The 57,243-nt window shown below is 54.1% G+C and carries 56 protein-coding genes (2 of these 56 only partly in view); 29 read left to right on the top strand and 27 right to left on the bottom strand.

Annotation, left to right across the window (positions count from 1 at the left end):
- A protein-coding gene (gene aroE / locus CHB59_RS00825; RefSeq protein ID WP_089374331.1) for a shikimate dehydrogenase crosses the window boundary here: on the bottom strand, positions 1-672 show its 5' portion. 141 nt of this gene lie to the left of the window's left edge; only the first 672 of its 813 coding nucleotides appear in the window; it begins with the start codon at positions 670-672; the stop codon falls past the left edge of the window.
- A 9-nt stretch (positions 673-681) separates the two neighbouring features.
- On the bottom strand, positions 682-1,137 hold the full coding sequence (locus CHB59_RS00820; protein ID WP_089374330.1) for a rhodanese-like domain-containing protein: 456 nt from the start codon (positions 1,135-1,137) through the stop codon (positions 682-684).
- A gap of 248 nt (positions 1,138-1,385) precedes the next feature.
- Here CHB59_RS00820 and glnA point away from each other — a divergent pair, with 248 nt between their 5' ends.
- The 3 genes from glnA (at position 1,386) to ntrC (ending at position 5,564) form a co-directional block, all read left to right on the top strand.
- Positions 1,386-2,795: a type I glutamate--ammonia ligase gene (gene glnA, locus CHB59_RS00815; protein WP_089374329.1), complete on the top strand. Its 1,410-nt coding sequence runs from the start codon at positions 1,386-1,388 to the stop codon at positions 2,793-2,795.
- 258 nt (positions 2,796-3,053) lie between these two features.
- Positions 3,054-4,154, top strand: coding sequence for a nitrogen regulation protein NR(II) (gene glnL / locus CHB59_RS00810; protein ID WP_089374328.1), 1,101 nt, complete (start codon positions 3,054-3,056; stop codon positions 4,152-4,154).
- 21 nt (positions 4,155-4,175) lie between these two features.
- On the top strand, positions 4,176-5,564 hold the full coding sequence (gene ntrC / locus CHB59_RS00805) for a nitrogen regulation protein NR(I) (protein WP_089374327.1): 1,389 nt from the start codon (positions 4,176-4,178) through the stop codon (positions 5,562-5,564).
- Positions 5,565-5,819: 255 nt separating this feature from the next.
- On the opposite strand, the gene CHB59_RS00800 is transcribed toward ntrC, so the two are convergent.
- The 4 genes from CHB59_RS00800 to aroK all read right to left on the bottom strand — a co-directional run bounded on the left by CHB59_RS00800 (position 5,820) and on the right by aroK (position 9,972).
- A complete protein-coding gene (locus CHB59_RS00800; RefSeq protein ID WP_089374326.1) occupies positions 5,820-7,007 on the bottom strand; it encodes a porin in 1,188 nt (395 codons plus the stop codon).
- A 254-nt stretch (positions 7,008-7,261) separates the two neighbouring features.
- On the bottom strand, positions 7,262-8,380 hold the full coding sequence (locus CHB59_RS00795) for a deoxyguanosinetriphosphate triphosphohydrolase (RefSeq protein ID WP_089374325.1): 1,119 nt from the start codon (positions 8,378-8,380) through the stop codon (positions 7,262-7,264).
- Complete coding sequence (gene aroB, locus CHB59_RS00790) at positions 8,377-9,456, bottom strand: 3-dehydroquinate synthase (RefSeq protein ID WP_089374324.1); 1,080 nt, start codon at positions 9,454-9,456, stop codon at positions 8,377-8,379. The genes CHB59_RS00795 and aroB overlap by 4 nt, the downstream gene beginning before the upstream one ends.
- A gap of 3 nt (positions 9,457-9,459) precedes the next feature.
- Complete coding sequence (gene aroK, locus CHB59_RS00785; RefSeq protein ID WP_089374595.1) at positions 9,460-9,972, bottom strand: shikimate kinase AroK; 513 nt, start codon at positions 9,970-9,972, stop codon at positions 9,460-9,462.
- A gap of 317 nt (positions 9,973-10,289) precedes the next feature.
- Here aroK and CHB59_RS00780 point away from each other — a divergent pair, with 317 nt between their 5' ends.
- Both CHB59_RS00780 and CHB59_RS00775 read left to right on the top strand, forming a co-directional pair.
- On the top strand, positions 10,290-12,662 hold the full coding sequence (locus CHB59_RS00780; RefSeq protein WP_089374323.1) for a penicillin-binding protein 1A: 2,373 nt from the start codon (positions 10,290-10,292) through the stop codon (positions 12,660-12,662).
- 72 nt (positions 12,663-12,734) lie between these two features.
- Positions 12,735-13,385 (top strand): hypothetical protein, encoded by a 651-nt coding sequence (locus CHB59_RS00775; protein WP_089374322.1) that lies wholly within the window; start codon positions 12,735-12,737, stop codon positions 13,383-13,385.
- On the opposite strand, the gene hemB is transcribed toward CHB59_RS00775, so the two are convergent.
- The 7 genes from hemB to rpe form a co-directional block, all read right to left on the bottom strand.
- Positions 13,368-14,378 carry a porphobilinogen synthase gene (gene hemB, locus CHB59_RS00770; protein WP_089374321.1) on the bottom strand — a complete coding sequence of 337 codons (1,011 nt, stop codon included), beginning with the start codon at positions 14,376-14,378 and terminating at the stop codon, positions 13,368-13,370. The genes CHB59_RS00775 and hemB overlap by 18 nt on opposite strands.
- Positions 14,379-14,388: 10 nt before the next feature.
- Positions 14,389-15,177 carry an indole-3-glycerol phosphate synthase TrpC gene (trpC, locus tag CHB59_RS00765; RefSeq protein WP_089374320.1) on the bottom strand — a complete coding sequence of 263 codons (789 nt, stop codon included), beginning with the start codon at positions 15,175-15,177 and terminating at the stop codon, positions 14,389-14,391.
- A 24-nt stretch (positions 15,178-15,201) separates the two neighbouring features.
- Positions 15,202-15,663 carry a DUF3465 domain-containing protein gene (locus CHB59_RS00760; protein ID WP_089374319.1) on the bottom strand — a complete coding sequence of 154 codons (462 nt, stop codon included), beginning with the start codon at positions 15,661-15,663 and terminating at the stop codon, positions 15,202-15,204.
- Positions 15,660-16,685, bottom strand: a complete 1,026-nt coding sequence (trpD, locus tag CHB59_RS00755) for an anthranilate phosphoribosyltransferase (protein ID WP_179212023.1) — start codon at positions 16,683-16,685, stop codon at positions 15,660-15,662. The genes CHB59_RS00760 and trpD overlap by 4 nt, the downstream gene beginning before the upstream one ends.
- Positions 16,685-17,251, bottom strand: a complete 567-nt coding sequence (locus tag CHB59_RS00750) for an anthranilate synthase component II (RefSeq protein ID WP_089374317.1) — start codon at positions 17,249-17,251, stop codon at positions 16,685-16,687. Before CHB59_RS00750 ends, trpD begins: the two co-directional genes overlap by 1 nt.
- A gap of 85 nt (positions 17,252-17,336) precedes the next feature.
- Complete coding sequence (gene trpE / locus CHB59_RS00745) at positions 17,337-18,827, bottom strand: anthranilate synthase component I (RefSeq protein ID WP_089374316.1); 1,491 nt, start codon at positions 18,825-18,827, stop codon at positions 17,337-17,339.
- Between the two features lie 150 nt (positions 18,828-18,977).
- Positions 18,978-19,676: a ribulose-phosphate 3-epimerase gene (rpe, locus tag CHB59_RS00740; protein ID WP_089374315.1), complete on the bottom strand. Its 699-nt coding sequence runs from the start codon at positions 19,674-19,676 to the stop codon at positions 18,978-18,980.
- A gap of 299 nt (positions 19,677-19,975) precedes the next feature.
- On the opposite strand from rpe, the gene hemA reads away from it, so the two are divergent.
- From hemA to prmC, 4 genes are read left to right on the top strand one after another with little or no spacing between them, the layout of a single operon-like run.
- Positions 19,976-21,220, top strand: a complete 1,245-nt coding sequence (gene hemA, locus CHB59_RS00735) for a glutamyl-tRNA reductase (RefSeq protein ID WP_089374314.1) — start codon at positions 19,976-19,978, stop codon at positions 21,218-21,220.
- A gap of 35 nt (positions 21,221-21,255) precedes the next feature.
- Positions 21,256-22,338 (top strand): peptide chain release factor 1, encoded by a 1,083-nt coding sequence (gene prfA / locus CHB59_RS00730; RefSeq protein ID WP_089374313.1) that lies wholly within the window; start codon positions 21,256-21,258, stop codon positions 22,336-22,338.
- Positions 22,339-22,344: 6 nt separating this feature from the next.
- Positions 22,345-22,776 (top strand): DUF2127 domain-containing protein, encoded by a 432-nt coding sequence (locus tag CHB59_RS00725; RefSeq protein WP_089374312.1) that lies wholly within the window; start codon positions 22,345-22,347, stop codon positions 22,774-22,776.
- 14 nt (positions 22,777-22,790) lie between these two features.
- Positions 22,791-23,645, top strand: a complete 855-nt coding sequence (gene prmC / locus CHB59_RS00720; protein ID WP_089374311.1) for a peptide chain release factor N(5)-glutamine methyltransferase — start codon at positions 22,791-22,793, stop codon at positions 23,643-23,645.
- Positions 23,646-23,682: 37 nt separating this feature from the next.
- Here prmC and CHB59_RS00715 read toward each other — a convergent pair whose 3' ends face one another.
- From CHB59_RS00715 to CHB59_RS00705, 3 genes are read right to left on the bottom strand one after another with little or no spacing between them, the layout of a single operon-like run.
- Positions 23,683-24,165 carry a GNAT family N-acetyltransferase gene (locus CHB59_RS00715; RefSeq protein ID WP_218816184.1) on the bottom strand — a complete coding sequence of 161 codons (483 nt, stop codon included), beginning with the start codon at positions 24,163-24,165 and terminating at the stop codon, positions 23,683-23,685.
- A gap of 4 nt (positions 24,166-24,169) precedes the next feature.
- Positions 24,170-25,084, bottom strand: a complete 915-nt coding sequence (locus CHB59_RS00710; protein ID WP_089374309.1) for a DMT family transporter — start codon at positions 25,082-25,084, stop codon at positions 24,170-24,172.
- Between the two features lie 36 nt (positions 25,085-25,120).
- Positions 25,121-25,681, bottom strand: coding sequence for a gamma carbonic anhydrase family protein (locus CHB59_RS00705; protein WP_089374308.1), 561 nt, complete (start codon positions 25,679-25,681; stop codon positions 25,121-25,123).
- A 22-nt stretch (positions 25,682-25,703) separates the two neighbouring features.
- Between CHB59_RS00705 and metX the strand changes: the two genes are divergently transcribed.
- Positions 25,704-26,843 (top strand): homoserine O-succinyltransferase MetX, encoded by a 1,140-nt coding sequence (metX, locus tag CHB59_RS00700; protein ID WP_089374307.1) that lies wholly within the window; start codon positions 25,704-25,706, stop codon positions 26,841-26,843.
- Positions 26,840-27,466: a methionine biosynthesis protein MetW gene (metW, locus tag CHB59_RS00695; RefSeq protein WP_089374306.1), complete on the top strand. Its 627-nt coding sequence runs from the start codon at positions 26,840-26,842 to the stop codon at positions 27,464-27,466. Before metX ends, metW begins: the two co-directional genes overlap by 4 nt.
- 19 nt (positions 27,467-27,485) lie before the next feature.
- Here metW and CHB59_RS00690 read toward each other — a convergent pair whose 3' ends face one another.
- From CHB59_RS00690 to CHB59_RS00680, 3 genes are read right to left on the bottom strand one after another with little or no spacing between them, the layout of a single operon-like run.
- The gene (locus CHB59_RS00690) at positions 27,486-28,151 is read right to left on the bottom strand and encodes a sulfite exporter TauE/SafE family protein (RefSeq protein ID WP_089374305.1); all 666 of its coding nucleotides are present in this window, start codon (positions 28,149-28,151) and stop codon (positions 27,486-27,488) included.
- Positions 28,144-29,376: an AmpG family muropeptide MFS transporter gene (locus CHB59_RS00685; protein ID WP_089374304.1), complete on the bottom strand. Its 1,233-nt coding sequence runs from the start codon at positions 29,374-29,376 to the stop codon at positions 28,144-28,146. Before CHB59_RS00685 ends, CHB59_RS00690 begins: the two co-directional genes overlap by 8 nt.
- Positions 29,377-29,400: 24 nt before the next feature.
- Positions 29,401-30,171 (bottom strand): exodeoxyribonuclease III, encoded by a 771-nt coding sequence (locus tag CHB59_RS00680; protein WP_089374303.1) that lies wholly within the window; start codon positions 30,169-30,171, stop codon positions 29,401-29,403.
- Positions 30,172-30,195: 24 nt separating this feature from the next.
- Between CHB59_RS00680 and pyrE the strand changes: the two genes are divergently transcribed.
- Both pyrE and CHB59_RS00670 read left to right on the top strand, forming a co-directional pair.
- Positions 30,196-30,837: an orotate phosphoribosyltransferase gene (gene pyrE / locus CHB59_RS00675; protein WP_089374302.1), complete on the top strand. Its 642-nt coding sequence runs from the start codon at positions 30,196-30,198 to the stop codon at positions 30,835-30,837.
- Positions 30,838-30,871: 34 nt separating this feature from the next.
- Positions 30,872-31,408 carry a DNA-deoxyinosine glycosylase gene (locus tag CHB59_RS00670; protein WP_218816183.1) on the top strand — a complete coding sequence of 179 codons (537 nt, stop codon included), beginning with the start codon at positions 30,872-30,874 and terminating at the stop codon, positions 31,406-31,408.
- A gap of 51 nt (positions 31,409-31,459) precedes the next feature.
- On the opposite strand, the gene gatB is transcribed toward CHB59_RS00670, so the two are convergent.
- Genes gatB through gatC form a run of 3 tightly spaced genes read right to left on the bottom strand, consistent with a single transcriptional unit; the run spans position 31,460 to position 34,659 of the window.
- Complete coding sequence (gene gatB / locus CHB59_RS00665; protein WP_089374300.1) at positions 31,460-32,896, bottom strand: Asp-tRNA(Asn)/Glu-tRNA(Gln) amidotransferase subunit GatB; 1,437 nt, start codon at positions 32,894-32,896, stop codon at positions 31,460-31,462.
- On the bottom strand, positions 32,896-34,365 hold the full coding sequence (gatA, locus tag CHB59_RS00660) for an Asp-tRNA(Asn)/Glu-tRNA(Gln) amidotransferase subunit GatA (RefSeq protein ID WP_089374299.1): 1,470 nt from the start codon (positions 34,363-34,365) through the stop codon (positions 32,896-32,898). Before gatA ends, gatB begins: the two co-directional genes overlap by 1 nt.
- A 6-nt stretch (positions 34,366-34,371) precedes the next feature.
- On the bottom strand, positions 34,372-34,659 hold the full coding sequence (gatC, locus tag CHB59_RS00655; RefSeq protein WP_089374298.1) for an Asp-tRNA(Asn)/Glu-tRNA(Gln) amidotransferase subunit GatC: 288 nt from the start codon (positions 34,657-34,659) through the stop codon (positions 34,372-34,374).
- Positions 34,660-34,780: 121 nt separating this feature from the next.
- Here gatC and CHB59_RS00650 point away from each other — a divergent pair, with 121 nt between their 5' ends.
- From CHB59_RS00650 to CHB59_RS00580, 15 genes are all read left to right on the top strand, one after another.
- On the top strand, positions 34,781-35,824 hold the full coding sequence (locus CHB59_RS00650) for a rod shape-determining protein (protein ID WP_089374297.1): 1,044 nt from the start codon (positions 34,781-34,783) through the stop codon (positions 35,822-35,824).
- Between the two features lie 124 nt (positions 35,825-35,948).
- Positions 35,949-36,905: a rod shape-determining protein MreC gene (gene mreC, locus CHB59_RS00645; protein WP_089374296.1), complete on the top strand. Its 957-nt coding sequence runs from the start codon at positions 35,949-35,951 to the stop codon at positions 36,903-36,905.
- Positions 36,892-37,371 carry a rod shape-determining protein MreD gene (gene mreD, locus CHB59_RS00640; protein ID WP_089374295.1) on the top strand — a complete coding sequence of 160 codons (480 nt, stop codon included), beginning with the start codon at positions 36,892-36,894 and terminating at the stop codon, positions 37,369-37,371. Before mreC ends, mreD begins: the two co-directional genes overlap by 14 nt.
- Positions 37,372-37,379: 8 nt before the next feature.
- Positions 37,380-39,314, top strand: a complete 1,935-nt coding sequence (mrdA, locus tag CHB59_RS00635; RefSeq protein WP_089374294.1) for a penicillin-binding protein 2 — start codon at positions 37,380-37,382, stop codon at positions 39,312-39,314.
- Positions 39,307-40,398, top strand: coding sequence for a rod shape-determining protein RodA (gene rodA / locus CHB59_RS00630; protein ID WP_089374293.1), 1,092 nt, complete (start codon positions 39,307-39,309; stop codon positions 40,396-40,398). Before mrdA ends, rodA begins: the two co-directional genes overlap by 8 nt.
- A 42-nt stretch (positions 40,399-40,440) precedes the next feature.
- Positions 40,441-41,373, top strand: coding sequence for a septal ring lytic transglycosylase RlpA family protein (locus CHB59_RS00625; RefSeq protein ID WP_089374292.1), 933 nt, complete (start codon positions 40,441-40,443; stop codon positions 41,371-41,373).
- 107 nt (positions 41,374-41,480) lie between these two features.
- Positions 41,481-42,590: a D-alanyl-D-alanine carboxypeptidase family protein gene (locus tag CHB59_RS00620; protein ID WP_089374594.1), complete on the top strand. Its 1,110-nt coding sequence runs from the start codon at positions 41,481-41,483 to the stop codon at positions 42,588-42,590.
- An 11-nt stretch (positions 42,591-42,601) separates the two neighbouring features.
- Positions 42,602-43,465: a D-amino acid aminotransferase gene (locus CHB59_RS00615; protein WP_089374291.1), complete on the top strand. Its 864-nt coding sequence runs from the start codon at positions 42,602-42,604 to the stop codon at positions 43,463-43,465.
- Positions 43,466-43,471: 6 nt separating this feature from the next.
- Positions 43,472-43,750 (top strand): HP0495 family protein, encoded by a 279-nt coding sequence (locus CHB59_RS00610; protein ID WP_089374290.1) that lies wholly within the window; start codon positions 43,472-43,474, stop codon positions 43,748-43,750.
- Between the two features lie 21 nt (positions 43,751-43,771).
- Positions 43,772-44,428, top strand: coding sequence for a lipoyl(octanoyl) transferase LipB (gene lipB / locus CHB59_RS00605; RefSeq protein WP_089374289.1), 657 nt, complete (start codon positions 43,772-43,774; stop codon positions 44,426-44,428).
- 12 nt (positions 44,429-44,440) lie between these two features.
- Positions 44,441-45,418: a lipoyl synthase gene (gene lipA / locus CHB59_RS00600; RefSeq protein ID WP_089374288.1), complete on the top strand. Its 978-nt coding sequence runs from the start codon at positions 44,441-44,443 to the stop codon at positions 45,416-45,418.
- Positions 45,419-45,430: 12 nt separating this feature from the next.
- The gene (locus CHB59_RS00595; protein WP_089374287.1) at positions 45,431-46,744 is read left to right on the top strand and encodes a hemolysin family protein; all 1,314 of its coding nucleotides are present in this window, start codon (positions 45,431-45,433) and stop codon (positions 46,742-46,744) included.
- A complete protein-coding gene (locus tag CHB59_RS00590) occupies positions 46,734-48,014 on the top strand; it encodes a UbiH/UbiF/VisC/COQ6 family ubiquinone biosynthesis hydroxylase (RefSeq protein ID WP_089374286.1) in 1,281 nt (426 codons plus the stop codon). The genes CHB59_RS00595 and CHB59_RS00590 overlap by 11 nt, the downstream gene beginning before the upstream one ends.
- 131 nt (positions 48,015-48,145) lie before the next feature.
- Positions 48,146-48,802: a pyridoxamine 5'-phosphate oxidase family protein gene (locus tag CHB59_RS00585; protein WP_089374285.1), complete on the top strand. Its 657-nt coding sequence runs from the start codon at positions 48,146-48,148 to the stop codon at positions 48,800-48,802.
- 45 nt (positions 48,803-48,847) lie between these two features.
- Entirely contained in the window at positions 48,848-49,399 is a 552-nt protein-coding gene (locus CHB59_RS00580; RefSeq protein ID WP_089374284.1) for an NADPH-dependent FMN reductase, read from the top strand.
- On the opposite strand, the gene CHB59_RS00575 is transcribed toward CHB59_RS00580, so the two are convergent.
- A complete protein-coding gene (locus CHB59_RS00575) occupies positions 49,396-50,322 on the bottom strand; it encodes an SdiA-regulated domain-containing protein (protein ID WP_089374283.1) in 927 nt (308 codons plus the stop codon). The two genes, CHB59_RS00580 and CHB59_RS00575, sit on opposite strands and share 4 nt — an antisense overlap.
- 135 nt (positions 50,323-50,457) lie before the next feature.
- On the opposite strand from CHB59_RS00575, the gene CHB59_RS00570 reads away from it, so the two are divergent.
- Entirely contained in the window at positions 50,458-50,883 is a 426-nt protein-coding gene (locus CHB59_RS00570; RefSeq protein ID WP_089374593.1) for an HIT family protein, read from the top strand.
- 64 nt (positions 50,884-50,947) lie between these two features.
- Here CHB59_RS00570 and CHB59_RS00565 read toward each other — a convergent pair whose 3' ends face one another.
- The 4 genes from CHB59_RS00565 to CHB59_RS00550 all read right to left on the bottom strand — a co-directional run.
- Positions 50,948-51,901, bottom strand: coding sequence for an energy transducer TonB (locus CHB59_RS00565; protein WP_245834989.1), 954 nt, complete (start codon positions 51,899-51,901; stop codon positions 50,948-50,950).
- Positions 51,898-53,283 (bottom strand): UDP-N-acetylmuramate:L-alanyl-gamma-D-glutamyl-meso-diaminopimelate ligase, encoded by a 1,386-nt coding sequence (gene mpl, locus CHB59_RS00560; RefSeq protein WP_089374281.1) that lies wholly within the window; start codon positions 53,281-53,283, stop codon positions 51,898-51,900. Before mpl ends, CHB59_RS00565 begins: the two co-directional genes overlap by 4 nt.
- A 48-nt stretch (positions 53,284-53,331) precedes the next feature.
- The gene (gene metH, locus CHB59_RS00555) at positions 53,332-57,120 is read right to left on the bottom strand and encodes a methionine synthase (protein WP_089374280.1); all 3,789 of its coding nucleotides are present in this window, start codon (positions 57,118-57,120) and stop codon (positions 53,332-53,334) included.
- A gap of 76 nt (positions 57,121-57,196) precedes the next feature.
- Positions 57,197-57,243: the 3' end of a YifB family Mg chelatase-like AAA ATPase gene (locus CHB59_RS00550; protein ID WP_089374279.1), read on the bottom strand. 1,444 nt of this gene lie beyond the right edge of the window; only the last 47 of its 1,491 coding nucleotides appear in the window; its start codon lies beyond the right edge, outside the window — the gene reads right to left on this strand; the stop codon is at positions 57,197-57,199.

Here is a 57,243-nt window from a genome sequence, read left to right as displayed (position 1 = left end):
CATAAATGGCGTTTCTCGCCCGTACATCATGTCATACGCCAGCGCACCATCAGCGAACAAACCAGCAGGCAATGGCAATCGCTCGTTGCTCAACCCACTGGAAGTGGCGTTGATGACCACATCAAATACCTGCCCCGTCAACTCAGCGAAACCGGCAGCATCAAGCCTGGTGCCGCCTGCCTGTGCCCGTGCGACCATCGCGCCTGCTTTATCCACCGTGCGATTGGCAACACACAGCCGTGCGGGCAAGCTCTCAAGCAATGGCCCCAACACTCCTTCTGCCGCGCCACCAGCACCGAGCAGGAGGATGCGTTTTCCTGCCAGCGCAAACTGCTGATTATCCAGAATGTCACGCACCAGGCCCACACCATCAGTGTTATCCCCCAAAATTCCGCCATCACGGAAAGTCAACGTATTGACTGCACCAGCATGGCGCGCGCGCTCCGTCACACTGTCCGCCAAGGTATAGGCCTCGAACTTGAATGGCACCGTGACATTGGCACCGGCATAGCCTCGCGCTTGCAAGTCAGCAACCGTCGCGGCAAAACCATCCAGAGGAGACAATACCTTGCCATATTCAAGCTGCTGCCCGGTTTGCCGGGCAAAAGCAGCGTGAATCAAAGGCGACTTACTATGTTCTACCGGATGGCCGATAACAGCATAATGATCCATCCATCAACCTCAGGCATTGGTCCAGGACAGGCCAGCCGCTTTCCAGCCGTTGATCTTGCCGCGTTGCTTGGTATCAGGCGTTGCTTCCCCCTCGAACCCTTCCAGCACATTATAGGCTTCCGTATATCCAGCCTGGGCAGCGACTACCGCAGCATTGTGGGAACGTCCACCGGTGCGGCAGAGAAACATGACCAGCGCCTCATGATCCACCTGTTTATCCAGCTGGGAAAGAAAATCCGGATTGGCTGTCATGCCTGGGTAGAAAGCCCATTCAATGTGGGTAGCTGCAGGCACCCGGCCAACCAGTTCAAGTTCTGCGCGAGTGCGCACATCCACCAACCTGGCGGCAGGCGCCAATTCCAACACTTTTTGCGCTTCTGCGGGGGTCAGCGCGCCAGCATAAGGAAGGCCATGCTGCTCTGCGCGTTGTTTTGCATTCTGCAATATCGTACTCAACGTTTCCATTGCTTCCTCCTCAGGTTAAAAATGCATGGAGTATAGCCCCAATTTTAACGCAAACCCATATGCACATAATTGGTGCATAAAATTAGACGATGCATCAAATTGGTGCTCAATCTAGGATTTCTCTTTTATAAACGTATGTGTGAAAATAGCAAATGGCATTTTCCCAATGGCACGCTTCATGCTTGAGCTTAGTGTCAAGCATAGTGCTTCAACAACCTTCTTAATTCAGAAAGAGCTAGGAGAATCAAATGGCGGTGGCCGACGTATTAAAACTTGTGAAGGAAAATGACATCAAGTTTGTCGATTTTCGCTTTACTGACACCAAAGGCAAAGAACAGCATGTCACAGTGCCTGTTTCAGCATTCGACGAAGATAAATTTACTGAAGGTCACGCATTTGATGGTTCCTCCATCGCTGGCTGGAAAGGCATCCAGGCTTCAGACATGCAACTGATGCCTGATCCTGACACCGCCAATATCGATCCATTCATGGACGAGCCAACCTTGATCCTGACCTGTGACGTAATTGACCCGACTGATGGCAAAGGTTATGACCGTTGCCCCCGCAGCCTGGCAAAACGCGCAGAAGCTTACCTCAAGTCCAGCGGTATCGGTGATACTGCATTCTTCGGCCCAGAACCAGAGTTCTTCATTTTTGACTCCATCAACTGGTCTGTAGATATGAGCGGCAGCTCCGTCAAGATCAACTCCGAAGAAGCTGCATGGGCTTCCGGTGAGAAGTTTGAAGGCGGCAACACCGGTCACCGCCCAGGCGTCAAGGGTGGTTACTTCCCTGTGCCCCCAATCGACTCCCTGCACGATATCCGCTCTGCAATGGTCGTCGCGCTGGAAGAGCTGGGCGTACCTGTAGAAGTGCATCACCACGAAGTGGCAACTGCAGGCCAATGTGAAATCGGCACCAAGTTCAGCACCCTGGTACAGCGCGCTGACTGGACCCAGATCCTCAAGTATGTCGTGCTGAACACGGCTCACGCTTATGGCAAGACAGCCACTTTCATGCCAAAACCAATCTTTGGCGACAACGGCTCTGGCATGCACGTTCACCAATCCATCTGGAAAGATGGCAAGAACCTGTTTGCAGGCAATGGCTATGCAGGCCTGAGCGATTTCGCCCTTTACTACATCGGCGGCATCATCAAGCACGCACGCGCACTGAATGCGATCACCAACCCTGGCACCAACTCCTACAAGCGTCTGGTACCTGGTTTTGAAGCTCCAGTGAAGCTGGCATACTCTGCGAAGAACCGTTCTGCTTCCATCCGCGTTCCTTTTGTGCACTCTGACAAGGCACGCCGCATCGAAGCCCGCTTCCCTGATCCTACTGCCAACCCATACCTGGCATTCAGTGCCTTGATGATGGCTGGCCTGGACGGCGTGCAGAACAAGATTCACCCTGGTGAGCCTGCAACCAAGGATCTCTACCACTTGCCACCAGAAGAAGATGCAGCGATCCCGACTGTTGCCTCTTCCCTGGAACAAGCATTGGAAGCTCTGGACAAGGATCGTGAGTTCCTGACTCGCGGCGGCGTATTCTCCGAAGACTGGATCAACAGCTACATTGACTTGAAGATGGAAGAAGTCACCAAGCTGCGCCAGACTCCACACCCTGTCGAGTTCAGCATGTACTACAGCGTTTAAGCTACAGTACTGTTAACCAGAAAAAGCGGGGCAACCCGCTTTTTTTATGCCTGCCGATTCCAGCTTGACCGCTACTATCAGTCGCTTTCTACGTGTAAACTCATCAGCAAAAATCAAAAAACATCCATCCATAAAGAGGAACAATGCAATATTTCAGGCTCCTGCAAACCGCACCGATTCTGTGCAGCTTTCAGGGCAAGACCAGGACATGCGAATTGTCCACCAGTCTAGCTGGCCTGGCTTTTGCTTATTATCAGCATGGAACATAAAATCCCGCTCGCATTCGCCGGCCTAGAACATTTATCAACTGCCATTCTCCTGCTTGATGAGGAGCGCCATGTTGTCTATGCCAATCCTGGAGCAGAAGTGCTGTTTGCCATCAGCGCACGGCAAATCGCCGGACTATCCATTTCCCAGGTATTTCCCGGTAGCGATATCCTTGATTCGGCCATGGAACATGCCATCCAGCATCACAGCCCGTTCCGCGAGCATGAATTCACCATCACCACCCTGCGCCAGCAAACCTTTGCCGTGACATGCACCGTCACCCCTGTCGAGCTGACACCTGCCTGCCTGGTACTGGAATTCCAGCATATGGACCAGCAGCTGCGCATTGCACGGGAAGAGCGCATGCTGATCCAGCAACAAGCCAACGCCGAACTGCTACGCAACCTGGCGCATGAAATCCGCAACCCGCTGGGTGGATTACGCGGTGCCGCCCAGCTGCTGGAACACGAACTGCCACAAGTCAGCTTGCGCGAATACACCCAGGTCATCATCAAGGAAGCCGACCGCCTGCAGCTATTGATGGACAGGCTGCTGGTGCCACATCGGGTGCCCAAATACGAGCCCACCAATATCCATGAAGTCCTGGAGCGCGTCCGTAGCCTGCTATTGGCAGAATCCCCACGCACCATCAATATCCAGCGGGATTACGACACCAGCCTGCCGGAGCTGATTGGTGACCGCGAAAAACTGATCCAGGCCGTGCTGAACATTGCACGCAATGCTGTCCAGGCCATGCAAAACGCATCCGGAAAAGAAGCGCCGGCCATCACCCTGCGCACCCGCGTGGCGCGTCAGGTCACACTGGCAAAAAAACGCTACCGCGTAGCCATCAAGCTGCAAATCATTGATAACGGCCCGGGCATTCCCTCGGATATCCGTGAGCGCATTTTCTACCCACTAGTCTCGGGACGCGACAACGGCACTGGTCTCGGCCTGACACTGGCGCAGACATTCATCACCCAGCATCACGGCATGATCGAGTGTGAAAGCGAACCCGGGCATACCTGTTTCACCATATTGCTGCCAATTGAAAGCACGGCAATGCAGCTTACATTCCCAGGCAACAATTAGAAAAAACAACAAAGGCACATCATGAAACCAATCTGGATCATAGACGACGACAAATCCATCCGCTGGGTATTCGAGAAAGCCCTGGCACGCACTGATATGGACTTCAAGACCTTCGCCTCGGTGCCAGAAGCACTGAATGCACTGAACCATGACACACCACAGGTCATCGTCAGCGATATCCGCATGCCGAACGGTTCCGGCCTGGATTTCCTGCATGAGGTCAAACAGCGCTACCCAGACATTCCTGTTATCATCATGACCGCCTATTCCGACCTGGAAAGTGCCGTGGCGGCGTTCCAGGGAGGTGCATTCGAATATCTTGCCAAGCCATTCGACGTGGATCAGGCCATTGAAATCATCCGCCGCGCCGTGGATGAGAGCATGCGCCAGGCCATAGAAGTGGTCATCCAAGAAAAAACACCGGAAATCATTGGCCAGGCACCCGCCATGCAGGAAGTATTCCGCGCCATTGGCCGCTTGAGCCGCTCCCATTCCACCGTGCTGATCAATGGCGAATCCGGCACCGGCAAGGAGCTGGTCGCCAGCGCATTGCACCGGCATAGCCCCAGAGCAGACAAACCGTTTATTGCCATCAATACGGCCGCTATTCCCAAGGACTTGCTGGAATCCGAATTATTCGGACATGAACGCGGCGCATTCACCGGTGCACAGGCTGCCCGGCGTGGGCGTTTTGAACAGGCAGATGGTGGCTCATTATTCCTCGATGAAATCGGCGATATGCCTTCCGACCTGCAGACACGGCTATTACGCGTACTCTGTGACGGGCAGTTCTACCGCGTAGGCGGGCACCAGCCGGTCAAGGTCAATGTGCGTATCATTGCCGCCACCCACCAGGATCTGGAAGAAAGAGTCAAACAAGGCCTGTTCCGCGAGGACTTATTTCATCGCCTGAACGTAATCCGCCTGCGCCTGCCTCCCCTGCGCGAACGCAGAGAAGATATTCCACTCCTGGTCCGACATTTCCTGCAACACAGCGCACAAGAGCTTGGCGTGGAAGCCAAGCAGCCATCTGCGGCCGCCTTGCGCTATCTCAGCACACTGAACTGGAGTGGCAATGTCCGCCAACTGGAAAACGTCTGCCACTGGCTCACCGTCATGGCGCCCGGGCAGAACATTGATATTGCCGACCTGCCGCCGGAACTCAAGGAAGACACCGGTAAGCCTTCGGATGGCACATCCTGGCAGAGCGCACTGGCGACAGAAGTCACCGATGCTCTCAACCGTGGAGAACATGACATCCTCAATCACCGCACCCAGCACTTCGAGCGCATCCTGATCACCCAGGCATTGCGCCACACCGGAGGGCGGCGCATTGAAGCAGCCACCCAACTAGGCATGGGCCGCAACACCCTGACCCGCAAAATCCAGGAACTGGGAATAGACGAGTAAATCAACATCACCGAAACCACGCCTGAGTCATGACACACTAGCTCATGCCAGGTCTGGTTTGGCTTCCTGCGGTGTTTCAACATACCCACGAGACCCCAGCTCAAGGCCGGGATAACATGTGCTGATCCATTTCCAATGCCATGCAGCAGAACAACACTCATAAAAGGTAAAAGCAAAAGTGACAGGCAATAAAAAACGGCACCCGAAGGTGCCGTTTTTACGATTGCTTTCTAAGCTAAATCTTTCGATTTAATCCTAGAAGAACAGGATCGCGCCCAAGCTAATAGTCTTGGCCTTACCGTCCAAACCACCGGTAACATTGTTTTCAACCTTTTGCTGTGCGTATTCAGCAACCAGGTTCAGGCTCTTGGTCAGAGGATGGTAAGCACCGAAGATCCAGGACTTGTTCTCGATATCGTAGCTCTTGTCATTAGCTTCAGACTTAGAGATACCATAGGAAACACCCAGCTTGGTACCAACTTCTGGCAGCTTGTAAGTAGCTTGTACGTAGCCACCCTTGTCATCAGACTTGTTGCCACCCAGGAATTGCAAACCACCCAGTTGACCACCAGTTTGAGTATCCAGACCCTTACCATCGTAGTAGTAACCAACCAGACCGAAGTCAGCTACGTTAACCTTACCACCGATGTCATAACCACGTGAGCGGTAATCACCTGTTACATTATTGATATGCTTCTGTGTCAGGAAACCAGCCCAAACCTTACCAGCGAAGTCGCCAGTCCACTCATAACCCAACTTACCGTCGAAGCCAAGTTCTGTCTTCTCATCAGTAGCATTTGTAACAAGCTCATTACGCAGACCTTCGCGAGCAGCTACAGCGAAGCTGAAACCGTTCCAGTTAGGAGATGCGTATTGAATCTGGCCGATCCAGTCAGCGTAGACATAACCGGAACCGATACGACCCAGTGTGGAGTTACCAGGACCACCAGCACCAACACCAACGCCCAACAATGTCATGTCGGACAGGATAGCGTCAGAACCGAACAGGCCGAGGTCACGACCAGCCTTGATAGTACCCCAGGAAGCATCACCGAAAGTCATGTAAGCTTGACGAATGTTGATGGAGTTGCCATCACCAGCACGACTTTGTAAATTATCATTTGCAGAACCGGTGGTGCCGAAACCGCTGTCGGAGTTAGCGCCGACGAAGAATGTGAACTGGAATGCAATGTCCAGATCGTTCTGACGTGTCTTACCACCGATACCGATAGCGGAAGGCAGCAGACCTGTAGAAACTTGGTTTTTCTTGCCAACACCAGCGAAAGCATCGCCGCTGTAACGTGTGTTTGTGTAGTAGGTATTAACGTTACCACCGATATCGATGGTCCAGTCACCTGCTGGAATGATGATGCCTGCATTTGCAGCAGATGCACCAAATGCCATTACGGCACCAGCAACTGCCAAGCCTAGCTTCTTGTTCATGTATATCTCCTAATGCGTTTTAGTTAGCCCCTGGTAATGTGTTTCCATCACTTCAAGGGTACTGCACTGACTTCTTCTCGAAGAAGTTGTGCCCAGTATGCCAAAGCCGATTCACAAGCTGCAAGTGCTCTTGTGGTTTTTTCAGGGGAAAAGGTGATTTGTGTTGCAATTACGCAACACATTTTGATGAAAAGGGCAGATTCAGGAACGAAAGTATTGCTGAGTTAACAACTTAGCATTCAATGCTAAGGTTGTTACTCAGCTATGGAGAACAGACGCTGATACTCGCGGATGGCGTAACGGTCTGTCATGCCGGCAATATAGTCTGCAATGATGCGTGGCTGCTTGGTACTGTCCTGCGCCTGGTATTCATCCGGCAACAGGCCGGGGTCTGCGATAAAGGCACGGAACAATTCCGCAATAACGCGCTTGGACTTGGAGGTCATGCGATTGACCTGGTAATGCCGGTAGAGGTTGGTGCGCAGGAAACGCTTGAGTTCAAGCTGCTGCGCCTCGATAGCCGGACTGAAACCGATCAGGGGCGGCAGGTTGCGCACATCGTCCAGAGTTTGCGGCGCGTGTTCCGCTATATTGCGGCTGCTTTGCTCACACAGATCCGTCACTAATATATGTATCATGCGGCGCACGGTTTCATGGATCATACGGCGGCCGGTCAGCGCTGGGTATTGATGCTGCACCAACGCGAACTGTTCGGCAAACAGTTGCACTTCTGCAAGCTGCTCCATGGTGATGAGGCCTGAACGCAGGCCATCATCCACATCATGATTGTTATAGGCGATTTCATCTGCAAGATTGGTCACCTGCGCTTCCAGCGATGGCTGCTGCTTGTTGAGGAAGCGCTCGCCTAGTTCACCCAGCAGACGGGCATTGGGCCAGGAACAATGCTTGAGTATGCCTTCGCGTACTTCGTAGGTCAGGTTGAGGCCATCAAACTCGGCATAACGTTGTTCCAAGTGATCCACCACCCGCAGGGACTGCAGGTTATGCTCAAACCCGCCGAATTCGCGCATGCATTCATTAAGTTCATCCTGCCCGGCGTGGCCGAACGGGGTATGTCCCAGATCATGGGCCAATGCCACGGCTTCAATCAGGTCTTCGTGCAGGTTGAGGTTGCGCGCAATGGCGCGACCAATCTGCGCCACTTCCAGACTGTGAGTCAGGCGGGTGCGAAACAGGTCGCCTTCATGATTGATGAATACCTGGGTCTTGTATTCCAGGCGCCGAAACGCGCCGGAGTGGATGATACGGTCACGGTCGCGCTGGAAGTGGTTGCGCGTAGCCGGTGCAGCTTCCGGATGCTGGCGCCCTCGCGTCAGGGCTGGGTTTGCTGCGTAGGGAGCGAGCGCTATCATGCGGCGATAGCCAGGGTTTCCCTGAGCAACTGGGCATCATATTCACTGCTAACCAGTGATTTTCCTATGCCCTGCTGCAAGACCAGGCGAATCTGGCCATCCACGACTTTCTTATCCAGCCCCATGAGGTCAAGATAACGCTCTACCCCCAAGGCAGGTGCATGCACTGGCAACCTGGCTTCCGTGAAGATGGCGACAATGCGCTTGATGTCATCATCACTCAACCATCCCAGACGACGGGAAAGGTCGGCAGCCAACATGGTGCCCGCAGCCACTGCCTCGCCATGGAGCCAAACACCATATCCCATGGCGTTTTCTATGGCATGACCAAAGGTATGACCCAGGTTGAGCAACGCCCGTTCGCCGGATTCACGTTCATCGGCGGCTACTACTTCGGCCTTGTTTTCACAGGAACGGTAAATGGCATAACTCATTGCCTCGGTATCCAGCGCCAGCAATTTCTGCATATTGGATTCCTGCCAGGCGAAGAATGGCTCGTCACGGATCAAGCCATACTTGATGACTTCCGCCAGGCCTGCGGACAGTTCACGCTCGGGCAGGGTGGATAAAGTATCTATATCTGCCAGTACCACCTGCGGCTGATAGAACGCTCCTATCATGTTCTTGCCCAGGGGATGGTTGATGCCGGTCTTACCCCCCACTGAGGAATCCACTTGTGACAGTAGTGTGGTAGGCACCTGGATAAAAGGCACACCGCGCAAGTAAGTCGCAGCAGCATAGCCGGTCAGGTCGCCAATCACGCCACCACCCAGGGCAATCACTGTGGTGCTGCGCTCGCAGCGGTTCTCCAGCAATGCATCGTAAATCAGGTTCAGCGTGGCACTATTCTTATAAGCCTCACCATCCGGCAGAATGATGGGAATGACCTTGACGCCGGCATCACGCAGTGGTTGCGCCAGTTTTTCCAGGTACAAGGGCGCGACCGTGGTATTGGTGACAATAGCGACTTGTTTGCGCTTCAGATGCGGCAATATCAATTCCGGCTGGTTGAGCAGCCCGCGACCGATATGAATAGGATAGGAACGCTCGCCCAAATCTACGTGTAATGTCTGCATAATTTATAAGTCTGTCAGTTTCTGTTCAATCTGATGCACGATGGCGCTCACTGGCTGCCCACCGGTATCCACAATAATGGAAGCTACTTCTCGATACAAGGGATCACGCTGCGCAAACAATTGCTCCAGTTTCCTACGCGGGTTCTCGCTTTGCAGCAAAGGACGGTTCTTGTCATTCCGGGTGCGCAGCCAGAGTTCATGCACACTGGCACGCAGGTAGATCACTACACCATGCTCCTTGAGCTGCTGACGGCTCTCCGGCAGCAATACGGCACCGCCGCCTGTTGCCAATACGATATCCTGCATCTGGCACAACTCTTCTATCACCGAAGCCTCGCGCCTGCGAAAACCATCCTCTTTCTCCAGTTCAAAAATCACCGGGATGCTGACTCCTGTACGACGCTCGATTTCATGATCGCTGTCATAAAAGGTTTTATGAAGATGCTTGGCAATAATGCGGCCTATGGTGGTCTTTCCCGCCCCCATCAAGCCTACAAAGATAATATTCGTTGCCATAAAAAACGCCCGCCATACGCAAGCGTGCATTTTAAGGGAATCTGGCCTGGCTGTCAGATATGACGAAGGCAATGCTGCATTTTTCTGCATAATGCCGACAATGATGCGTGCGCAACCATGCCGCTTCATCTTGCTGATTGGCAGCATCCCGGCTGCGTGATGTGATGCATGAAATCCCGGTATTTTACTGCGCTCGCACCGTCATTATTGCGGGTACCAGCCAGCCTGCCAGCATGCCGAACTGATTAATTGTTTTTAAAATCCCGTCAATGACACTTATAATACTGTCGTCTGTTACCAAATACTGAACTCTATCAATGCTCCCTAAAAAATGGTGGCAGTTCCTGATCCTGACCGGCATTATCCTCGGTCTGGTGGCAACTGCGCTGGTAGCACTGGCTGCCACATTGATCTACCCTGAGCTCCCTTCCCTGGATGCACTCACCGATTACAAACCCAAGGTGCCGATGCGCGTTTATTCCGCCGATGGCTACCTGATCGGCGAGTTTGGCGAAGAGCGCCGTGCCTTTATCAGCATCAACGACACCCCGACCATCCTCAAACAGGCTATTCTGGCTGCAGAAGATGAACGCTTCTACCAGCACGGCGGTATTGATACACTGGGCATCCTGCGGGCAGCCGTATCCAATGTCATTTCCGGCAGTTTCAAGGAAGGCGCCAGCACCATCACCATGCAGGTAGCGCGTAACTTTTTCCTTTCCCGCGAAAAAACTGCCACCCGCAAACTGAGTGAGGCCCTGCTTTCGATCAAGATCGAGCACAGCCTGACCAAGGATCAAATCCTGGAACTGTATATCAACCAGATTTACCTCGGTCACCGCTCCTACGGCTTTGCTGCGGCATCCCAGGTATATTACGGCAAGCCCCTGAATGAACTGAGCATTGCCGAGGCAGCCATGCTGGCAGGCTTGCCCAAAGCCCCTTCACGCTACAACCCGTTTGCCAATATCAAGCGATCCGAAGCGCGACAACATTATGTCTTGCGCCGGATGAAAGAACTGCATTTCATTGACCAGAAACAATATGATGCCGCCTATAACGAGCCTCATCATTTGCGCCAGTCCCGCAAGATACGTGAGCTTTCAGCAGATTATGTGGCTGAAATCGTGCGCCAGGCCATGTATGAGCGTTACAAAAATGATATCTACAGCAGCGGATTGAAGATTTATACCACTATCCGCAAAAGCGACCAGGAAGCGGCCAACCGGGCTATCCTGCAGGGCATTATTGATTATGACCGCCGCCACGGCTATCGCGGCCCGGAAAAGACCGTGACCCCAGGCGCAAACCCCACAGGCAATGGCACCTGGCTGGACAATGCACTGGATGCCCTCGAAACGTTCCAGGGCATGGTGCCCGCCGTGGTCACGGATGCCTCACCCAAGGCTGTCAGCGTATATTCCAAGGATGGCAACAATATCGAAATCAGCGGCGATGGGCTGGCTTTTGTCAAAAAACAACTGAATGACAAGGATGCTGCCAAGCGCACCATCAAACCGGGTGCCGTGATCCGCATCATGCGTCAGAAAGATGCCTGGCATATTGTGCAGCTGCCTCAGGCAGAAGCGGCACTGGTTTCCCTGGACACGGAAAATGGAGCGGTACGTGCATTGGTTGGCGGTTTTGACTTCAACCGCAACAAGTTCAACCATGTCACCCAGGCCTGGCGTCAACCCGGCTCCAGCTTCAAGCCCTTCATTTACTCTGCTTCGCTGGAGAAAGGCTTCACCCCTGCCACCATGATCGAGGATGAACCCATTTCAATTTCCGCACGTGAAACCGGGAGTGGTTCATCCTGGCAACCCAAGAATTACGACAGGAAATATGATGGCCCAATGCGCGTGCGCACTGCCTTGACCAAGTCCAAGAATATGGTGTCCATCCGTATTCTCGAAGGTATTGGCGTCAATTACGCCCAGGACTATATCACCCGCTTTGGCTTCTCTCCCAAGGATCACCCTCCTTACCTTGCCATGGCACTGGGCTCAGGTTCAGTCACCGCATGGCAGATGGCAGGAGCATATGCGGTATTCGCCAACGGCGGCTATAGGGTCAAACCATACATCATCGATAAGGTTGTAGACCCGCGCGGCAAGGTCGTGGAGCAATCCAAACCGCTATTGGCAGGGCAAGGCGCGCCGCGTGTCATTGATGGTCGCAATGCCTTCATCATGAATTCCATGCTGCGTGATGTGGTGCGAATTGGTACCGCAAGCAAGGCTCGCGCGCTGGGACGCTCCGACCTGGCAGGCAAAACAGGGACCACCAACAACCAGATCGATGCCTGGTTTGCTGGTTACAATCCCAAGCAAGTAGCAATTGCCTGGATGGGTTACGACAAACCTAAATCGCTAGGCAGCCTGGAAACCGGCGGCAAAGCTGCGCTGCCCATCTGGGTTGATTACATGAGCTCTGCGCTGAAAGGCACGCCGAATGTCACGCCAACGATGCCTGACGGAATCAGTGCCATCCGCATCAATCCAGAAACAGGAATGCGCAGCACGGATGATAGCGGCGTTGTGGAATACTTCTATCAGGAATTTCCACCGCCAGAACCGGAAGAGCCCGCATTCTCCATCATTCCTGGCTTCCCGATTCCCGGACATGGCGCAACTGTCCCCATGGAAAAGAAGGATAGTGCGCCACAAGGGCCCGACCAATTGTTTTAAACATATGTTTTAAACAAAGTGCTGGCAGTATGCACTGACAGCACTTTTGATATTGTTAAAGGATCGGGCAATATGGCAAGAGATAGTGGCAGCCGCCAATCACAACTGCGTCAGCGCATTGCGCAGCTTGCTGCCCACATGATGGCAGAAGAAGGTATCTCTGATTATGCCCATGCCAAGCGCAAGGCTGGGCGCCAGCTTGGCGTAACTGACACACACTGCATGCCGACCAACAGTGAGATTGAGGAAGAAATCCGTGTCTACCATGATCTCTACCACAGTGATGAACAGCAGGAAGCCTTGCTGCAATTACGCAAGGATGCGTTGCTGGTCATGCAGATGCTGGAGCGATTCAATCCCCACCTGACAGGCTCGGTGCTGGATGGCACTGCCGGAAAATATGCAGAAACCCATATCCACCTGTTTGCTGATAGCTCCAAAGAGGTCGAGATATTCCTGCTGAACCAGCAGGTGCCCTACATCTCGGATGAAAAATCCTACCGCGTCAGTGATAAACGCAGCATGGATCGCAAGAAAGTACCGGTATTGACGCTGGAAGGGCCGCATGGCCTGATCAAGCTCAGTATCTTTGAAGTGGATGACATGCGCTTTTCAACGAAGAGTCCCGTCAACGGTATGAATGCCAGCCGGGTTGATACAGAGGCACTCACTCATTTGATACAACAGAGCAAGCGCCCGGACGCATCAAGCGCTGTCGCGTAACCAGCGGGCAATATCCATGGCGTAATAAGTCAGGATGCCATCTGCACCGGCACGCTTGAAGCCAAGCATGGCTTCCATCACCACCGCTTTTTCATCAAGCCAGCCGTTCTGTGAAGCAGCCTTGAGCATGGCATACTCACCGCTGACCTGATACGCATACGTCGGCACACCAAACTCCTGCTTCACCCGGCGCACAATATCCAGATAAGGCATGCCTGGCTTGACCATGACCATATCCGCGCCTTCCTCCAGGTCCAGCGCTACTTCACGCAGTGCCTCGTCTGAATTGGCTGGGTCCATCTGGTAGTTGTATTTGTTGCTCTTGCCCAGATTGGCAGAAGACCCGACAGCATCGCGAAACGGGCCGTAGAACGCGGAAGCATATTTGGCAGAATATGCCAGTATGTTGGTGTAAATATGTCCAGCCTCTTCCAGCGCATCGCGGATCGCACCTATGCGTCCATCCATCATGTCTGACGGCGCCACGACATCAGCCCCCGCCTCCGCATGGCACAGCGCCTGTTTCACCAGGATCGCCACCGTTTCATCGTTGAGCACGTAACCAGTGTCATCAATCACGCCATCCTGCCCATGCGTGGTGTAAGGGTCAAGCGCCACATCGGTGATGATACCCAGTTCAGGATACGCAGCCTTGAGTGCACGCACGGTGCGCGGTACCAGCCCTTGTGGGTTCCAGGCTTCATCCGCAGTTAGGCTTTTGTACTGTTGATCGACCACCGGAAACAAGGCCAGCGCGGGGATGCCCAGCGCCACGCATTCGGCAGCCGTTTCGAGTAATTTATCCACGCTCTGACGCCAGACACCGGGCATGGACGCCACTTCTTCTTCCCGGTTCTCGCCTTCCAGTACAAACACAGGATAGATCAGGTCGTTGGTCGTTAACACATGCTCCTGCATCAGGCGGCGTGAAAACGTATTTTTACGCATACGACGTGGCCGAATGGCAAGATATTGACGTGGCTGCTCACTCATCTGGAACTCCTTATTCAAATACCCGGGCCAAGGCCAGACCAGGGTCCGGCTGGCGCATGAATGCTTCACCCACGAGGAAAGTATGCACTTCATGGTTGCGCATCAAGGCTACATCCGCAGCTGTGAAAATACCGGATTCGGTAACGACTGTTTTATCTGCCGGGATACGCGACAACAGGGAAAGCGTGGTATCCAGCGTCACCTCAAAAGTACGTAGGTTGCGGTTATTGATGCCCAGCAAAGGCGTCTGTAATTGCAGCGCCTGCTCCAGTTCCTCGCCGTTATGAACTTCCACCAGCACGCTCATACCCAGTTGATGGGCCACAGCTTCCAGTTCCTGCATCTGCGCCAGAGTCAGCGCAGCGGCAATCAGCAGAATACAATCCGCGCCCATGGCACGGGCTTCATACACCTGGTATGGGTCTATCATGAAATCCTTGCGCAACACAGGAATATCACAGGCAGCACGCGCAGCCTTGAGATAATCCGCACTACCCTGGAAAAACTGCTCGTCTGTCAGCACGGAAAGACAGGCTGCGCCATGACTGGCATAGCTGGCGGCAATCTCTGCCGGACGGAAATCTTCGCGGATCACGCCTTTGGAAGGGCTGGCTTTCTTGATTTCGGCAATGACAGCCGCCTTGCCTGCGGCAATTTTCCCCTGTATCGCACCAAGAAAATTCCTCGGCTCAGCCTGCGCCAGCGCTTCCACTTCGATGGCAGCTTGTGGCTTCTGCTGTTTTGCCGCTGCAATTTCCGTGCGTTTTACTTCAAGAATCCTGTTGAGTATGTCTGACATTGCCCTGTATCGCTTTCGTTCTGATTACTGATAGAGTTTGCCGTGATAGCGCAACCAGCCTGCTGCATGGCGACCGCGCGGGTCATGATGGGTCCAGTGTATGACACCGCCTTTGGCATTCCATTCATAAACACCCTTGAACTCCACCTCGTCTCCTGTCTTGAGCCCTTCAAGCCGGGGGGCGAGATCGATATTGTGCGCAACAAGCGCCGTCATGCCATTATCCAGGGTCAGGATAAAACGCTGGTGACGTGTACCATCATTATCATCCGGCAGCACCTTAGTTACCACACCGTGAGACTGCACCTCCACATCATGTTCGTGTTGACGGAAAGCTTCTTCAATACGCTGGTTGGCTTCCGCAACTGCCGGCGCAGAAACCAAGGCCTGTTCCGAGACAGGCAAGGAGGCTGGACTGTCCTCATGGCCAAAATGGTAGAGCGTGTAAGTGACCGCAATGACGACCACCAGCAGCAGGCGCATCATGATGCCTGGCTCAGTGCTTTCAATTGCTCCAGCTTAGCCAATGCCGCGCCGGAATCCAGGGAAGATGCTGCCTGGGCAATGCCTGCCTGTAAATCCTGCGCCAGGCCAGCAACGTAAATTGCTGCCCCGGCGTTCAGCAATACAATATCCCGCGCCGGACCGGTTTCGCCACGCAGGACGCCCAGGATAATTTCGCTGGAGTGCTGCGCACTTTCCACATGGATGCTGTTGATATCATGCAAAGGCATGCCGAACTGGGTCGGGTTCAGCGTGTATTCACGCACTTCCCCATCCTTGAGTTCGGCAACATAGGTATCTGCGGCAAAGGAGATTTCATCCATTTCGTCCGCGCTGTGCACCACCATCACGTGCTCGCTGCCCAGCTGTTTCAGGGTATGCGCCAGCAGGCTGACCAGGTCGCGGTGAAATACACCCATGACCTGCCTTTTTGCCCCGGCCGGGTTGGTCATCGGGCCCAGCAGGTTGAACATGGTGCGTACGCCCAGCTCACGACGCACAGGCGCAGCATGTTTCATCGCCGCATGATGATTGGGCGCAAACATGAAACCGATACCGGCCTCATCCACGCAGCGTGCTACTTGTTCCGGCGTCAGGCCGATATTTACGCCCAGCGCCTCCAGCACATCAGCAGAGCCACTCTTGGAAGATGCCGCCCTGCCGCCATGCTTGGCAATTCTCGCACCAGCACCGGCAGCGACAAAAGCAGAAGCCGTCGACACATTGAATGCTTTGTTGGGCGCACCACCAGTGCCACAGGTATCGATCAGGTGTCGGGTATCGGCAATCTCTACCTTGCTCGACAGCTCACGCATCACCTGTGCGGCAGCGGCAATCTCGACGACGGTTTCACCCTTGACGCGCAAGCCGGCAAGGAAGCCTGCAATCTGGATGGGAGTGAATGTCCCGCCCATGATCTGCTGCATCACATCCAGCATTTCCTCATGGCTGAAATCCACATGGTCGATCAGTTTCTGCAGAGCAGCTTTGGCAGTAATACTCATCAATAGGCTTTCAGGAAATTATTCAGCAACTCATGGCCATACTGGGTCAGGATAGACTCAGGGTGGAACTGCACGCCCTCGATCGGCAGGGTTTTGTGCCGCACACCCATGATTTCGCCATCTTCGGTCCAGGCGGTGATTTCCAGGCAATCCGGGATAGTTTCACGCTCAATGACCAAAGAGTGGTAGCGCGTTGCCGTGTATGGATTGGGTAGCCCCTTGAATACACCGGCATCTGCATGATGAATTTCCGAGGTCTTGCCATGCATGAGTTGCTTGGCATGCACAATTCTGCCGCCAAAGGCCTGGCCGATACTCTGGTGACCCAGGCACACGCCCAGCATGGGAATCTTACCGGCAAACTCATGGATCAGTGGCACGGAAATACCAGCCTCGCTCGGTGTGCATGGCCCAGGGGAAATGACAATGTGCCGGGGATTAAGCTCGGCTACGCGCGCAAGGTCGATTTCATCGTTGCGATATACCTGCACATCCTGTCCAAGCTCACCAAGATATTGCACGAGGTTGTAGGTAAACGAATCGTAGTTATCCAGCATTAACAGCATAATATGGTTCCTTCATCGCTTGAGTCAGCCGCGCTTCACTTATCCCTGTTGGTCTGGCGTGAAACGGGCCGCGAATTCATCACGGTCATGACGACAACTTGTTGTCCAACCCTGCCTGGACAATCTCGGCAGCGCGCAGCACTGCCCTGGCCTTGTTCTGGGTTTCCGTCCATTCACTTTCAGGTACGGAATCCGCCACAATGCCAGCACCCGCCTGGGAATACAGCATGCCATCCTTGATAACGCCAGTGCGAATGGCAATTGCCAGATCCATGTCCCCGTTGAAACCGAGATACCCTACAGCACCGCCATAGATACCGCGTTTGCTGGGCTCCAATTCGTCAATGATTTCCATGGCTCGCACCTTGGGTGCGCCACTGAGCGTACCTGCAGGAAACGCAGCCTTGAGTACATCAATGGCATGCAAGCCGGGTTTCAACTTGCCTTCCACATTGGAAACAATATGCATCACATGAGAATAGCGCTCTATCATCATGTTGTCTGTCACGTGCACACTGCCTACTTGCGCGACACGCCCTACATCATTACGTCCCAGATCCATCAACTGCACATGCTCGGCAATTTCCTTGGGATCAGCCAGCAGTTCCTCCGCAAGAGCCAGATCCTCTTCGCGCGTCTTGCCACGCGGACGCGTACCGGCAATCGGTCGTGAAGTGACGATATCATCCTCAAGACGTACCAGAATCTCCGGCGATGCTCCCACCACATGATGATCGCCCATATCGTAATAAAACATATAAGGCGAAGGGTTAAGGCTGCGCAGGGCACGATACAAAGACAGAGGGTCTTCAGAAAATGGCTTCGCCATGCGCTGCGAGAGCACTACCTGCATGATGTCGCCATCAAAAATATAGCGCTTTGACTTGGCAACTGCATCCTTGAAAGCTGCCTCACCGAACTCGGAGTGTGTTTCTGTCGCGGTAGTCGCAGCCACATGCGGGATCGCAACGGGCTGACGCAGACGCTGGACCAGCGCGTGCAGGCGCTGGATGCTCTGCTGATATGCATCTGGCAAGGCAGGATCGGCATAGACAATGAAATAGAGCTTGCCAGACAGGTTATCCACCACAGCCAGCTCTTCCGACACCATCAGGAGAATATCCGGCACACCCAGCTCATCCGGCTTGCTGTTACCTGCCAGGCGTCGCTCAATATAGCGTATGGTGTCGTAACCGAAGTACCCTGCCAGCCCGCCGGTAAACCGCGGCAATCCCTGATACGGAGGGATACGGAACCGGGCCTGATATGACTGGATAAAATCCAGCGGATTGACGGCACTGGTTTCTTCGACCACCTGCCCATGCGCCAGAACCTGGATAACAGCCCCTCGTGCTTCAATGCGGGTATGGGCAGGCAGCCCGATAATGGAATAGCGACCAAAACGCTCGCCGCCTTGTACGGACTCAAGCAGATAGGAAAATGGCTGATTAGCCAATTTGAGATAAAGCGACAATGGCGTATCGAGATCAGCAAATGTCTCGACAACCAATGGAATGCGGTTATAGCCCTGGCCTGCCAGAGCGTCAAAATCCTGTTGACTGATGGTTTGCAGCATAAAAACTCCCGAATCCTGAAAAAGGTTGATTATTCAAAGTGGCGCCCACGACCCTGCCGCAGGCATAAAGCTTGACTATTTCAGCGCCACCATCGCCAACTAGCGCGATTATTCAGGATTTGGGGTTTCATATGCTCACTACTTTGCTACTTATACTTTTGCCAATTCAGCACGCAATGTGCTGATCACGGTGTTGTAACGGTTAGGGTCAGTGTCCTTGCCAGCACCGAATACCGCAGAGCCAGCCACGAAAGTGTCAGCACCTGCACGGGCAATATCGGCAATATTGGCAGGATTTACGCCACCGTCGATTTCCAGCCAGATTTCACGGCCAGTCTTCTCAGTGTAGGCATCGATACGGGCACGGGCTTCACGCAGCTTGTCCAGTGTGCCTGGAATGAACTTCTGTCCACCGAAACCAGGGTTCACGGACATCAACAACACCATGTCCACTTTATCCATTACGTAATCAAGATAAGACAACGGGGTTGCAGGGTTGAACACCAAGCCGGATTTACAGCCGTTATCACGGATCAGGGACAGGCTGCGGTCAATATGATCCGATGCCTCAGGGTGGAAAGTGATGATATTGGCACCAGCCTTGGCAAAATCAGGAATGATGCGATCAACAGGCTTGACCATCAAGTGCACATCAATGATGGCATCAGTCACAGGGCGGATTGCTTCGCAAACCAGAGGCCCAATGGTCAGGTTGGGAACATAATGGTTGTCCATCACATCAAAGTGGACAATATCTGCGCCAGATGTGATGACATCGGTGATTTCCTGGCCCAGCTTGGCAAAGTTGGCGGAAAGGATACTAGGTGCAATTCTGAATGGTTTGGCCATGATATTCGAAGTCGTTTATAGCGTAAAAATAAGTATTTTAACCGAAAATGCGCCGCTACACTCGGCATCGGCACTCTGCTGCGTAAAATCCATGCTGCAACCATGTTTATACTAGGAGAACAGGCTGATTGGCAACCTTGAATATGCTGTGGAACCAATAAAACAATTCGCCAACTAACCAACTGGTTAGTTCAATCAGCCAAAATCGGAGTATCATAGCGGCCTGCCGCGCACAATTACTCAGGGCTTAATTGCTTGAAATTGTTGCTCAAGTTGCCGCGATACAGGAAAATTGCAGGATGCATTTATTTACAGTGGGCGTTAACCACACGACCGCACCAGTTTCCATACGTGAGAATGTCGCCTTCCAGAACGAGCGCCTCGGATCGGCCTTGCGCGACCTCAATTCTCATGGCATCCGCGAAGCTGCTATCCTGTCCACCTGCAATCGCACCGAACTTTACTGCAATACCGACAACCCGCAGAAAGCCCTGGAGTGGCTGGCGAGCTACCACAAGCTGCAGCCTCAGGCGATAGAACCCTATATGTACACCCTGCCCCAGCAGGATGCCGTCAAGCACGCTTTCCGCGTTGCCTCAGGACTGGACTCCATGGTGCTGGGCGAAGCGCAAATCCTGGGTCAGATGAAACAGGCAGTGCGCATTGCAGAGAATGCCGGCACGCTGGGCACTCTGCTGCACAAGCTGTTCCAGCGCACGTTCTCGGTTGCCAAGGAAGTTCGTACCAATACCAATATCGGCGCCAATTCCGTATCCCTCGCATCAGCGGCTACCAGGCTGGCACAACGCATTTTTGGAGATATTTCCCAGCAACATGTACTTTTCATTGGCGCCGGGGAAATGATAGAACTTTGTGCCGAACATTTTGCTGCCCACCGCCCATTGTCCCTGACCATTGCCAACCGCACACTGGAACGCGGCCAGGAGCTGGCCGCCAGCATCAATGGCCAGAGCATGCTGTTGGCCGACCTGCCTGACCGCCTGGCGGAATTCGATATTGTGATTACTTCCACTGCCAGCCAACTGCCTATCGTCGGCCTGGGCATGGTGGAGCGCGCAATCCGCAGCCGCAAGCACAAACCCATGTTCATGGTGGATCTGGCCGTGCCACGTGACATCGAGCCCGAAGCAGGAGAGTTGGATGATGTATTCCTTTACACCGTGGATGATCTGGCACAAGTAGTGCAAGAAGGCATGGAAAACCGTCAGGAAGCCGCAGCAGAAGCCGAGGCCATCATCGACACGCGCGTGGAAAATTTCATGCATTGGCTAAAAACGCGTAGTGCGGTACCCACCATCCGCGCCCTGCGCGAACAGGCCGAGCAATACCGTATCAATGAACTGGAGAAAGCGCAAAAACTACTTGCCCGAGGGGATGATCCAGTCCAGGTGCTGGAAGCACTAAGCAATGCTCTGACCAACAAGCTACTGCACGGCCCGAGTCACGTTCTCAATAGCGCCGAAGGCGAAAATCGCGACCAGATTGAAGCCATGCTGCGCCAGCTTTACCAGATTCATCATTAAATTAACCCATATTCCAGCTTTTCACTTTTCAAGCAATGAAACCTTCAATGATTAAAAAGCTCGCCACCCTGAGCGAGCGCCTGGATGAACTCAATCGCCTGCTGTCGAGCGAAGATGCAACCAGCGATATGGACAACTATCGCAAAATCACGCGCGAACATGCAGAAATCACGCCCATCGCGGAGCAATTCCGCGCTTATGAGCAAACAGAAAGTGATATCCGGGATGCCCAGGCCATGCTGGCAGATCCCGAGATGAAAGAGTTTGCGCAGGAGGAAATCGAGACCAGCAAGCAGAAGCTGGAAGACATTGCAGCGGAACTGCAGAAATTATTGCTGCCCAAGGATCCCAACGACGAGCGCAACATCTTCCTGGAAATCCGTGCCGGTACTGGCGGCGACGAATCCGCGCTGTTCGCAGGCGACCTGTTCCGCATGTACTCTCGCTATGCCGAGCGCCAGCGCTGGAAAGTCGAGATTGTCTCTGCCAGTGAATCAGAAGTGGGTGGCTACAAGGAAATCATTGCCAAGATCGAGGGCTTTGGCGCCTACTCCAAACTCAAGTTCGAATCCGGCGGTCATCGCGTGCAGCGTGTACCGGAAACCGAAACCCAGGGCCGCATCCATACTTCTGCCTGTACTGTCGCCGTATTACCCGAGGTGGATGAGGTCTCGGATATCTCCATCAACCCTGCGGATATCCGCATTGATACCTTCCGTGCTTCTGGCGCAGGCGGACAGCACATCAACAAGACCGATTCCGCCGTGCGTATCACTCACTTTCCCACCGGCATCGTCGTGGAATGCCAGGACGGCCGCAGCCAGCACTCAAACAAGGCACAAGCCATGCAAGTGCTCGCCGCCCGCATCAAGGCCAAGCAGGTAGATGAGCAGCAGAGCAAGATCGCCAGTGAACGTCGCAGCCTGATCGGTTCCGGCGACCGAAGTGAGCGCATACGTACCTACAATTATCCACAAGGACGTATCACTGACCATCGCATCAACCTCACCCTGTATAAAATTGACGCCATCACGGAAGGTGATATGGATGAGTTGATCGGTGTACTCGCAGCAGAACATCAGGCAGATCTGCTGGCGACTTTAGGCGAAGACAACTAATTCTGTATGACTACCAGTTTGCGTAGCATTGCCCTGTTTGAAGCCAGCAAGGGCTTGGTTGTGTTGGCAGCCTCACTGGCGCTGTTTCGCCATATCAATGCCGACTGGCAATCCTGTGCGGAAACCGTGGTACGCCACCTGCACCTCAATCCGGCCAACCACTATCCACGCATCCTGCTGCACTGGATGTCCAATGTCACCGAACCTCGATTGATGGCCTTGGCATTTGGCGCTCTCTTTTATGCTGGCATCCGCCTGCTCGAAGCCTATGGCTTATGGCTGGGACGGCACTGGGCCATCATCCTAGGCATGGCAAGCGCTGGCCTCTACCTGCCGTTTGAAATCCTGGAACTGCTCGCGCATTTCAGCTGGCTGGGCCTGGGTATTTTTGTATCCAACCTGGTCATTGTCGCCATCCTCTGGCAGCACCACCGCTAACCGGGTAACTCAATATGGCCAAGCTGAAGAACCTGGCAGCCTGCGCAACCCAGCGTTTGCAACAGGCAAGCCAGCTGGAAGCTGCCGAAGCCCGCATTGAAGTCCGTGTATTACTGCAACATGCCTTGGGAGACGTCAATCACGCATGGCTGATTGCACATGGCGACAACCCTGTCACGGTACCATTACGCGCCAGCTTTGAAAGCCTGCTGGCAAGACGCATTAGCGGGGAGCCCATTGCCCACATTCTTGGTCGGCGTGAATTCTTCGGGCGCGATTTCATGGTCACGCCTGCCACCTTGATTCCGCGCCCTGACACCGAGATACTCATCGAAACCGCGCTGGAAAAAATACCGACCAACCAAGCCTGCCGCATTCTCGACCTCGGTACCGGCACTGGTGCTATTGGCATCACCCTGGCGCTGGAACGACCTCTGAGCGAAGTCGTAATCGTAGATTTCTCCCACAACGCCCTGGCCACAGCCAAAGAGAATGCCCGCCACCTCGCCGCCGCCAATGTCACCGCACTGCACAGCAATTGGTACAGCGCCGTGCAAGGGCTGCGTTTCGATATCATCGTCAGCAATCCGCCCTATATCGAAAGCGCCGACCCGCACCTGCAACAAGGCGACCTACGCTTTGAACCCATCACCGCTTTAGCATCTGGCACAGACGGCCTGGACGACATCCGCACCATCAGCGCCCGAGCTGCCGGCCACCTCACTCCCGGTGGCTGGTTGATGCTGGAACATGGCTACCAGCAAGGCGCTGTAGTGCGCCATATCCTGCAACAGCATGGATTCATCAACATCAGCACCGTGATTGATCTGGCGGGACACGAAAGGGTGACGTTGGGACGGCTTGCATAATCAATACGGGATATTATCCTGCCAAGACGAGCACATCCTATCCAGGCTGCGATTTCGACATCAATACCAATGTGATCGTGGGAGAAAGTACCTTGGTGGCAAAAATTTCGTAGCCATGACGCCGGTATAGACGAATATTGCCCTCGCTACTGGCGCCCGTGAAAAGTTCAAAGCTGTGAGCCTGGGGAAACCGGGCCTCGATTGCCTGCAGCAGGGCGCTGCCTATTCCCCGTCCCTGAAACTCTGGGGCGACAATGAGGCGACCAATCTCACATTTCCCATCCTGGAAAAGAGCTCGCACTGAGCCGACAACGGCTCCGCCTTCGCTATACTTCAGTACACCGCCAGCCAGAATCTCAGCTTTGAGAGAATCAAGTGACTGTGTAAGCGGAGGAATGCTCCAATCGTTATACAACCTGGCCTCGGATTCATAAGCGTGCTTCTGCAGGTCCAGGATAGATTCAGCATCCTCGATTGTGGCAAGGGCGATAGTACCCATATTGAATTGATTGAGCGCCATCCCATCAGCCCTTTTTCCGCAAGCTGATCATCATCACCCCAATCAGCACCAGCACCGAACCCACAAGCTGTATCAGCGACAATTGCTCATCCAGAAATACATAAGCCAGGTAAATCGTCGCCACCGGCCCCAGCGCGCCTATCATGGAAGTCTGCATGGAGCCGATGCGGCGCATGGCGGCAGCGAGAGCGAAAGCAGGCAAGACGGTGGAAAACAGGGCCATACCGATGCTGAGGGCATAAACGCGTGAAGACTGCTGCAATTCATCCAGCGGGTGTGTGAGCAGAAACTGGGCAATACAGGCTAGACATGCAACCGTCATGGCATAGGCGGTGAAACGCATGGAACCAATGCGGGCGATGGTGTGGCCGGCACCGACCAGGTAAATGGCATAAGCCAGGGCGCTGGCGAACACCAGGCTGGAGCCGAGAAACAGGCCATCGACGGCGCTATGGAAATCGTGTACGAATACCAGCGCGATACCGACGTAACTGAGCAACAAGGCCAGAATGACGGTACGGCCTATATGCTCGCGGAATACCAATGCACTGATAAGCACAACCATGGTGGGATAGAGGAACAGGATCAAGCGCTCCAGCCCGGCGCTGATGTATTGCAGGCCAAGAAAATCGAGGTAGCTTGCGAGATAGTAACCCACCAAACCCAGCAGCAGTACGGCAAGCCAATCGCGTCGGGTCATGGGAGTGGCCTGCGCCTGGCCATGGAACATGGCAAACACGAAGAACGGCACGGAAAATGCCATACGCAACGCCAACAGGGTGACAGCGTCCACTGGCTCGACATAGGCCAGCTTGACGAAGATGGCCTTGGCGGAAAACCCGATTGCCGAGAGTAACGCAAAAGCTACGCCCAGCATGTGCTGGCGCGAATCAAACAAGCCCTTGAACAGATTTGTCATTTTATTGATGGTCGTACTTGGTGACGATGAGAAATATCAGGCAGCCAGGTAGTGTTGCTTGAGTCGCATATAATGCTGCGCGGAATACATGAAGTGGGCGATTTCCTTCTCTGTCAGCGCCCTGACCTTTCTTGCCGGGCTACCGAGATAGAGAAAGCCGCTCTCCAGCACCTTGCCTTCCGGCACCAGGCTGCCAGCGCCGAGCAATACATGTTTCTGCACAATGACTTTGTCCATGACAATGCTGCCCATGCCGATCAGGCATTCGTCCTCCAGGGTGCAGCCATGCAGGATGACTTTATGACCAACGGTGACATTGCGTCCAATCATCAGTGGACAACCTTCCGGCTCCCAACTGGATTTATGGCTGACATGCAGGATGGAACCATCCTGGATATTGCTGCCCTCGCCGATACAGATATGGTTCACATCCCCACGGATTACCGTACCAGGCCATACCGACACATGATCACCCAGCAGCACATCGCCGATGATAACAGCAGAAGGATGGAGATAGACCTCGCGGCCGATTTGTGGCGCGATGCCCTGATAGGAAGCAAGCACAGAACCGGCTTGCGAGGTATGATGCTCTGACATAAGCCATAGTATAATCCCAACCATGCAAGATTCTTCATTCATCGGTATCGTCGCCCCGCATACTGCACATTTCCCGCAAGCCCTGACACTCAAGAGTGGAGAGGTACTGCCTGAATTCGACATTGTGTATGAAACCTATGGCACCCTGAACAGCACGAAATCCAATGCCGTGCTGATTTGTCATGCGTTATCAGGCAATCATCATGCTGCAGGCAAGCATCATGAGAATGACAAACACCCGGGATGGTGGGACAACCTGATCGGGCCGGGCAAACCACTGGATACCAACAAATTCTTTGTCATCGCCCTGAATAATCTTGGTGGCTGTCATGGCAGCACCGGCCCAGCCAGCATCAACGCGGCCACAGGCAAACCATGGGGTTCAAAATTCCCCATGGTAACGGTGGAAGACTGGGTCAGTTCACAAGCCATGCTGCTTGACCAGTTGGGCATCCAGCAACTGGCAGCTGTCGTTGGCGGTAGCCTGGGTGGCATGCAGGCCATGCAATGGACGCTGGATTATCCTGACCGTGTACGCCATGCCCTGGTCATTGCCTCGGCCCCCAATCTCACTGCACAGAACCTGGCGTTCAATGAAGTGGCGCGCCAGGCCATCATGACCGATCCCGAGTTTTATAACGGCGACTACTACGAATACCAGGCCATCCCCAACCGTGGCCTGCGCATCGCACGCATGCTTGGGCATATCACATACTTGTCTGATGATGCGATGGGTGCAAAATTTGGCCGTAAATTGCGCGATGGCAGCCTGAAATACAATTTCGAGGTCGAGTTCGAAATGGAATCCTACCTGCGCTACCAGGGAGACAAGTTTGCCACGGCATTTGACGCCAATAGTTACCTGCGCATGACCAAGGCACTGGATTATTTCGATCCGGCTTTCCCCCATCATGGGGACCTCAGCCTCGCACTGGCAAAAGCCAAGGCTGACTTCCTGGTGGTGTCCTTCACCAGTGACTGGCGTTTCTCGCCTGCCCGCTCGCGCGAGATTGTCAAAGCGTTGCTGGATAATGAACTCAGCGTGAGCTACGCCGAAGTCACTGCGGCCCACGGCCACGATGCTTTCCTGATGCCGGACCCACACTATCACCAGATTCTGCGTGCCTATCTTGCGAATATTGATACCGGAGCCAGCGCATGAGTACAGAAATCATCAGAGAAGCTGCCAATCGCCACGATTTTGCGCTGATTGCAAAATGGATCCAGCCTGGATCCAAAGTGCTGGACCTGGGTTGTGGTAATGGCTCTCTGCTTTCCTTCCTGCGCGACAGGCTCGACGTCAAGGGTTACGGTGTCGACAAGGATGATAGCAATGTACTGGCCTGCATCGACCATGGTGTCAACGTCATCCAGATGGATCTGGAAGCCGGTCTGGCCGGTTTCGATTCCTTATCCTTTGATTACGTTATCCTGTCACAGACCTTGCAGGCCATGGTCAACACAGAGGGCGTATTGCGTGAAATGCTGCGTGTGGGCAAGCAAGGCATCATTACCTTTCCCAACTTCGGTTACTGGCGTCACCGCATCCAGCTCATGGCAGGACATATGCCGGTTTCCGACAACATTCCCTATCAATGGTACAACACGCCTAACCTGCACTTGTGCACCATTGATGACTTCGAGGCGCTGTGCGGGAAAATGAACATCCGCATCACCGACCGCATCGTGATCAACGAAGGGGACACTGTCAGCTTCATGCCCAATCTGCGTGGTAGTCTGGCGATTTATCGTTTCGAGCAGGCAGCCTGGCCGATCAGCTATTAAACCTTCCCGGCTGCTGCGTTCACCACCACAGACGCAGCAAGCCAACAATGCCGAATGTAAGCACTAACACACCACTGACCCGCCTGATCCAGATATGCTGCAACCAGGCTTTCAGGCGTACCGATGCCATGCCCATGGTCAGCAAGGTAGGCAAGGTGCCCACTCCAAATGCCAGCATCAGCAAACCGCCCTGCGCCGGACTACCGGTGGCCAGAGCGGCAATCAGGACACTATAGACCATGCCGCAAGGCAACCAGCCCCATATCATGCCCAACATGCCGGCCTGTGTAATGGTACGCACTGGCAGCCAGCGTTTGCTGAACGGTTGCAAGCGTCGCCAGAGCATGCCCCCCATGCGCTCCAGCATGATCACGCCATGCCAGATATTGGCCAGGTACAGCCCCAGCAGGATCAACATAATGTTAGCGAGTACATACAATCCTTCGCCAACCGGCACCAGGCGCTGCAGAAAGAAACTGCTGGCACCCAGCGCACCCGCGACGATACCCGCGAGCGTGTAGCTCGTGATACGTCCCAGGTTATAGGCCAGCAGCAAGCGCCATTGCGGACGACTGCCCGGCATGCTCATGCTCACGGCCCCGACAATTCCTCCGCACATCCCCACACAATGTCCGCCACCAAGCAACCCGACCAGCAAGGCGGCAAACAGGCTGAGCTCAGGCATGTTCCCAGTCCTTGAAACGACGGATCATCAACAAGCCGGGAATCGCCAGTACTGTGCATAACAGGAAAAACACTGTCCAACCCATTTCATCTGCCATCCATCCTGTAGGCGCCGACAAGATCACACGCGGCACACCCATGAGGCTTGATAGCAAAGCATATTGAGTTGCCGTGAAACGCCGGTCTGTCATGGCTCCCATGAAACCGACAAAAGCTGCTGTACCCAGCCCACCAGTAAAATTCTCGACCGCAATCACCCCGGTCAGCATGGGCAGATTGTTTCCCACCTGGGCCAGCAGGACAAAACCGAAAGTGGACGCCATCTGCAGGAAACCGAATATCCACAGGGAACGGTACAAACCAATACGCAATATCCAGATACCGCCCAGCGTCCCGCCGATCAAGGTGGCCCAGAAGCCAAACAGTTTGGCAACTGCGCCGATTTCACTCTTGCTGAACCCCAGGTCAAGATAGAACGGCACATTAATGGCTGAGGCCAGCGTATCCCCAAGCTTGTAGAGCAGGATAAAAGTTAGGATAGCTATCGCCTCGGGACGCTTGAAGAATTCCATGAAAGGTTCAATGACAGCCTGCCTCAGGTTACGCGGGCTACCGGCCGCTTTTCCAGGCTCAGGAGCAGCAAGCGTCACCATAATGCACAAGCCCATGAGCAAGGCCATCAACTGATACATGCCGGAGAATGTCAGCAGGTCTGCCAATATCAGACCGCCACCTCCAGCCAACAACATACCAACACGATAGCCATTGACGAACATGGCAGAACCCAGGCCAAGCTCCTGGTCTGACAGGCTCTCGCGCCGATAAGCATCAATCACGATATCCTGTGAGGCCGAAAAGAAAGTGACCAGTAACGCCGCCAGCGCTACACCCCACAGACTGGCAGCGGGATCGCTGACACTGAGTGCCAGCAAAGCCAGCACCAGTGCAGCCTGGCTCAACGCCAGCCAACCGCGGCGACGTCCCAACAGTGGCATGGTGTAACGATCAAACAGGGGCGCCCAGAGAAATTTCAGCGTATAAGGCAAGCCAATGATAGCTGCCGCCCCTATCGTGGCCAGGTCAACGCCGGATTCCCTGAGCCAGGCTTGCATGGTGGACCCTGTCAGCAACAGCGGCAAACCTGAGGCAAACCCCATCATCAACGCCACCAGCATGCGTCCGCTTGCCACCGCCCTGAAGGTAGCCCCCCAGCCTTGCTTGATCATTGCATATCCTGACTTGTCAAATGACTATTGGTAATCCACGCTGAGCGGGGCATGATCACTGAATCTTTCATCCTTGTATATGGAAGCACTCACTGCTTTTGCAGCAAATGCCGGTGTGGCAATCTGGTAATCGATGCGCCAACCCACGTTCTTGGCCCAAGCCTGCCCGCGGCTGCTCCACCAGGTATAACAATCATCCGTGGTATCAGGATGCAATGCCCGATAAACATCCACCCATCCCACGCGGCCAAACAAATCGGTCAACCAGGCGCGCTCTTCCGGCAGGAAGCCGGAATTCTTGCGATTGCCTTTCCAATTCTTGAGATCAGCTTCCTGATGCGCGATATTCCAGTCGCCGCAAACCACCACGTCGCGTCCTTCACGAATCAAGGATTCCAGATGCGGCATGAAGCGCGCCATGACACTGAACTTGAACGCCTGACGTTCTTCCCCGCTCGAACCGGAAGGCAGGTAAAGTGACACCACACTGAGATTGCCATAACGTGCCTCCAGATAGCGTCCCTCGCTATCGATATCTGCCATCCCCAGTCCCACGATGACTGCATCTGCCTTGGCGCGTGAGTAAATACCCACACCACTGTAACCTTTTTTCTCGGCATAATGGAAATAACCGAAATAGCCTTCAGGTTGCAGCATTTCTGCTGTCATGTTGGATTCCTGCGCTTTCAACTCCTGCAGGCAGATAATGTCAGCCTGTTGCTGCTGCATCCATGGATAAAAACCTTTGCTGCTGGCAGAGCGAATGCCATTGAGATTCAGGGATATAATACGCAAGACTACAACCTTTCTTCATTCATCATGTCAGATTCAACGCAAGATTTTATCCAATTCGCCATCCAAAAGCAGGTTTTACGTTTCGGCGAGTTCACAACCAAGGCTGGCCGCCTCAGTCCCTACTTCTTCAATGCCGGTTTATTCAATGATGGAGAAAGCCTGATGCGCCTTGGCGAATTCTATGCTGCCACCATCCTGCGCTCCGGGGTACAGTTCGATATGCTGTTCGGCCCGGCCTATAAAGGTATCACCCTGGCAGCCAGCATCGTCATTGCTCTGGCACGTCAGGGCCTCAATGTCCCCTACGCCTTTAACCGCAAGGAAGCCAAGGATCATGGCGAGGGCGGCACCATCGTTGGCGCACCGCTGCAAGGCCGCGTGCTGATTGTGGATGATGTCATTTCCGCCGGTACTTCTGTACGCGAGTCGGTCAATATCATTTCCACCAGCGGTGCCACTCCCTGCGGCGTTGCCATTGCACTCGACCGCCAGGAGCGCGGCCTTGGCGCATTATCTGCGGTACAGGAAGTGGAGCAGCAGCATCAGTTACCAGTGATCAGCATCGCCAACCTGCACGCCCTGATTGCCTATCTCGACCAAAATAGCGAACTCGCGCAATACCGCGCTGCAATTGCAGCCTACCGCACGACTTACGGTGTCGAATAAACGCGGCGTGGAATAAAGCACATCGCGATACATCATGCTGGTTCACAGCTTTCCTCCAGCCATCAGCGCCAACTGCCGGGTATTGATCCTGGGTTCCATGCCCGGCAGGCGTTCGCTGGAAATGCAGCAATACTATGCCCATCCGCAAAACCTGTTCTGGCCGTTCATCCGCACCACGCTTTCCATGCCGGAGACTCCTGTCTATCAGGACAGGCTTGCACTGCTGAACCAGCACGGCGTTGGTCTCTGGGATGTATTACAGGAGTGTTTCCGTACCGGCAGCCTGGACAGTGACATAGAAGAAGTCTCCATCATCGCCAATGATTTCAGCACTTTGTTGCAACAATTCCCCGGCATCCGGCATATTTTCTTCAATGGCAGCAAAGCGGAGCAGGCATTCCGCCGCCACGTGCTGAAACACCAGTCCCTGCCTGCTGGCCTGCATTATCACCGCTTACCGTCCACCAGCCCAGCCAACGCTTCCATCCCGCGTGCGCGCAAATTGGCAGACTGGCAATACATCGCCACCATCCTGCATCAAACAACACCTGAGAACTACGTGCAGAAATAAAAATGCCAGGCTTGCACCTGGCATTGCACTCTGCCCAATACTGACTCGATTTTAACCAGCCAGCTTGCGTTTGAGGATTTCGTTGACCTGGGCGGGATTAGCCTTGCCCTTGGATGCTTTCATGGTTTGGCCCACCAGCGCATTGAATGCCTTGTCCTTGCCTGCGCGGAACTCTTCCACCATGGCGGCATTGGCGGCCAGGACTTCATCGACAATTGCCTCGATCGCACCGGTATCCGTCACCTGCTTGAGGCCCTTGCGCTCAATGATGGCATCAGCATCGCCCTCGCCTGCCCACATCGCTTCGAACACATCCTTGGCGATCTTGCTGGAGATGGTATTGTCGGCAATGCGCTTGAGCAGGCCGGCCAGCAGCGCAGGAGAAACCGGCGCATCAGCAATGACACGACCTTCCTCATTGAGCTTGGCACTGACATTACCCATGACCCAGTTGGCGGCCAGTTTGGCTTCGCCGCCGAATACTTGCAGGGTTGCCGTGAAATAATCGGCAATCGCACGCGAGGCAGTCAATGCGCCAGCATCGTAAGTCGACAAGCCATGCTCACGCTCGAAACGCGCCTTCATTGCGGAAGGTAGTTCAGGCAAAGTGGCGCGGATAACATCAATATCCGCAGCGGAAACAGCCAGCGGCAGCAGGTCGGGATCGGGGAAGTAGCGGTAATCGTTGGCTTCTTCCTTGCTGCGCATGGCGCGGGTTTCGCCGGTGTCGGGATTGAACAGCACAGTGGCCTGCTCGATCTTGCCGCCATCTTCCAGCGTCTCGATCTGCCAGCGGGTTTCGTACTCGATAGCCTGCTGCATGAAACGGAAGGAGTTGAGGTTCTTGATCTCGCGGCGGGTGCCAAATTTTTCTTCACCCTTGCGACGCACGGAAACGTTGACGTCGCAGCGAAAGCTGCCTTCCTGCATGTTGCCATCGCAGATGTTGATCCATTGCACCAGCTCATGCAGCTTGCGCGCATAGGCCACCGCTTCGGCAGCTGAACGCATGTCAGGCTCGGTAACGATTTCCAGCAAGGGCGTGCCCGCGCGGTTGAGGTCGATGCCGGATTGACCTGGGCTGGCGCCGTGCACGGATTTTCCCGCGTCTTCCTCAAGGTGGGCGCGGGTGATATTGATGATTTTCTCGCTATCACCGACTTCGATAGTCAGTGTGCCCTTGCCGACGACAGGCAGCTCATACTGGCTGATCTGGTAGCCCTTGGGCAGATCGGGATAGAAGTAGTTCTTACGCGCGAACACCGAGCGTGGCGCAATCTCGGCATTGACAGCCAGGCCAAAGCGGATCGCGCATTGCACGGCCTCCTTGTTCAACACTGGCAATACGCCAGGCAGGGCAATATCGACCACATTGGCCTGGGTATTGGGCTCTGCGCCAAAAGCAATACTGCTGCCAGAAAAAATCTTGGATTTGGTATTGAGCTGGACATGTGTCTCCAGCCCGATGACGACTTCCCAACTACTCATTATGCAATCCCCTCTGGCATGCGGGTGTGCCAGTCTGTGACTTGTTGATAGGCATGTCCTGCGTTGAGCATGCGCGCTTCATCGAAATAATTGCCGATCACCTGCAAGCCCACGGGTAGCTCCTTGCCATCTGCAGCAGGTGCAAACCCTGCCGGGATGCTCATGCCAGGCAATCCGGCGAGATTGACCGCAATGGTATAGATATCCTGCAAATACATGGACACGGGATCATCCGCCTTCTCGCCCGCCTTGAATGCAGTGGAAGGTGCTGTCGGCCCAAGAATCAGGTCGCACTGCTCAAAAGCCTTGGCAAAATCCTCAGCAATCAGGCGGCGGATCTGCTGCGCCTTGAGGTAATAAGCATCGTAATAGCCGGCGCTCAGCACGTAGGTACCGATGAGGATACGGCGCTTCACTTCAGCACCAAAGCCTTCAGCACGGCTCTTACAGTACATATCCATGAGGTCATCGTACTCAGCGGCGCGATGACCGAAGCGCACACCGTCATAACGCGATAGATTACTGGAAGCCTCAGCAGGTGCGAGCACATAGTAGACAGGAATGGATAGCATGGTATTGGGCAGACTGATTTCGACAATTTCCGCACCCAATTTGCGGTATTCGTCCACCGCCGCCTCGATGACCTTCGCCACCCCGGCATCCAGACCTTCGGCGAAATACTCCTTAGGTAAGCCGACCCGCAGTCCCGCCAACGGCTTGCCAAGATCGCGCGTGTAGTCTTCCTTCTCACGTTGCAGACTGGTGGAATCACGCTGGTCAAATCCCGTCATCGCATTCATCATGATGGCCATATCCTCGCATGAATGCGCCATAGGACCAGCCTGATCCAGGCTGGAAGCAAAGGCAATCATGCCGTAACGGGAAGTCAGGCCATAGGTTGGCTTGAGGCCGGAAAGACCACACAAGGATGCAGGTTGGCGGATTGAACCCCCAGTATCAGTACCCGTTGCTGCAGCGCAAAGACGTGCTGCCACCGCAGCTGCACTACCACCAGAACTACCGCCAGGTACGCGTGTCCTGTCCCATGGATTCTGCACCTTGCCGAAATAGGAAGTCTCGTTGGATGAACCCATCGCGAACTCATCCATATTGGTCTTGCCCAGATTCACGGCGCCGGCCGCATTGAAATGCTCAACTATCCCTGCATCATAAGGTGCAATAAAGGTTTCCAGCATTTTTGACCCACAGGTGGTCTTCCAGCCCTTGGCACAGAAAATATCCTTCTGTGCAATCGGGATACCCGTCAATGGTCCGGCATCACCATTGGCGATACGCTGATCGGCAGCACGTGCCTGAGCCAGACTCAACTCCGTATCAACAGTGATATAAGCATTGATCTCTGGATTCAGGCGGGCAATGCGGTTGAGGTATTCCTGCGTCAACTCGACGCTGGACACTTCCTTGCTGGTCAGCATACTGGCCAGGTGCTTCAGGCTATGGTTAATCATGTAGACTTACTCGATAACTTGGGGGACGAGATACAGGCCGTTTTCCACGGCTGGAGCAATGGACTGCAGCAGTTCACGCTGGTTGCTTTCCGTCACTGCATCCTCACGCAATCGCTGGGTCACATCCTGGGAGTGCGACATGGGCACGATCCCGGAGGTATCCACAGCTTGCATTTCCTCTATCATGCCGAGGATTCCAGAAAGCTTCACCAGTGTCGCTTCCGCCTCTTCTTCGCTAATGGCGATCCGCGCCAGATGCGCAATCCGTTTAACATCATGTGTGTTGAGTGACATTTATCCAATCCAAATCTTAAAATTCCAGGCAATATCAGGTATTATAACTTGATTTTACGCACATCTTCAGCCGCGATAACAAGGCCAGCATGGCCCGCGGCAGCCTGTCAGGATACTAATAATGTTCGGTCTTTTAAACAGCTATTTCTCCAACGATCTTGCCATTGACCTTGGCACAGCCAATACACTGATTTATGTGCGTGGCAAAGGCATCGTCCTTGATGAACCTTCCGTTGTTGCCATTCGCCAGGAAGGTGGTCCCACTGGCAAGAAAACCCTGCTGGCCGTCGGCCTGGAGGCCAAGCGTATGCTGGGCCGTGCTCCCGGCAACATCACGGCTATCCGCCCGATGAAGGATGGCGTGATTGCCGACTTCACGATTACTGAGCAAATGCTCAAGCATTTCATCCGCAAAATTCATGAATCCCGCCTGTTCAGTCCCAATCCACGCATTATTATCTGCGTACCGGTTGGCTCAACTCAAGTGGAACGCCGTGCGATCAAGGAATCTGCCGAAATGGCTGGCGCCCGCCGTGTCTACCTGATCGAAGAACCGATGGCAGCTGCCATCGGTGCCAACATGCCTGTGGCTGAAGCCACTGGCTCCATGGTAGTGGATATTGGTGGTGGTACTACAGAAGTTGGCGTGATCTCCCTGGGCGGTATTGTTTACGCCAAGTCCGAGCGCGTTGGCGGGGACAAGTTTGATCAGGCCATCATCGATTACATCCGCCGCAATTACGGCATGCAGATTTCCGAACCTACCGCAGAATTGATCAAGAAGCAGATCGGCTCTGCATTCCCCGGTTCCGAAGTACTGGAACTGGAAGTCACGGGCCGCAATCTTGCCGAAGGCCTGCCACGCAAGTTCACCATTTCCAGCAATGAAATCCTGGAAGCCCTGACAGAGCCACTCAATGCCATTGTAGGCGCAGTGAAATCCGCACTGGAGCAAACACCTCCTGAGCTGGGCGCGGATATTGCCGAAAAAGGCATGGTGCTGACCGGTGGTGGCGCCCTGTTGCGGGATCTTGATCGCCTGCTGCTGGAAGAAACCGGCCTACCAGTGATTGTTGCGGAAGACCCATTGAGCTGCGTTGCACGTGGCTGTGGCCGCGCGCTGGAAGAAATGGACAAACTGGGCAATGTATTCGCCTACGAATAAGGTAAAAAGACAGCAACAGGAAACAGGCCATGTCACAGTGGCCTGTTTTTATTGGCTGGAATGTTACTGTTACAATATTTTTACAGCTTGCCCTTAACAACCCAGACTCACACCTGAACTCCCGATGCCACGCGCCATAGAACACCAACACCACACTGGCTTCTTTGTCCGTGGCCCCAGTCCGGCTGCTCGCTTGCTGTTGTTTTCCCTGCTTTCCCTGGTATTGCTGGCCACGGATGCAAAACTCAATTATCTGACAGAAGTACGCCAAGGCTTCCTGGCCCTCGCGCATCCCCTGCAATTGATTGCCAACGCGCCTCGCAACCTGATACAGAATGTGGGCGCATATTTTCATACCCAAACCAGCGTAGTGCATGAAAACAGCGTCCTGCGCAGCCAGGCCCTGAAGCATGCTGCCGAATTGCAACGCTACAAGACACTGGAAGTCGAGAACGAGCGCTTGCGCAAGCTGCTGGGGGCAGCCCAGCTATCCAGTCAGCCCGCGCGCCTGGCTGAAATCCTGCATATGGGCCGCGACCCATTTACGCATAAAGTCGTGGTCAATCTGGGTTCACGGCAGAATATCGTGGCCGGGCAGGCTGTCATTGACGAAGTAGCCATTATCGGACAGGTCACCAGGGTCTATCCGTTCAGTAGTGAAGTCACGCTGATTACGGATAAGGGACTGTCTGTGCCTGTGCTGGTAGAACGTAATGGCCTGCGCGCCATTGCTTTTGGTCGTGGCCATGACGCCATGATAGAACTGCCTTCACTACCCACCAACGTGGATATCCGTGTCGGTGACAAGCTCATCACGTCCGGGATAGATGGTATTTACCCGACAGGTCTGGCGGTCGCAGAAGTCACCCATGTGGATACCAATACAGACACACCATTTGCACATATCATCGCCAAGCCGTTGGCTGGCATTGAAAACCATAAACAACTGTTACTCGTGAGCATTCCCAAGGTGGACCGTCCAGCAGACAGCAATACGCTGCAGAACCCTGATCCTCAGCAAAATGTAGCATCTCCACGTAATAAAAAGGCTGTCACCCCCAAACGCCATGGCAACAATTAGCTCAAAACCTGTCTACCTGTCACTGCTGCTGGCATTGTTATGCCAGCTTTTGCCATGGTCCGGCATATCACTCATACTGCGCCCGGAGTTCCTGCTGCTTACCATCCTTTACTGGACTCTGCGTGCGCCGCACTTATGCAATATCGGTACCGCATGGTTTGCCGGCATTCTCATGGACTTGATCTCCGGCGGTCTGTTCGGCCAGTTTGCACTGGCCTATACCCTGACTTCCTATATTGCAGTCACCTATCAACGTCGGCTGGCATTGTTCGATATATGGCAACAGGCTGGTTACGTGTTCCTGCTGCTGTTGCTCGCCCAGCTGACTACATTGATCATGAAGGTTTTTGCGGGTGGTGAATTATTTGGCTGGCAGTACTTTCTGCCCAGCATTACCGGCATCCTGTTGTGGCTGTTCATGATGCTGTCACCCTTCACCATTGTCAGCCACTCCAGCCGGAACTGATCCTCTCTATGCGGTCACGTTCAGAATTAAAGAATTACTCGCGGGAAAAATATGATTTCCGCATCCGCCTGGCCACAGGTGCACTGCTGGTCATCGTGTGTTTCGGCATCCTCATTGCGCGCTTCGCCTATCTACAGTACTTCAAGTATGATCACTTCCAGACCATGGCCGAGAACAACCGTATCTCGCTGGTTCCCATCGTGCCCAATCGAGGCCTGATTCTCGACAGAAATGGCGTAGTGCTGGCACAGAACTCTTTTGTCTATACGCTGGAAATCACGCCGGCCAAGGTCGCGACGACTGTCGATGAAACGATTGATGAGCTGGCGCAACTGATTGAAGTCAGCGCCAGTGACCGCAAACGTTTCAAGAAACTACGTGCCCAGACACATAGTTTTGAAAGTGTCCCCATCCGCACCCACCTGAATGAGTTGGAAGCGGCCAAGATTGCAGTACACCGCTTCCGTCTTCCTGGTGTCGAAATCCGCTCCCGCCTGTTTAGACAATATCCCCAAGGCAAGCTGGCCTCACATACTATCGGCTATATTGGACGCATAAACGACCGTGACCTGGAAAACCTGAAGGAATCCGGCAGCCTGTCCAATTACAAGGGTTCCGACCATATTGGCAAGAGCGGCCTGGAGCAGTATTACGAATCCCAGCTGCATGGCGTCACCGGCTTCCAGCAAGTTGAAACAGATGCTGGCGGCCATGCGGTCAGGGTGCTGTCCAGTACAGCCCCCATTCCAGGCAATAACCTAATCCTGTCCATAGACAGCAAATTGCAACATATTGCCGAAGAAGCCTTTGGCAACTACCGGGGCGCACTGGTGGCGATTGAGCCCAGCACAGGTGAAGTACTGGCTTATGTCAGCCGGCCAGGTTTTGATCCCAACTTGTTCGTGGACGGAATCGATACCGAAAACTGGAAGGAACTCAACGAATCCCTGGATACTCCCATGGTCAACCGCCCCCTGCAGGGCGTTTATCCACCAGGCTCCACCTTCAAGCCTTTCGTGGCGCTGGCAGGGCTGGAGGCCGGCAAACGTGCGCCTCCGTTCAGCATTGTGGATTCCGGCTATTTCACTTTGCCTGGCAATACCCACCGCTATCGTGACTGGCGGGTCGGTGGCCATGGCATAGTCGATGTACGCAAGGCAATTGCAGTGTCATGCGATACATTTTTCTACGGGCTGGCCGTGGAATTGGGAATAGAGAAGCTGACTTCCTTTGTCAGTCATTTTGGTTTCGGCAAACCATCAGGTATCGATATCCGTGGCGAGAAAAGCGGTCTGCTTCCCACACCAGAATGGAAAGGGCGCCGTTTCAAGCAGAAGTGGTTCCCGGGAGAAACTGTCATCGTGGGCATCGGCCAGGGCTATACACTGACTACCCCCATGCAGCTGGCCCATGCCACCGCCATTCTTGCCAACAATGGCAAAGCCATGCGCCCCCACCTGGTAACAGCCATCCAGGAAAACAAGGGAGGCAAAACCCACCCTGTACCATTACAGGTAGTTGACCAGATTGCACTGAATCCCAAGAATATTGAAATCGTGAAGCAAGGCATGATGGATGTGACCCTGCCCGGCGGCACTGCCGCCCGTCTGGGTGCGGACAGCGAATACCTCATGGCGTCCAAGACCGGGACTGCCCAGGTCGTCGGTATCAAGCAGAATGAGAAATATAACGAGAGCAAGCTGGCTGAACGCCATCTTGACCACGCCTTGTTCATCACCTACGCCCCCGCTGAAGCACCGAGGATTGCCGTTGCCGTGATTGTCGAAAACGGGCGCCATGGCGGCTCCACCGCAGGCCCAATCGCCCGCAGGGTCATGGATTATTACCTGCTGGGCAAGGAACCTGCTTCAGCCAGGCCAGCAGTAGAAGATACCAACGTGGGAGCACCTGCTACGCCCGAGGAGCACACGCACGATGAATAAGTTACTGAAACCCATCATCCGCCATATCGATGGCTTCCTGATGACCAGCCTGATTATCACCATGATCGTTGCCTTATGCATTCTTTACAGTGCATCAGGCCAGGATATCAGCAGGATCAGCTCACAAATGGTCAACATCAGCATTGCTGTCAGCCTGATGTGGATTGCAGCCAACGTTCCTCCCCAGGTACTGCAGCGCATTGCTGTGCCTGCGTATGCCGTTGGTGTCTTGCTGTTGATCTCCGTTGCCCTGTTTGGTGAAATCAGTCACGGTGCCAGGCGCTGGTTGCATATAGGAGTCGCCAAAATCCAGCCATCGGAATTAATGAAGATCGCCGTTCCCATGTTGCTGGCCTGGTATTTTGCCCATCGTGAATCCGTGATTTCATTCAGGGACCACGTTGTCGGTGCCCTGCTGCTTGCCGTACCGGTGCTATTGATCATGAAACAGCCGGACCTTGGCACCTCACTCATGATTGCCGCATCGGGTTTCTATGTCCTATTCCTTGCTGGCCTGAGCTGGCGCCTGCTGATCGGAGCCGCGGCCAGCATAGGCATCATGGCTCCCATTCTCTGGACCATGCTGCACGATTACCAGCGCCGGCGCATTGAAATCCTGTTCGACCCTTACCAGGACCCCTTAGGTGCCGGCTACCATACGATACAGGCCAGCATTGCTCTCGGATCAGGGGGACTTGCAGGCAAGGGATGGCTGAACGGCACTCAATCCCAGCTCGACTTCCTGCCAGAACGCACGACTGACTTCATTTTTGCCGTATTTGGTGAAGAATTCGGATTACTGGGCAATATCCTGCTGATCGTATTGTTCTCCATTATTATCGGGCGCGGCCTGGTCATTGCAGCACAAGCCCCCAACACATTCTGTCGCCTGCTTGCCGGCAGCATCACCCTGACATTTTTCACCTATGCATTTGTCAACATCGGCATGGTCAGTGGTATTCTGCCTGTTGTGGGCGTGCCACTCCCCCTGATCAGCTACGGCGGCACATCCCTGGTTACTCTGTTGATCAGCTTTGGCATACTCATGAGCATTCATACTCACAAGAAACTTGTTACATCGTAGGAAAGGAGTGAGGCAGGCGGCCATACTAGCCTGTAGACATCAATGAAATTTATCCGCAACCTGATTCCCAGCATCCTTGCCCTGACCCTCATTGCCTGCGGCGGCGGCACAAGCGTCAAACCCGAAACAGGAAAATCGGGGACCAGCACACAAAAACCAGCTCCTAAAAAAGGAGGGTATTATCTGGACGATGGCCCCGGTGACAATCCTCCCACCAATATAGACAGCATTCCCAATGCCGTCCCACGCGCAGAAACCCCGCTGCCACGTGCCAATCGCCCCTATAGCGCCCTCGGGCGCAGCTACACGCCACTGACTTCCCATACGCCTTACAAACAGCGTGGCGTTGCCTCATGGTACGGAAAGCGCTACCACGGCCAGAAAACTTCCAGTGGCGAAATCTATGATATGTATGCCATGACAGGCGCACATACCATTCTGCCATTACCCAGCTACGTGCGCGTCACCAATCCGGAAAATGGTCGATCCGTCATCGTACGCATCAATGACCGCGGTCCTTTCCATGATAACCGGCTGATTGACCTCTCTTACGCTGCGGCCTACAAACTGGATTTGATAGCAAAAGGCAGCGGTGTCGTGGACGTAGAAGCACTTGATGAGCACGGCAACCCAATTACAGCTCGAGCGAAAACACAACCTGCCTCGGCGCCTGTCGCGCCAGTAGAAGCAGCGCCACTGGCAATGACCAATGCCATGAATGAAACGGCTACCACCCAGAGCATTTCGGGTGCCTATGTACAAGTAGGTGCATTCTCAATCAAGGAAAATGGAGAGCGCCTGGTTGCCACACTGCAACAGAACCAGCTCGCAGAAAACGTCCAGGTAGAGAATTGGTATAATGCTGGAACTTATCGCGTGCGCCTGGGGCCTTACAGCAGCCGTCAAGATGCTGAGTCTGCTGCGGCAAGAATCAAGCAATCGCTCAATATCAACACGATTGTGCTGTATCAGTAACATTGGCAGAGTCCATCATTCGAACCCTGATTTTTTGAATTAAGCAAAGAGATTTTATGTCCTACTTCTCCACCCATGCAAAGCCTGCCGCCATCTTGCTGGCAGGAATGACATTTCTGGCCAGCCACCTGAGCGCGCAGGCAGCCGATATTCCTCAACCACCAACGCTTGCCGTCAAGTCATATCAGCTTTATGACTACAATAGTGAGCGTGTGATTGCTGAACAGGATGGCAATTCCCGGGTAGAACCAGCTTCACTGACCAAAATCATGAGTGCCTACCTGGCATTCAAGGCGGTCAAGAACGGCCATCTCACCCTGACGCAGACATTGCCTGTCAGTGTCAAAGCCTGGAAAGTCGAAGGCTCCAAGATGTTTATTGAGCCAAACAAGCCTGTGACTGTGGATGAACTGCTGCACGGTATGATCATTCAATCAGGCAATGATGCTTCCATCGCACTGGCAGAAGGCATTGCTGGCTCTGAAGAAGGATTTGCAGAGCTCATGAACAAGGAAGCTGCGAGACTGGGAATGAAAGACTCCCATTTCGTCAATGCGACCGGCCTGCCTGACCCTCAGCACTACACAACTGCGCATGACCTTGCCGTGCTGGCTGGCGCCTTGATCCGCGACTACCCTGAAGAGTACAAACGCCTCTATTCAGTCAAGGAATACACTTATAACAAGATCAGCCAGCCCAACCGCAACCGATTGTTGTGGCTGGACCCTTATGTCGATGGCATGAAGACTGGGCACACCAAGAGTGCAGGCTATTGCCTAGTAACCTCCGCCAAACGCGGGGATACCCGCTTGATTTCCATCGTACTGGGTGCCCCATCTGACTCTGCCCGTGCGACAGAAAGCCAGAAGCTGCTGAATTATGGTTTCCAGTTCTATGAGTCCAAACTCATTTACAAGCGTGGTAGTGAAGTGAGTTCCCTCAAGGTATGGAAGGGTGCTGAGAATACTGTCATGGCAACTGTTGCCAAGGATTTGTCCCTGACATTGCCCAAGGGAGAATATGCTCGCGTCAAAGCCAAGGTCATCAGCCAACAGCCTCTGATTGCCCCCGTCAGCGCCGGGCAGCAGATCGGCACTATCCAGTTCACACTGGATGACAAATTAATTGCTGAACACAAGCTGGTCGCTGCCAAGAGTGTAGAGGCAGCTGGCATATTTGGCCGCATGCTGGACAGTATCAAATTATGGTTTGAGTAATCCCACAACACATGGATGACACCGTCTATCTCAACGGATCATTCATGCCGTCGGCACAAGCCACGATCCCGGTACTGGATCGTGGCTTTATCTTTGGTGATGGCATTTACGAAGTCATTCCGGTCTATTCCAGCCAGCCCTTCCGGCTGCAAGAACACCTTTCCCGGCTCGTTCACAGCCTGGATGCAGTACGCATCCGCAACCCGCTGGATTTTTCCGGCTGGCAGGCCATGATCACCAGGTTGATACAGGAAAATCGCGCCTGGAAAGACCAATCCGTTTATCTCCAGGTTACCCGGGGAGTAGCGCCGCGTGACCAGGCATTTCCGGTACCAGACGTGGAGCCCACTGTATTTGCCATGAGCATGCCGCTCTCCACGCCTTCTGCCGAATTGGTTGCTTCCGGTGTCAGTGCAATCACGGCACTTGATATTCGCTGGCAGCGCTGCAATATAAAGGCTATATCACTGCTGGCTAATGTGTTGTTGCGCCAGGAAGCTGTGGATCATGGCGTCGCGGAAACCCTGATGCTGCGGGATGGATGGCTCACGGAAGGCAGCAGTAGCAATGTGTTCATAGTGCATGAAGGTACACTGCTGGCACCGCCCAAAGATCAGCACATGTTGCCGGGTATTACCTATGATGTGATACTGGAATTGGCAGAATATCACGCCATTCCATTGCGCATTGGCGCAGTCAGTGAAGCACAATTGAGGCATGCAGATGAAATCTGGCTGACCTCTTCCACAAAGGAAATACTGGCCGTTGTATCGCTGGATGGCAAGGCGGTGCATGATGGCAGGCCAGGCCCGGTATTCAGGCGCATGTACGCCTTGTACCAGGACTTCAAGAATCAAGTAATGAGACCGAGGTAATCGAATATGGCGAACGAACCCAATGACCAAGAAACACTGCTGGAATTCCCCTGCGACTTTCCCATCAAAGTCATGGGTGAGTCACATGAAGAATTTGCCAACCTGATTCTGGCTGTCGTCCAGCAACACCTGCCGGACTTTGATGCAACGGCGATTGAAATGCGTGCAAGTAGTGGTGGCAAATATATCAGTCTGACTTGCACCGTGGGCGTAGACTCAAAACAGCAGCTCGACGATATCTACCGCTCACTCACCTCTCACCCCAAGGTCAAATACGTACTGTGAGCACGACAGCAGGACCTGGCAATGCATTCTAGCAGCGTACTTCCGCCCCTGGTCATCCGTACACTGGGGCACATGGATTATCTCGCCACTTGGCAGGCCATGCAGGCGTATACACTCTCGCGCACAGAGGAAAGTGCCGATGAACTCTGGCTGACCGAACATGCGCCAGTGTACACACTAGGTTTGAACCGCCGGGAAGTACGCCCTCCCAGCCGCCAGGATATCCCTCTGATTGAAGTTGATCGTGGAGGCAAGATTACCTACCACGGCCCAGGTCAGGTGATCATTTATGCATTGATTGACCTCCAGCGCCTGGGTATCAGTGTGCGCTCACTGGTGAGCATGATGGAAAACTCCATTATTGAGTTGCTCGCTGAGTACAATATTCCGGCACAAGCACGTGCCGATGCCCCCGGCGTCTACGTGCATGATGCAAAAATTGCGTCACTGGGCCTGCGTCTCAAGCACCAGCGCAGCTATCATGGCCTGGCATTGAATATCGATATGGATCTCGCGCCTTTTCTCGCCATAGACCCTTGTGGTTATCAAGGCCTGCAAGTCACCCAGACCCGCGATCTTGGCCTCACACTGACCCCTGAAGATGCCGCCCAGCAACTGCTAGATAAATTGTCACGCCAGTTAGGCTATACTAGGGCTATCGTCAGGCACTCTCTCTGACCCACAAACCTTATGACAGAATCCACAGAAGCCATCACCATGCCCGCCCGTAAAGTGGCTGGCGTCAAGGAAACCAGCGCCGAGAAAATGGCGCGTATCCCGATCAAGATCATCCCGATGCCCGCCATGCGCAAGCCGGAATGGATACGCATGAAAGTGCCGGACAGCGCGCGTTTCCGCGAAATCAAGCAGGTGCTGCGCGACAATAACCTGCATACTGTCTGCGAAGAAGCATCATGCCCCAATATCGGTGAATGTTTCAGCGGCGGTACCGCCACCTTCATGATCCTCGGCGATATCTGCACGCGCCGTTGCCCGTTCTGCGATGTTTCCCATGGCAAACCGTTGCCTCCTGATACCAATGAGCCAGAAAACCTCGGGCGTACCATTGCACAGATGCGCCTGAAATATGTCGTGATTACCAGCGTGGACCGCGATGACTTGCGGGACGGTGGTGCCCAGCATTTTGTTGACTGCATTGCATCAGTGCGCACTCACTCTCCCAATATCAAGGTGGAAATCCTGGTACCAGACTTCCGCGGTCGCCTGGATCGCGCTATCAATATCCTCAAGGCCGCACCGCCCGATGTGATGAACCACAACCTGGAAACTGTGCCGCGCCTGTACAAAGAGGCACGCCCTGGTTCCGACTATCAGAACTCACTGGATCTGCTCAAGGAATTCGGTGAACTGCATCCCGAAGTACCAACCAAATCTGGCCTGATGCTGGGACTGGGCGAGACGGATGAGGAAATTCTCGACGTCATGCGTGATTTGCGTGCGCATAATGTCACCATGCTGACATTGGGCCAGTACCTACAGCCCAGCCCTCACCATTTGCCAGTGAAACGTTTTGTCACGCCGCAACGCTTTGCCCAATTTGAGCAACAAGCACTCGCAATGGGCTTCACCCATGCCGCCTGCGGTCCCATGGTGCGTTCGTCCTATCATGCCGATAACCAGGCACAACAGGCAGGAGTCAGCTTTTAACCCTCCACTATCATGGAAAGCAATCTTTTACTTATCCTGCTCGCGTTTTTCCTGGTCCTGCTCAATGGCTTCTTCGTCGCTGCCGAGTTCGGCCTGGTCAAGCTCCGGCAGACCCGCGTCAAGGCCATTGCCAAGACCCACGGCTGGCGCGGGCATATCCTGGCCAAGGTACATTCCCAGCTGGATGCTTACCTTTCTGCCTGTCAGCTTGGGATCACACTGGCCTCGCTTGGCCTGGGCTGGGTAGGTGAACCTGCTTTCGCCCGCTTGCTGGAGCCGGTGCTGTACCAGCTCGGGGTGCGTTCTGATGAAGTAGTCCATGGCATTTCCTTTGTTGCTGCTTTCTTCACCATTTCCTATCTGCATATCGTACTGGGAGAACTGGCACCCAAATCCATCGCCATCCGCCAGGCAGAAAGAATCGGCCTTTGGACAGCAACACCCCTGTATGCGTTCTACTGGATCATGTATCCCGCAATCTGGCTGCTCAACTCCAGCTCCAACTGGCTGCTGCACAAAGCTGGCTTGAGTACTTCCCATGCCAGCGATGCGCAATATTCGGCGGACGAACTCAAACTGATCCTGCGCAGCAGCCGTGCTTCAGAGGAACTCACCAAGGATGAATGGAACATCCTCGCTCATACGCTGGATTTCAGCGATCTGGAAGTTGCCGACCTCATGCGGCCTTTTAATGAAGCCATTACACTCTCTGCTGACAACAGCTTTGAGGAAAACCTGGAGATCATCTCCCAGCACCGATACAGCCGTTATCCCTTTGTCGAACAGGATGGCAAAGTCAAGGGCGTCATTCACCTCAAGAGCCTGTTTCTGGCAAAATTTGAAGAGGATGAACTGCAGGATCTGGGACGCTTTGTGCACTCTGCCCCATTTGTTGCCCCTGACCTGCCGGCCATAGAATTGTTCCGCCGTTTCCGTGAAGGCAAAGCCAGCCATTTCGCCATCGTCGGCCGCAAGGGCCAGGAGCCCCAGGGTTTCATTACACTGGACAATATGCTGGGCGCCCTCGTCGGCGAGATTCGTGACGAATTCCGTCAGAGCCAGAACGACTGGACCAAACTCGACGACGACACCTTAATCGGCAAGGGCAGCCTGCCCATCTTCACGCTGGAGCGTGCTTTAGGCATCGAGATCGAGAACGATGACGAAGTCGATTCCGTTGGTGGCCTGGTGCTATCCAAGCTCGGCGATATTCCCAAGGAGGGCGACAGCATTCCTTTTGAGCAATTTGATATTGTCATCAAGAAAATGAACGGCCCACGCATCATCCTGGTCCGCATCCATCCGAAGCAGAAACATGATGAGTAGCACAGCAGACAGCCTCCATAAAATCGACCTGTTCATTGTCGGCGGTGGCATGATAGGTAGCGCGCTGGCAGCCAGGCTGGCGGCCAGCGGCATGCAGATCGCACTGCTGGAAAACAATCCACCAGCCCTTTTCGATGCCGCCAGTACTCCAGATTTACGCGTATCGGCCTTAAGTCCAGCTTCAATAAATTTTCTTGAGCAGGCCCAGGTATGGCCAACGATACAAGCCATGCGTACTGCACCGTTCAAGCGCATGCAAGTATGGGAGAACCGCCGGGATCAGGGCACTTTGTTTGATGCCACAGAGGTTGACGCACCCTGGCTTGGCCATATCGTCGAAAACCGACTGGTGCAGCTCGCCTGCCTGGAGACTCTTCAAGATTACGACAACATCACGCTGCTGTGTCCGGACGAGATCACCCAAATCACCTATCAGCCGGAAGGCAGCCGCATCCATTTGAAAAGCGGACAGGCTTTCGAAGCAAAACTCCTCATCGGTGCCGATGGCGCCAACTCGCAAGTACGCAAGGCTGCAGGGATTGCATCGGACAGTCAACAATATCCCATGCATGCGCTGGTTGCCACCGTCAGTATCCAAGGGGGTGAACGCGACATCACCTGGCAGCGCTTCACTCCTGACGGACCGCAATCGCTATTGCCCCTGCCCGGCGACTATGCATCGCTGGTCTGGTACCACCGCCCGAGCGAAGTGCGCCGACTATTGACGCTGGAAGACGACGCATTGCTGGATGCATTCCGCCAGCACTTCCCTGCCGCATTGCCCGACATCACGGGGTTGGTGCAACGCGGCAGCTTCCCGCTCGCACGCAGCCATGCACAGGCCTATGCGCGCCAGGGTGTCGCGCTGATCGGCGACGCCGCTCACACCATTCATCCCCTGGCAGGTCAGGGCGTCAATCTTGGCTTCCAGGATGCTGCCGTGCTGAGTAGGATTCTGCTGCAAACCTGGCAGGAAGGTGGCGATATTGCCGCGCTATCCCGCCTGCAAGGCTATGAGCGCGAACGCAAGCTCGCCAACCTCGTCATGCAGCGCGCCATGGACGCGTTCAGCTATGGTTTCAGCAACGATATCACCCCATTACGCGCCTTGCGTAATCTCGGGCTCAAGCTTGCCGACCACCATGGACCTGTCAAACGGGAAGTGATCCGCTATGCGCTGGGACTAGGCCAGCCCTCACTGCCGTTGCCCGCCCCTTTGCGCAATCTTGCTGCGCGTCTGGAAGTGTTTTCATCTAAACAACCCAGTTAATGAGAATCCTTCTCACCTTATACTAGAGGTCATTTATCTAGCAAGTCATGTTGACGTCCTGCATGCATTGTCTCTACCATGAAAATATACAGGTCGGTACATCCATGGACCTCAACTCAAGGAGAAGCAGGATGAGTAACCTCTACGGAGAACAACACAGGAAGTGGCAGGAACATTTTGATAGTGTCCCTATGGCAGAACGCGTACACGACCTGATCGTGCAGCCAACCATTCCGGAAGAACATGCTGGTTTCATTGGCAGCCGCGATTTCTTTTTTCTTTCCACCATTGACCATCGCGGCTTCCCGACATGCTCCTACAAGGGAGGACAAACGGGTTTTGTAAAAATCCTGGACGATACAACACTGGCATTTCCCAGCTTGGACGGTAACAGCATGTACCTATCCATGGGCAACCTCACGCTCAACCCCAAGGTGGGTATGTTGTTCATCGACTTTGAAACTCCGCACCGGGTACGGGTACATGGCACGGCCAGCATAGACCCGGCAGATCCATTACTGGCAGAATATCAGGAAGCTGAACTCGTTGTACGTGTGAAAATTGAGGAAGTGTTCATCAACTGCCCGCGTTATATCCATAAACATCAGCGCATACAAGATTCACAATATGTGCCACAGGCAGGATGTGTCACGCCTGAAGCACAATGGAAACGCCTGGATCTGGTACAGGATGTCCTGTCTGCGTCTGAGCTGGAAAAGGTATCGCACATGGGCGGCACGCTTACTTTTGAAGAGTATGCTGAGCTTGTTACGCAGGGAAATGGTTGAATTACTTTCTGACAACGCTTTCAATCTATCATTACAAGGACAGACATGATTAAGTTATTAGGAATTTCCGGCAGTTTACGTCAGCAATCCCTCAATACTGCCCTGTTGCATGCAATGCAGGAGCGCGCTACTTCCGGCGTACAGATTGAAGTTGCCACCTTGCATGGCATTCCACTTTATGACGGTGATCTGGAAGCGGCATCCGGCATCCCGGATGCCGTGAGCACCTTGAAACAGAAAATCATCGCCAGCCATGGCGTCATCCTGGCTTCTCCCGAATATAACGGCAGTGTTCCCGGCGTATTGAAGAACGCCATTGATTGGTTATCACGTCCACCTGCCGATATTGCCCAGGTATTCAATGATCGGGCATTTACTGTCATCGGTGCCACGCCATCCGGCTTCGGGACCATTCTGGCACAAGATGCCTGGCTGACAGTGCTACGCCAACTTGGTACCCGCTACTGGACAGGCGGCAAGCTTCTGCTCTCACGCGCTCACGATGCGTTTGACGATAAAGGCAAACTCATCAATGACCGCAGCAAGGAAGACGTTCAGAAATTTATTCAGGGCTTTGCCCAGTTTGCCGAGCATTAAACCTTGAACTCCCCGACTGATGTCGGGTTGCCGGGCCTGAATACATAGAACAGGTTAGGCTCGCTGATCACATAAATACGTTTATCCGGACCAATTGCCAACCCCTCGGCCTGCGGTACGCTGCGCGTCAACCCCTGGAATCCGCGCCAAAGTGCAAGGGTATCCAACAGTTTGCCTTGCTGATCATACTGCGCAACCATCCTCGAGTCATCACTCAGCAGGAGTATGTGCCCACTATCAGCATCATAGGTAATGGCCGACAGGTCTCTCAACCCACAGGATACAGTTTCCTGCAATTTCTCAATCTGGATATTCATCGGTTGCCCTGGAACGGCATCCGCAAACCCGCGCACGGCAATCACCCGCTTGGGAGAACGTTCTTTTGCCACCAGCAACCGGCCCTGCTCTTTATCCCAGTCTATACCCTCAAAACCCTTATTATCGTGGGCATACATGGCCAGCGTCAGTGATGGCTCACTTGTCACATCAATACTCTCTACACCAGGATTGATCTCTGTAAGCACCAGGCTATGCCGATCTTCGTTAAGCAGTACAAAGCGGTTGCCGCCAATATGGGCAATCCCTTCCATATCGCTGATACCCGTCACGTGGATCTTGCGCAGCACCTTGCCTTCCAGGGAAAGTTCGATTACCCATGGTTTTGCGTTGGAAACTGTAAACAGGGTGTGCGTTTCATGGTTATAACTCAGGTCAGACAAGTCCTGCCCGACTCCAGGAATGGCAATGGCTTCGCGTTCGGCAACATAATCCGCCAGTCGCATGGAGGTTTCCTGTTTGTCCTGATTCGAGCTCCACACATGCCAGACAATCGCTTCCAGCCTATAGGCATAGGTAAGCGCCAACAAGGCCATCATACATATCAATAGCAAACTCCAGCGTTTGCCCGGCATAAATCGACGCATAACCTGATCCAAGAGTAGTGAAACGAGAGCCTATGACGGACTCACGCATGCTGCACAAAGTTCCACACTTACTTTCCGACGATGATGCATTTATCATGTCACTGCAACCACCCTTACATGACAGCCAGAAAAACCATGACATCCAACACAAACTGTGAACTCTGTACCACACCAGGCGGGGAAACGCTTTGGCAAGACAATCTGTGCAGAGTCGTATATGTCGATGATCCGGATTATCCGGGATTCTGTCGTGTCATCCTGAACCGCCACATCAAGGAAATGAGCGATCTCCAGCCTGCTGAACGTGGATACCTGATGCAGGTTGTATTTGCCGTCGAAGAGGCTGTGCGCGACATCATGCATCCCGACAAGATCAACCTGGCCAGCCTGGGGAACATGACGCCTCATATACATTGGCACATTATTCCCCGCTTCAGACAGGACCGCCACTTTCCCAATCCGATCTGGGGGGAGAGCAAGCGCGAGAGCCTGTTACAGATCTCGGGTATCTCTCACGCCCAACCATTGAAACAAGCCATTTCCGCCCGCCTAGACCAGTAATTTCCTGGTCAGACAATATGTGTTTTATTACATCACCAAGCTATCGCCATCCATGGCATGGATTTTATTGCGTAGCAAGACTATCTTCTTTGGTGAATGTCCAGGTGCGGGTAATGCCGATGATGTCGTATTCCTTGCGGATATCCTCAGGAAAAGCTGCATAAGGCGCTGCCAGTTCTACAATACGTTTCGCCGCCTCATCAAGCACCTTGTGCCCTGAACTACGCGTGATCTGGATTTTCTCGATCGAACCATCGGCTTTGATATCCACCGACAGCTGCAGCTTGCCATAGAGTTTCTGCTCTTTGGCTGCTTCCGGATAGTTGAGATTACCAATCTTCTCCACTTTCTGGCGCCAGGCCTCCACATAGGTAGCAAACCGATATTCTTCGGTACGTCCTCCCAATTCCTTACGTCTTGGCCGCTTCTGGTATTCATCCTGCTGCTTCGCAATCTGCGCCTCAAGGCGCGCAATATCCATACTGCTCGCCACCAGGTCCCGGGCGTTGAGATTTTTCGGCACATCCTGCTGCTGCCCTTGATTCGGCGTAGCCGCAGTCGCACTCTGGGATGGTGCCGATTCCAGTTTCTTCTGCGCCTGGATTTGCGTCATAAGCTCCTGTGCCTGCTTTTCCAGCTCAGCCACTTTATCCTGTTGCGCAGGCTGTTCCTGCTTCTGTTGCTCCGGTCGTGAAGCAGCCGATGCTTCCGCAGCAGGCTTGGAACTGACCTCGGTCTTTTTCTTGGTAGGCGGGGGCAATGCAGTTTTCATCTGCCGTTCCTGATCGGTATTGCCACCCCGATCAAGATTAGCCTGTGCTAGAGCATCTGCCTTGATTGGCTTGGATTCGGTCTTTGCATTGACCAGCACAACTTCCAGTGGTGAGAGATGATCTTTGAAGGTCTTGAGATCTGTGACTTCAAAATTAACCGACAGAATCAGGATGAAGTGAAACACCGCTGAGACCAGCAAGGCCCAGCCCAGCAACTTCATGCTTTTGAGTCTTCCTAGGCTCACTCAGCCAATTCCTGCAACAAATCTTGATGAATGCCGCCAAAACCACCATTGCTCATGACCAAGATATGGTCACCAGGCTGTGCTTCTGCCACGATGCTTGCAACCAGTTCAGGCAACGAATCGGATACCGTGGCCTTGTGCTGGATGGAGTGCAATGCCACAGCCGCATCCCACCCCAGGTTTGCACCATAACAATATACATGATCCGCATCTATCAGGCTGGCTGGCAGGGCATTCTTCATGACGCCCAGTTTCATGGTATTCGACCGTGGTTCGAGCACGGCTAGAATCCGCGCTTGACCCACTTTGGCCCGCAGGCCTGCTACTGTTGTGGCAATGGCTGTTGGGTGATGGGCAAAATCGTCATAGACCGTGATGCCGTTCACAGTCCCGCGCACTTCCATGCGTCGCTTGACATTCCTGAAGCGGGATAACGCCTCTATACCGATCTCGATCGCCACACCCGCATGACGTGCGGCTGCCAGCGCCGCCAGGGCATTCATCCGGTTATGCTCCCCAAGAAGCTGCCATTGCACGCGCCCCTTGGTTTCACCCTTGAAGCGCACACTGAAACTACCTTCAGCATCGACTTCCTGCGCCTGCCAATCCGTACCGAAATATTCTACGGGTGCCCAGCAACCCCGGTGGATGACACGCGCAAGGCTATCTTCCCTGCCGTTCGCTACGACCAGCCCATTGCTTGGCACCGTACGCACCAGATGGTGGAATTGCGTTTCAATCGCTGCAAGATCCGCAAAGATATCCGCATGATCGAACTCAAGGTTGTTGAGGATAGCTGTGCGCGGACGGTAATGCACAAACTTGGAACGCTTGTCGAAGAATGCCGTGTCATATTCATCCGCCTCGATCACGAAGAAAGGGGAAATACTTTTGTCATCCTGGGCGGGTACGCCCGGCAGGCGCGCAGACACACCAAAATTCTCCGGCACACCGCCGATCAGGAAACCCGGGGCCAACCCTGCATACTCCAGAATCCAGGCCAACATGGAAGTAGTCGTGGTCTTGCCATGCGTACCAGCTACCGCCAGCACCCACTTGGCATTTTCCCCACTCTGGGCATAAAGAATATTTTCTGCCAACCATTGCGGGCCGGAAATATAAGGCAGGCCGCGGTTGAGGATTTCCTCCATCAAGGGATTACCGCGTGCCACTACGTTACCAATCACGTAGATATCCGGATTGAGTGCAACCTGCTCCGGACCAAACCCTTCAATCAGCTCTATGCCCTGTGCCTCCAGCTGGGTGCTCATGGGAGGATAGACATTGGCATCACAGCCGGTCACGCGATGTCCAGCCGCTTTGGCCAATACCGCAATACCGCCCATGAAGGTGCCGCAAATACCAAGAATATGAATATGCATAGTGCTCAATGAGTGTTCAAGTCAGGTCAATTGTAGCAAACCACAATCTCAGGACAGATTGGAAGCCAGCCAACGCTCAAGATATTCACGTGGCAAGCCGCGACGATTGGCCATATCCAGCAGCTGATCCTCCCCAATCTTGTCCACGCTGAAATACCGTGACTCAGAATGGGCAAAATAAAAGCCTGATACTGCCGCCGCTGGCATCATCGCAAACGCATCGGTCAACTGTATGCCGACTTCCTCGCATTGCATCAGGTTGAACATGTCCGGCTTGACAGTATGATCCGGGCAGGCGGGATAACCAGGCGCAGGGCGGATACCGCGATATTTTTCCTTGATGAGTGCTTCGTTGCTCAAGTCTTCATCCGGCACATAGCCCCACAAATCCTTGCGCACGCGCTCGTGCAAGTATTCAGCAAATGCCTCAGCCAAGCGGTCTGCCAGTGATTTCAGCAGAATACTGTTGTAATCGTCCTGTTCCGCCTCGTAGCGTTGCAGGTGTTTCTCAATATCCAGGCCGCCAGTGACGGCAAATATACCGATGTAATCCGCAATGCCGCTTTCCTTGGGTGCGATGAAATCCGCCAGGCACTGGTTGGGGCGCTGCTCGCCATTCACCACAGGCTTTTGCGTCTGCTGGCGCATGCCATAGTAAGTGAACGCTACCTCGGTACGGCTTTCGTCGGTGTAAATCTCGATATCGTCGTCATTGACGCTGTTGGCAGGCAGGAGCGCAATCACGCCGCTGGCGGTCAACCAGCGGCCATCAATGATCTTCTTGAGCATTTCCTGGCCCTCAGCGAACAGCTTGGTTGCAGCTTCGCCGACAATCTCGTCCTTCAGGATGGCAGGATAGAAACCGGCCAGGTCCCAGGTCTGGAAGAACGGCCCCCAGTCGATATATCGCGCAATAGTCGCCAGATCGATATTCTTGAATACGCGCCTGCCGATAAACTTTGGTCTGACCGGCGCATATTCGCCAGTGAAGCTGAGCTTGGCCTTATTCGCCCTGGCATCTGCCAGAGTCAGCATTGGCACCCCTTTTTTGTTGGCATGCTGAGTACGTACACGCTCATAATCTGCATTAATCTCCGCAACGTAACTTTCGCGTTGCTCCGGGGTCAGCAATGACTGCATTACCGCGACCGAGCGCGAGGCGTCCGGCACATAAATCACCGGGCCGTCATAATGTGGCGCGATCTTGACCGCAGTATGCGCGCGCGAAGTGGTGGCGCCGCCGATCAGCAACGGCATCTTGATACCATGGAAATAAGGGTCGCGCTGCATTTCACGCGCTACGTAAGCCATTTCCTCCAATGACGGCGTAATCAGACCTGACAGGCCGATGATGTCCGCCCCGGTGGCCTTGGCCTGCTCCAGGATTTCCGCGCAGGGCACCATCACACCCATGTTCACCACTTCGAAGTTGTTGCACTGCAACACCACGGACACAATATTCTTGCCAATGTCGTGCACGTCACCCTTCACCGTGGCAATCACCATCTTGCCCTTGGGCTTGGCAACAATGCCTGTACGCGCTTCCTCGGCACGCTTTTCTTCTTCAATGAACGGGATCAGGTGCGCCACCGCCTGCTTCATAACCCGTGCTGATTTCACCACCTGCGGCAAAAACATCTTGCCTTGGCCGAACAGGGTGCCCACCACGTTCATGCCATCCATGAGCGGCCCCTCGATCACCTGGATAGGCCGCCCGCCATTACCCATGATCATCTGCCGCGCTTCCTCAGTGTCAGCGACGATGAATTCGGTAATGCCGTGCACCATGGCATATTCCATGCGTTTTTCCACGGTGACCGGATTTTCCGGCGTGCCGCGCCACTCCAAGGTGGCTTCCTGTTTCTTGCCGCCTGCGGCCAGGGTGGCGGCTAACTCGATCATGCGCTCGGTGGCATCCTCGCGCCGGTTCAGCACTACATCCTCGACGTGCTCGCGCAACTCGGGGGCCAGATCGTCATAGACGCCTATCATGCCGGCGTTGACGATGCCCATGGTCATGCCAGCCTTGATTGCGTGATACAGAAAAACGGTGTGGATGGCCTCGCGCGCCACCTCGTTGCCGCGGAAACTGAAACTGACATTGGACACACCACCAGAAATCCGCGCATACGGCAGGTTTTCCTTGATCCAGCGCGTGGCGTTGATGAAGTCCACCGCGTAGTTGTTGTGCTCTTCGATACCGGTGGCAATGGCGAAGATATTCGGGTCGAAAATGATATCTTCCGGCGGGAAATCCAGCTTTTCCACCAGCAAGTCATAGGCACGTTTGCATATCTCGATCTTGCGCTCGAAAGTATCGGCCTGGCCAACCTCGTCAAACGCCATCACGATCACGGCGGCACCATAACGGCGGCATAAATTGGCTTGGCGCAGGAACTCCGTTTCGCCTTCCTTCATGGAAATGGAGTTGACGATGGATTTGCCCTGCACACACTTCAGGCCCGCCTCAATCACGGACCACTTGGAAGAGTCGATCATGATGGGCACGCGCGCGATATCCGGCTCGGATGCCACCAGATTGAGGAAATGCGTCATGGCATGGATAGCATCCAGCATGCCTTCATCCATGTTGATGTCGATCACCTGGGCGCCATTCTCGACTTGCTGTCGCGCGACAATCAGCGCTTCCTCATATTTCTCATTGAGGATCAGGCGCGCGAACGCCTTGGAACCGGTGACGTTGGTGCGCTCGCCAACGTTGACGTACAACGAGTTTTCATCGATCGTGAACGGTTCCAGCCCAGACAGGCGGGTCGCCACGGGAACCTCCGGCACACGGCGCGGTGGAATATCCTTGATGGCTTCAGCAATCGCGGCGATATGCGGCGGCGTGGTGCCGCAGCAACCACCCGCCACATTCACGAAACCACTCTCGGCAAAATCCTTGAGCAAGGCGGAGGTATCTTCCGGCGTTTCATCAAAACCGGTTTCCGACATGGGATTGGGCAAGCCGGCATTGGGATAGATACAGACAAAGGTATCGGCGATCTTACTCAGCTCTTCCGCATAGGGACGCATTAACGCCGCGCCCAATGCGCAATTGAGGCCTACTGTCAGTGGCCGCGCATGGCGAATCGAATTCCAGAACGCAGGCACTGTCTGGCCTGAAAGAATGCGCCCGGAAGCATCTGTGACCGTACCAGAGATCATGATCGGCAGGCGCTTGCCGGTTTCCTCGAAATACTGGTCGATTGCAAACAGGGCCGCCTTGCAGTTAAGCGTGTCGAAAATGGTTTCGACCAACAGGATGTCGACTCCACCATCCACCAGACCGCGTGTTTGCTCGTGGTAGGACGCCACCAGTTGGTCAAAAGTGATATTGCGCGCAGCCGGGTCATTGACATCCGGCGAAATCGAGGCAGTCTTGGGTGTTGGCCCCAACGCACCTGTCACGAAGCGCGGTTTGTCTGGCGTGGAATACTTGTCGCAGGCAGCGCGTGCCAGCTTGGCTGCTTCCACGTTCATTTCATAGGCCAGGTGCCCCATGAAATAGTCCTCTTGTGCCACGCTGGTCGCGCCAAAGGTATTGGTCTCAATGAAGTCAGCGCCCGCCGCCAGGTATTGCTCATGTATTTCCCGGATGATATGTGGCTGGGTCAGGGTCAGCAGTTCATTATTGCCTTTGACGAACAACTCACGCGCACCTGCCGGAGCCGAAAAATCAGCAAAGCGGCCATCCGGTCCACCGCGATAATCTTCTTCCGTCAACTTGTACTGCTGGATCATGGTGCCCATGGCGCCGTCCAGGATCAATATGCGACTGGCCATCAGTTCGCGCAGCAAGGTTTCGGTAGGGGAAATATCGTGTGGTTTCATGACAGACCTTAAACACCTGCGAACAGCAGGCAATGGAAGTATTCAGGACGTCATTATAAAGCAGCTGGGCAGTCTGCTACAGACCCAACCGGCGATATTGCACTGCTTCGGCAATATGTGCAC

It is taken from the genome of Methylobacillus rhizosphaerae, from assembly GCF_900187985.1.
GTDB classification, from domain to species: Bacteria; Pseudomonadota; Gammaproteobacteria; order Burkholderiales; family Methylophilaceae; genus Methylobacillus; species Methylobacillus rhizosphaerae.
Note: the sequence above shows the minus strand (reverse complement) of the source record. Positions and strands in the feature narration are given on the sequence as shown.

Coding starts and splice junctions, on each gene's coding strand:
- CHB59_RS00820 (WP_089374330.1), bottom strand. CDS start 1,137: ATGGAAACGTTGAGTACGATATTGCAGAATGCAAAACAACGCGCAGAG.
- glnA (WP_089374329.1), top strand. CDS start 1,386: ATGGCGGTGGCCGACGTATTAAAACTTGTGAAGGAAAATGACATCAAG.
- glnL (WP_089374328.1), top strand. CDS start 3,054: ATGGAACATAAAATCCCGCTCGCATTCGCCGGCCTAGAACATTTATCA.
- ntrC (WP_089374327.1), top strand. CDS start 4,176: ATGAAACCAATCTGGATCATAGACGACGACAAATCCATCCGCTGGGTA.
- CHB59_RS00800 (WP_089374326.1), bottom strand. CDS start 7,007: ATGAACAAGAAGCTAGGCTTGGCAGTTGCTGGTGCCGTAATGGCATTT.
- CHB59_RS00795 (WP_089374325.1), bottom strand. CDS start 8,380: ATGATAGCGCTCGCTCCCTACGCAGCAAACCCAGCCCTGACGCGAGGG.
- aroB (WP_089374324.1), bottom strand. CDS start 9,456: ATGCAGACATTACACGTAGATTTGGGCGAGCGTTCCTATCCTATTCAT.
- aroK (WP_089374595.1), bottom strand. CDS start 9,972: ATGGCAACGAATATTATCTTTGTAGGCTTGATGGGGGCGGGAAAGACC.
- CHB59_RS00780 (WP_089374323.1), top strand. CDS start 10,290: ATGCTCCCTAAAAAATGGTGGCAGTTCCTGATCCTGACCGGCATTATC.
- CHB59_RS00775 (WP_089374322.1), top strand. CDS start 12,735: ATGGCAAGAGATAGTGGCAGCCGCCAATCACAACTGCGTCAGCGCATT.
- hemB (WP_089374321.1), bottom strand. CDS start 14,378: ATGAGTGAGCAGCCACGTCAATATCTTGCCATTCGGCCACGTCGTATG.
- trpC (WP_089374320.1), bottom strand. CDS start 15,177: ATGTCAGACATACTCAACAGGATTCTTGAAGTAAAACGCACGGAAATT.
- CHB59_RS00760 (WP_089374319.1), bottom strand. CDS start 15,663: ATGATGCGCCTGCTGCTGGTGGTCGTCATTGCGGTCACTTACACGCTC.
- trpD (WP_179212023.1), bottom strand. CDS start 16,685: ATGAGTATTACTGCCAAAGCTGCTCTGCAGAAACTGATCGACCATGTG.
- CHB59_RS00750 (WP_089374317.1), bottom strand. CDS start 17,251: ATGCTGTTAATGCTGGATAACTACGATTCGTTTACCTACAACCTCGTG.
- trpE (WP_089374316.1), bottom strand. CDS start 18,827: ATGCTGCAAACCATCAGTCAACAGGATTTTGACGCTCTGGCAGGCCAG.
- rpe (WP_089374315.1), bottom strand. CDS start 19,676: ATGGCCAAACCATTCAGAATTGCACCTAGTATCCTTTCCGCCAACTTT.
- hemA (WP_089374314.1), top strand. CDS start 19,976: ATGCATTTATTTACAGTGGGCGTTAACCACACGACCGCACCAGTTTCC.
- prfA (WP_089374313.1), top strand. CDS start 21,256: ATGAAACCTTCAATGATTAAAAAGCTCGCCACCCTGAGCGAGCGCCTG.
- CHB59_RS00725 (WP_089374312.1), top strand. CDS start 22,345: ATGACTACCAGTTTGCGTAGCATTGCCCTGTTTGAAGCCAGCAAGGGC.
- prmC (WP_089374311.1), top strand. CDS start 22,791: ATGGCCAAGCTGAAGAACCTGGCAGCCTGCGCAACCCAGCGTTTGCAA.
- CHB59_RS00715 (WP_218816184.1), bottom strand. CDS start 24,165: ATGGCGCTCAATCAATTCAATATGGGTACTATCGCCCTTGCCACAATC.
- CHB59_RS00710 (WP_089374309.1), bottom strand. CDS start 25,084: ATGACAAATCTGTTCAAGGGCTTGTTTGATTCGCGCCAGCACATGCTG.
- CHB59_RS00705 (WP_089374308.1), bottom strand. CDS start 25,681: ATGTCAGAGCATCATACCTCGCAAGCCGGTTCTGTGCTTGCTTCCTAT.
- metX (WP_089374307.1), top strand. CDS start 25,704: ATGCAAGATTCTTCATTCATCGGTATCGTCGCCCCGCATACTGCACAT.
- metW (WP_089374306.1), top strand. CDS start 26,840: ATGAGTACAGAAATCATCAGAGAAGCTGCCAATCGCCACGATTTTGCG.
- CHB59_RS00690 (WP_089374305.1), bottom strand. CDS start 28,151: ATGCCTGAGCTCAGCCTGTTTGCCGCCTTGCTGGTCGGGTTGCTTGGT.
- CHB59_RS00685 (WP_089374304.1), bottom strand. CDS start 29,376: ATGATCAAGCAAGGCTGGGGGGCTACCTTCAGGGCGGTGGCAAGCGGA.
- pyrE (WP_089374302.1), top strand. CDS start 30,196: ATGTCAGATTCAACGCAAGATTTTATCCAATTCGCCATCCAAAAGCAG.
- CHB59_RS00670 (WP_218816183.1), top strand. CDS start 30,872: ATGCTGGTTCACAGCTTTCCTCCAGCCATCAGCGCCAACTGCCGGGTA.
- gatB (WP_089374300.1), bottom strand. CDS start 32,896: ATGAGTAGTTGGGAAGTCGTCATCGGGCTGGAGACACATGTCCAGCTC.
- gatA (WP_089374299.1), bottom strand. CDS start 34,365: ATGATTAACCATAGCCTGAAGCACCTGGCCAGTATGCTGACCAGCAAG.
- gatC (WP_089374298.1), bottom strand. CDS start 34,659: ATGTCACTCAACACACATGATGTTAAACGGATTGCGCATCTGGCGCGG.
- CHB59_RS00650 (WP_089374297.1), top strand. CDS start 34,781: ATGTTCGGTCTTTTAAACAGCTATTTCTCCAACGATCTTGCCATTGAC.
- mreC (WP_089374296.1), top strand. CDS start 35,949: ATGCCACGCGCCATAGAACACCAACACCACACTGGCTTCTTTGTCCGT.
- mreD (WP_089374295.1), top strand. CDS start 36,892: ATGGCAACAATTAGCTCAAAACCTGTCTACCTGTCACTGCTGCTGGCA.
- mrdA (WP_089374294.1), top strand. CDS start 37,380: ATGCGGTCACGTTCAGAATTAAAGAATTACTCGCGGGAAAAATATGAT.
- rodA (WP_089374293.1), top strand. CDS start 39,307: ATGAATAAGTTACTGAAACCCATCATCCGCCATATCGATGGCTTCCTG.
- CHB59_RS00625 (WP_089374292.1), top strand. CDS start 40,441: ATGAAATTTATCCGCAACCTGATTCCCAGCATCCTTGCCCTGACCCTC.
- CHB59_RS00620 (WP_089374594.1), top strand. CDS start 41,481: ATGACATTTCTGGCCAGCCACCTGAGCGCGCAGGCAGCCGATATTCCT.
- CHB59_RS00615 (WP_089374291.1), top strand. CDS start 42,602: ATGGATGACACCGTCTATCTCAACGGATCATTCATGCCGTCGGCACAA.
- CHB59_RS00610 (WP_089374290.1), top strand. CDS start 43,472: ATGGCGAACGAACCCAATGACCAAGAAACACTGCTGGAATTCCCCTGC.
- lipB (WP_089374289.1), top strand. CDS start 43,772: ATGCATTCTAGCAGCGTACTTCCGCCCCTGGTCATCCGTACACTGGGG.
- lipA (WP_089374288.1), top strand. CDS start 44,441: ATGACAGAATCCACAGAAGCCATCACCATGCCCGCCCGTAAAGTGGCT.
- CHB59_RS00595 (WP_089374287.1), top strand. CDS start 45,431: ATGGAAAGCAATCTTTTACTTATCCTGCTCGCGTTTTTCCTGGTCCTG.
- CHB59_RS00590 (WP_089374286.1), top strand. CDS start 46,734: ATGATGAGTAGCACAGCAGACAGCCTCCATAAAATCGACCTGTTCATT.
- CHB59_RS00585 (WP_089374285.1), top strand. CDS start 48,146: ATGAGTAACCTCTACGGAGAACAACACAGGAAGTGGCAGGAACATTTT.
- CHB59_RS00580 (WP_089374284.1), top strand. CDS start 48,848: ATGATTAAGTTATTAGGAATTTCCGGCAGTTTACGTCAGCAATCCCTC.
- CHB59_RS00575 (WP_089374283.1), bottom strand. CDS start 50,322: ATGCGTCGATTTATGCCGGGCAAACGCTGGAGTTTGCTATTGATATGT.
- CHB59_RS00570 (WP_089374593.1), top strand. CDS start 50,458: ATGACATCCAACACAAACTGTGAACTCTGTACCACACCAGGCGGGGAA.
- mpl (WP_089374281.1), bottom strand. CDS start 53,283: ATGCATATTCATATTCTTGGTATTTGCGGCACCTTCATGGGCGGTATT.
- metH (WP_089374280.1), bottom strand. CDS start 57,120: ATGAAACCACACGATATTTCCCCTACCGAAACCTTGCTGCGCGAACTG.